The organism is Limnobacter sp. UBA3528, from assembly GCF_002377005.1.
Taxonomy (GTDB): Bacteria; Pseudomonadota; Gammaproteobacteria; order Burkholderiales; family Burkholderiaceae_B; genus Limnobacter.
Window position 1 is genome coordinate 50895 of sequence record NZ_DFOZ01000038.1, and the last position, 57652, is coordinate 108546.

Sequence of the window (57652 nt, forward strand, 5' to 3'; positions counted from 1 at the left end):
GCCTTCGCCAATCAGCTTGACCTCGCGCAAATTGCATTCAAAACGCACCATTGCATCTTCCACACCGGGTGCTGTCACCGCTTTGCTCAGCGATTTTTTCAAACCCGCCTTTTCGAATTCATCCACTTCGGGTGGGTAGTCGCCGCAACTGGTGTTCATCGCATCCACCAGCACATGACTCACAATATTCACCACGCATTCCTTTGTGGTTTGCAAATTGGTCAGGGTGTCTTTCTCGCTGCGGTCGCGCGGGTTCACCTGCACCACGCACAGCACGGGTGGCTTGCAACTGGCGACAGTAAAAAATGAATAGGGTGCCAAATTGGCGATGCCTTGTTCACTCAGCGTGCTAACCCAGGCGATGGGTCGTGGCACCACTGCACCAGTCAGCAACTGATAGTTTTCACGGGGGCTGATCTGGGTCGTATCAAAGTACATGCAGGGCGTCCAAAATGTTGATTTTTCATGTGCTGTTATAGTTTAGCCTGAACTAGCAAGTGGAGTGGGAACATGAACCTGACAGTCAAAGTGATCGTGGGCATGGCGCTGGGCATTGTTGTTGGTCTGGCAATCAACTTTTCTGGCCTGAATTCAGAGGGCAGTTTCGTACAAGAGTTCATCACTGGCGGACTGTTTCATGTCGTGGGCAAAATGTTCATTAATGCATTGAACATGATGGTGGTACCACTGGTTCTGTTCTCCCTGATTTGCGGAGTGTGCGGTATAGGCGATGTGAAGTTGCTGGGGAAAATCGGCACCAAGTCGTTTGGTTTCTATGTGATGACTACTGCTGTGGCCATTGCCACTGCCATTTTGATTGCCGGGGGATTGGGTATTGGCGAGGGCATGAATGCCAGCAGTGATGCGAACTTCACGGGACGTGAAGCACCGCCACTCAGTGACGTGCTCATCAACATCATTCCCACGAACCCCATCAATGCAATGGCACAAGGAGAAATGTTATCAATCATTTTCTTTGCGATTCTGTTCGGCATCAGCCTTTTGCTGGTGGGGCGAAAAGCCACCAAGCTGATTGAACTGATTGAAATCCTGAATGAGGCGATGATGAAGATGGTGACCATCATCATGGCCCTCGCACCTTACGCTGTGTTTTGTCTGCTGGCCAAAGCCATGGCCGAGTTGGGCGTCGAACTTTTCACTCAACTGATTGGCTATGTGCTTGTGCTGGCGGGTGTGCTGCTGTTTCATTTGTTGGTGACCCTGCTGCTTGTCCTGCGAGTTTTTTCAGGCCTTAGCCCTGCGACTTTTCTGAAGAAAATTCGCAATGTACAGGTATTCGCATTCAGTACCTCCAGCTCCAACGCCACCATTCCAGTGACCTTGCGTACCGTGACCGAACGCATGGGTGTAAACAATTCAGTGGCCTCTTTCACAGTGCCATTTGGTGCCACCATCAACATGGATGGTACGGCCATCATGCAAGGTGTAGCCACCGTGTTCATTGCAAACATGTACGGTGTCGACTTGGGTATTGCAGGCTACCTCACCGTGATCATGATGTCGGTACTGGCCTCAATCGGCACAGCGGGAGTGCCCGGTGTCGGGCTGATCATGCTGTCGATGGTTTTCTCACAAGTGGGATTGCCACTGGAGGGCATCGGCTTGATTCTGGGTGTTGACCGCCTGCTTGACATGCTGCGCACTGCGGTGAATGTCAGTGGTGATGCGGTGGTGTCTTTGATCGTTGCAAAAAGCGAAGGGAAGCTGGATGAAGACGTCTTTAACAACAAGAATCTTGAAGACAGCGACAGTGGCAGCATTCATGTCAGCAGTGAAATTGGCCGTGATTTTGCGCAGGCCATTTCAACTGCTTACAAGGGCAAATAATCAGGGCTTCAGGATGACAGGCTGTACAGCCGCCTCACCCAGGTACACCGTGCCTTCCTGAATGGTGCAGGCCAGGTTCATGTTGCGTTGGGCCAGCCCGGCCAGAGTTGCGCCATCTTCCACGCTCAGCTGCAGCACCTGCACTTTGTCCAGTTTGTTCAACCAGTCCTGGTTTTGTTTCCACCACACTTCAGCCGAGCGTGTGTAGCAATAAATCACCACACGGTCTGAACGGCCACAGGCTTTTTTAATGCGGCTTTCATCGGGTTGGCCCACATCAATCCACACCTTGATTTGACCAGTGGGGTCCACTTCCCACACCGCAGCTTCATCCTCCGCCGACAAACCTTTCCCGAACTGAACGTCTTGCCCGGCGTGCATGGCAAATGCCAGCAGGCGAACCATCATTCGCTCTTCAGTTTCCGAAGGGTGCAATGCAAGCGTAAGTGGGTATTGGGCGAAGTGGTTGCGATCCAGATCGGACACATCCAGTTGAACTTTGTAAACAGTGGCTCGAAGGGCCATGGGGCGACTCGCGGTTTGAAACATTCAAACCGCGATTATCGCTGATTACTGCTGGATTAACGACCCATACGGCGCAGGGCGGCCGTTGAGAAGTCAGCAGGCGAGTACTTCTTGCCAAACTCGGCAAACTTTTCTTCGTTGGTCAAACCACCCACCAGGTAGCGGCGCGACTGCAAGTCGTAAATAACCTCGCCGGAGGATGCAAACGCGGGAGCATGGTAAGCCTGCGTACCGAACACCTCACGAACGCGCCACAAAGTATTTCGGCTATCGTACTGATCAGCGTGCAACACACCCCATGAGTCTTCATCAATATAGAACACACGCTTGGCATAGATATGTCGTTTACCTGGCTTCAATGTTGCCTCGACCACCCAAACGCGATGCAACTCATAGCGCACCATGTCGGGATTCACATGGCTTTTCTGAATGATGTTGCTGTATTTCAACGTTTGATCGGCCAACTTGTAGTTGTTGTAAGGCACGTACATTTCTTTCTTGCCCACCAACTTCCACTCGTAACGATCGGGTGAACCGTTGAAGCCGTTCAAGTCGTCGTTCGTACGCAAGCCGTCGGCACCAATACCGGGTGAGTCGTAAGCCAGCTCAGGCGCACGAATTACACGGCGTTGTCCTGGGTTGTACTGCCAGGCCAAACGGGGCTCTGCAACCTGGTTAATTGGCTCATGTACCAAAGCCACTTCACCGGCCGCGTTGGCGGGTGCAGTGATCTGGTTCATGAAGTACAGAATCCGGTTCTCTTCAGGATTGTCCATGTAAGAAGCAAGGGACACGGTTTCAATACGCTTACCCACTGTGAATGAACCATCGGTTTGTACAGGGAAATCTGCTGAATAGCGCGTGAATGAGCCACCCAAATCCCGGAAATTGTGGTTCCAGATGACCTCAACACCACTCTTGGGGATCGGGAACGGAATATTGGATTTCTTGATGCCTTCCACGCCATTGCCACCATCCACCAGCTTCACATTGGGCGCTTCAGCTCTGGCGTTGTCATACACCGATTGGCGATAACCCGCTGTGCGATGTGTTTTGTACACATTCATTTTGTACGTGGGGTAACGCTTCATCATTTCCATCTGCCCGGGAGTCAGGTTGGCTTTGTACTGGTCCATATTGGCAGCACTGATGGTAAACAGCGGCTTTTCATCAGCAAACGGATTGATGTAACCTTTGGCCGGGTCGAAACCCTTGGGCACTGTAACCAACCCACCGGTCCAGTCAGGAATGGTGCCCGCAGCGTTCCCTTTTTTCTCGGCACCCACCGGGGTCAGGCTTTTGCCCAGTTCAGACAGGTCATTGGCCAGCGCTGCACCACTCCCCAAAATGATTGCTGCAGCCAGCAACCCGTGTTTTAACTTTTGCACTGCCATTTCGTTGTCTCCTTGTGGATAGTTTTATCGATTGGTGTTTTGATCTTGTTCACACAGGGCGAACACCTCGCCACTGCGATTGCTTTGTGTAAAAACGTTTGGGTCGCAATAAATGCCGACAGGCGCGAAATCTTTCATCACCTCCGCCAATGCAACACCCTTGTCCACATTCTGTATGGCCTCTTCAAATTCCGGGTTGTGAAGCATGTGGCGGTACAACAGCAGTTGATCAGGATATGGGCCCCAAGGCAACCACAAGAATCCGTTTTCGGCAGTGGCATTGGCTGGCCGGTCGGCCGGGTCGGAAATAACCACCGTGAAAAATCCCTGCTCATCCAGTGGCACCTGAAAGTCGGCCGCGCAATCTGTGAAACGTTGGGTTGCAAATTCATTGCCGCACAACGACCAGTAACGCAACTGCTCTTGCCCAAACTCTACGCCCGGCTGGCCGCGATACGTGGGTGCCTTGGCGCGCACCATGGCAATACTGCCATAGCGCCGCGCAAAACCAGTGCTGGTATAGGCATTGTGTACATTGCTTAAAAAGCCGCCTGAACCGGAATCAACCCGGCCACCCAGCATGCTGGTGTCTTGCCCGGTCACATTGCCCAGAATTCGGAATGCGGTGTCACCCAGGCTAAAAAACTTCAGCGTGTTTGGCGGATTGGTGGCTGTGGGAAAAGACAGCGCCAGTTGGTTGGGGTAATCCAGACCCAGCAACAGTTCATTCAAACCCAGGGGTGGCAAAGCACCGCCCGCATTGGGCAACAACGGTTCCGCGCAGTTCGGGAGGGTGCCCAGTTCGCGGCTGCCATCTGCAGTTTCAAGCGTCAAGGTGGGCAAGCCCACACCGCCATCAAAAAACTCGCCAGTGTTCGACACATACACGCGGTAGATAAACACGGCCAGGGCGTTCGGAATGTTCAGCGGGCCAAGGCCAATTTCGCCCGTGTAAAAGGTATTGGGCTTGCGCTGCACATCCGGATTTTGAACCGGGGAGGGACCATATTCAAGATAAGCCGTGTAGGCCCCACCGGGCTGGGCACCCTTGCGCGCAAACGGGTTGCCCTCGCGGCCGTTTTCGGTGGGGGTCAACTCAAAGTCGGCCACCGCGTCGGTTGGGCGAAGGGCTGCATCATACGCGTTGTATGAAAAGTAACGTGCATCGGGGTAGCGACCATCAATTCGTAACCTTGTTTGCGGTGAAACAGGCGCTGCAGCCACCCAGTATTTGGCTTCGCTGTCGGGAAACGCAATATTGGCTTTGTCAGGATCGCTTGCAGCAATCCAGCCGCAACCCAAACCCAGAGGAGTTTCAGTGCCACCCATGGCTTGCAGCAGTGACCCGCTGCTGAGCACATTGCCACTGGCCGCAGGCGAAGCAGCCGGGTTGGCTGTTGTGCGTGCGTCTTCAGACGAACAAGCCCCCAACACGGCCAGTGCAAGGCCAGTGATTGCTGCGGTGAATACTTGTGAAAGTTTCACGCATGTCTCCTGATTTTATGGTTATATTGTATTTAATCATTCTAGATTAATACCAAGGTATTAAATCAGGCAAGTGGAAAATTACTCACAAAAACAAACACATGAACAAACCTGCCGACGCCGCACCTGTTGTTGATACTCGGGAACAGCTATTACGGATTGCACTGAATGAATTTGCGCAGCACGGCATCGAAGGGGTTACATTGAGCCGTATTCGCCTGTTGTCGGGTCAGAGCAACCGCTCGGCGGTGCACTATCACTTCAAGACCAAAGACAAATTGGTGGAAGAAGTCGTGGAGTTTGTGAATGCCCAACTGGATGTGTATTGCAAGCAGGCCCATGCAGAATTTGTGCGCGGCTTGCCCGAACACAAGGAATTGGTAGCCTTAAGCGAACTGATTTTTGACCCATTTCTGAGACTGTTCGCCAGTGGGCAAACCGGGGCCACCTGTATTCAGTTTTTGTCGCGTCTGACCTGGCAAACCGGCGAACAGGGGCAACGCTTTTTGACCCGCTTCTTCAATCCTTACATGGCCGTGTTCGCACCTACTTTGCTCAAGATGTTGCCGCAGTATTCGGAAACTCAACTGCGATTCAAAATCCATTTGGCGGTGAACACAGCCATTCATGGCCTGGCCGACTTTTCCATGGTGATGCATGACAAAGCCTTGCTGCCACTGGCCACGCAGGCTGACGGGCCTAAGGAAATGCGCAGGCTGTTCCATGACTATGTCAGTGCGGGGCTTCGGGGGAATACCAAGTTATAAAAGCCTGTTCTGCCGCATGGCATGCAAACGTGCCTTGCCCTGCTTCAGCGATTCCGCATTGTCGATGATGGGCGCCGGGTAACCGGCCGTGCCGTACCCAGGCAACCAGCGCTTTACAAACTCTCCTTTGGGATCTTGCTCGGCCTGCTGCTTCAATGGGTCGTACACCAGCATTTGTGAAAAGTGACTAGTGCCTGAGGCAATGCGCACCTGCCCGTAATGGATGGCAGGCTCGAAATCCAGAAACTGCTGTGCCAGATACAAAGCCACAGGCTGCCAAGGCAGGCCAAGTTGCACGCATGCGAACGACACCAGCGTGGCCCGCGCCCGCATATTCAGCCAGCCGGTTTGTTGTAGAAAATGCTGGCAAGCGTCGATGTAGGCAAAGCCTGTGCGGCCATGCTGCCAGGCGTTCAGAAATTCCTGATTCACTTCTGCAGGCTCATCACCGTAAAAAGCATCGGTTTCCAAACCTGTGTGGTTTTCCAACTGCTGCAAATAGCCTTGCCGCCAAATCAGCCTGTCCACATAAAACCGGGCAGCATCTTCTACTTTTGAAATCGAGACCGAATCACCCTGCCCGTGCACGGTGTTCACCAGCGCGTTCAGTTTTTGCAGCACCTCGCGGTCGCTAACCACACCATAGGCCAGGTAAGGCGACAGGCGCGAACAACCATTCCAGGCTTTCAAGGGGCTGGAAATGGAGAAGGGGTAACTTTTCAGTTTTGCTGGGGTGAAGAATTTGGCAGCCACTGCGCGTGCCTGTATTCGCCCCCCTTTCATGCGCAGGGGTTTGTCTTCCCCGGCTGCATTGGGCACATTGCAACGCTTCAAAACAGGGGGTGGCCTGGGTGCGAAAAAAGCCTGCAGATTGCGCCCAGCCGGGTTCTTGATTTCTTCTTGCGCAGCGCGATTCAAGTAAGTTTGAAAGTCCGCCTTGTCACCCCGGGCTCGTTGCACATTGTTTTGCGGCAATTCGTGAAACACCACACCCGCGCTTTTACACCACGCGGCAACGGCGCGGTCGCGTTGGTACTGTGCAAACTGTGTGGTTTCCTGGTGCGCCCACAGGTGGGTGAATTTGAACTGGGCGTGCAAGGCGGCCAATACATCGACTGCTTCACCCAGTTCTTCGTGCAGGTAGCCGCCTACATTGGCAAACTGTTGCTGCAAGTCGTCCAGGCATTCATGCACAAACAACTGGTGCTGGCGCGCTGTGTGCGCATCTAAAATTTGGCTGGGTTCGTGAATGTAAAGGGGCAACACCAAGCCGTGGTGCTTGGCATTGCGCATGGCCTCAAACAGCGGCATGTGGTCGCTTAAACGCAAATCCCGTTTGAACCACAACACCTGCATACTGCTTCCTTGCAACTTTACAGCGGCTGCAACACCCCTGCGGCCAACAGCGCCAACACCACCACACCCAGCACCACACGGTACACCACGAACAGGCCATAGCCTCGTGTGCTGACAATTTTCAAGAACCACACAATGACTGCGTAGCCCACAAAAAAGGCAATGAAGGTGGCCAGCGCGGTATTGGCCGGGCTGACAGGGCCAGCAACACCCCAGCTTTTGTACAACTGGTAAAAGCCGGAAGCAAACACCGCTGGCACCGCCAGCAGGAATGAATAACGCGCTGCGGCCTCGCGGGTGTAACCCATCAACAAGCCTGCGGTGATGGTGCCGCCGGAACGGCTGACACCGGGAATCAACGCCAGCGCTTGGGCAAAACCAAACACAATACCGTCGCGCCAGGTCATGTCGCGCAATTCAGTTTGGCGTTTGCCCACCTTGTCCGCGACGCCAAGAATTAAACCAAACACAATCAACATGATGGCGGTTAAGTACAAATTGCGCAGGTAAGTTTCAATCAAGTCCTGAAACAACAGCCCCAGCCCTGCAATGGGCAGGGTACCCACAATCACCAGCCAACCCAGGCGGGCATCTGAGCGCGCATCCGAATCAAGAGAAGAATGACCTTTGAACGATGCACACCAGGCCAGAAAAATTCGGGCGATGTCTTGGCGGAAATACACCAGCACCGCGAGTTCGGTTCCAAGTTGTGTAATGGCGGTGAAGGCTGCGCCAGGGTCGAGCCCCGAGGGCAACATGGGGCCAATAATGCGCAGGTGCGCACTCGATGAAATGGGCAAAAACTCGGTTAGCCCCTGGATCAGCCCCAAGATAACGGCCTCAAGCCAACCCACACCGTTGCCGGCAACAAACATGGTGAATTCCCGGTAAATAGATAGATAAGAGGCCGTTCTTGGGCCAAATTCAATGCGCCACTATAGCAAGCCTGAATGGGGGAAAACATTTTTCTGAAGGGGAAAGAGGCCTGATATTTAACAAATGATTGTGCAACCCAGCCGGGATAATGAGGAAAATCAAATAGAAAGGCTTGGGTATGGACCATCGGAAAATTTATGTGACGCAGCCAGCGCTGCCGCCGCTTGCGGAGTTCATTCCCTACCTGGAACAGATTTGGGACAGCAAAACCCTGACCAACAACGGCCCCTACCACCAACAGCTTGAAAAGGCGCTGTGTGAGCATTTGGGCGTGCCGTTCATTTCCCTGTTTTGCAACGGCACCATCGCCCTGATGACCGCGCTGAAGGCCCTGCGCATTCAGGGCGAAGTGATCACCACCCCGTATTCATTCGTGTGCACCAGCCATTCCCTGCTGTGGAACGACCTTCAACCCGTGTTTGTGGATGTGGACCCAATCACCCTGAACCTGGACCCCCGCCGCATTGAAGAAGCCATTACCCCGCAAACCAGTGCAATTTTGCCGGTGCACTGCTATGGCTTGCCTGCCAACACCAGCGAAATTCAACGCATTGCCGATGTATATGGCCTGAAAGTGATTTACGACGCAGCCCATGCCTTTGGCGTGAAGCAAAACGACGAAAGCATTTTGAATGCGGGTGATTTGTCGGTACTTAGCCTGCACGCCACCAAGGTGTTCAACACCTTTGAAGGCGGTGCCATTGTGTGCAAAGACACCAAAACCAAGCAACGCATTGATTACCTGAAAAACTTTGGCTTTGCCGATGAGGTCACTGTGATGGCACCTGGCATCAACGGCAAAATGAGCGAACTGAATGCCGCCATGGGCATGCTGCAACTGAAGTATGTAGACCAGGCCATTGAAAAACGCCACCGCATACAAGCCCTGTACCGTGAACTGCTGGCCAATGTGCCCGGCATTGAACACATGGCTGTGCCTGAAAATGTGCAATGGAATGGCGCTTACTTTCCAATTTTTGTCAATGCACACTACCCGATTACACGCGACGCGCTGTACGCCCGTTTGCAAGAACACGGCGTGAATGGCCGCCGGTATTTTTTCCCTTTGATTAGCAGCATGCCCATGTATCGTGGCCTGCCCTCGGCGGCACCGCGTAATTTGCCCAATGCCCACAAAGCGGCTGAACAAGTGCTGTGCCTGCCGATTTACCCCGACTTGTCGCTGGAAGACGTAGCCCGAATCTGTGTGATTATCGACGAGGCCAGCCGTGGCTAAAGTGCTGTTGGTGGACACCAATTTTTCATCGGGGCCTATCCTGAACACCCTGCGCAACGCCGGGCACACGGTAGTTTTTGCGGGTGGCAAACCCAACGACTTCCTGGCCAAGGCCACGCCGGGCTACCAGCAACTGGATTACTCCAACCCCGCCGCACTGGCCGATTTGTGCACCCAATTGGGCATTGAATATTTGGTACCGGGCTGCAACGACCGCTCGTATTATTCCTGCGCCGAAGTGTCGGAAACCCTGCATTTTCCCGGCATCGACCGGCTGGAGGCTACGGAAACCATCAACCACAAACAGAAGTTTCGCAACTACGCACAACGCGAAGGTTTGTCGGTGCCACGGGTGTTTGGCAACGATGAAACGCCCGCCTGCGCCGTGATTGTCAAACCTGTAGATGCGTACAGCGGTCGAGGTATTACGGTGGTACAAGCCGGTGAAACCAGCCAACTGCAAAAAGCAATCGGTACGGCCAAGGCCGAATCGAAAAGTGGCGATTGTTTGGTCGAGGAATACGTGGAAGGCCAGTTGTACAGCCACTCGGCCTTTGTGGTGAATGGTCGCGTGATGCAAGATTTTGTGGTGATCGAACATGGCTCGGCCAACCGATTTGTGGTTGACACCAGCCACTTGGCCATCGACTTCCCGGTCGAGGTACACACCCGAATTCGCCGTGAAATTGAACATTTGGCACAAAGCCTGCGCCTGTGCGACGGCCTGGTGCACACCCAGTTTTTGCTGAAGGGCGATCAATTCTGGCTGGTAGAAATTACCCGCCGCTGCCCCGGTGATTTGTACAGCCAGTTGATCGAACTTTCAACCGGCTTTCCTTATGTGGCCAGTTACGCCAAAGGCTTTTTGGGTCAACGTGCCGCACCCGGCCCATTGAAACAGAATTTTATTTTGCGCCACACCCTGACCTTGCCGCACGAAGGTTTGTTGCAGCACCTGCACTTTAACCACCCGGTGCACATGGAGCGCTGGGTTCCCATTGCCGCCACGGGCGACTTGATTGCCCCCAGCCCAGTGGGCCGCATGGCCCTGCTGTTTGCACGCTGCGCCAACGCAGCCGAACTTCAAACACTGGCCAGCCACGCCACACAGCGCAGGCTTTACACCTTCAATGGTTAAAGCCACACGCAAAGGACATTGACTATGAAAAACCCAGCTACATCACTGAAGCCCCTGCACAAACCAATCAAGGTGGCCATGATTGGCGGCGGCGTCAATTCGGCCGTGGGCCGTGTGCATGAAATTGCCATGAAAATGGACAATGAATTTGACTTGGTGGCGGGGTGCTTTAGCCGCAACCCGGAATTCAATGCAGAGTCGGGTCGCCAATACAATGTACCCGCCAATAAGCTCTACCCCAGTGCGGAAGCATTGATTGACGCGGTGGCCAATGAGGTAGACGCGGTGGTGATTGCCACGCCAATCAAGTCGCATGCGCAGTACATTCACTTGGCGCTAGATCACCACTTGCGGGTTATTTCCGACAAGCCCCTGCTGGCCAATGTGCAAGAGTGCAAAGAATTGCTGGCCCGTATTCAACCCGACAACACCCAAGTGTTTTCAATATTCAACTACACGGGCTACCCCGCCGTGCGCGAGATGAAACGCCGCGTGGAAAGTGGTGCCATTGGCAGCGTATTCAAGGTGATGGTTGAAATGCCGCAAGACTCCTACATGCGACTGAGCAACCAGAAAAAAACCCACGCCATTCAGGCCTGGCGGCTTGAAGACGGCGACATCAGTTGCGTATCGCTCGACCTGTTTGTACACCTGCACAGCCTGGTGAACTTTGTGTGCGGCAACACGCCACTTGCCGTGAATGCCTGGCAACGCGCCATCACCAACGTGGCGCCTGGCTTGATTGATGAAGTGGACGCCGTAATCCAGTACAGCAACAACTTGATGGTGAATGCGTGGTACGGCAAAGCCGTGCTGGGTTACCGCAATGGCTTGCGCATTCGGGTATTCGGCAGCAAAGGCAGCTTGCAATGGCACCAGGAAAGCCCGGAAATGATTGAGGCCGCCGATGAAGCCGGCAACCGCATGTTGCTTGACCGAATTTCGACTGGCAGTGAAATAACCGCGCAGCCCCGCTACAACCGCTTCAAGGCTGGGCACCCTTCCGGTTTTATCGAGGCCTTTGCCAACTACTACGCCGACATTGCGCAAGCCATGCGCGATGAAAAACTGAATGCCTACACCTTGTCTACGGGCGTTGCAGCAGAAGGCTTGGCGCTGAGCCAGGCCATTGCGCAAGCCTCGGCCACTGGCCGTACCGTTCAACTTTAAGTTCGAGATGTTTCCCACCATGACCACAGCCAGCCTGGAAGAACAACTAAAACCACTGTTTGATGACATTGATACCAAACTGCAAGCCATTGAAAGTGGCGTTTACATACAGCGGCAAGACACAGAGAAAACCATCCACCAACTGGCCGTGCTGGTCAATGAATGTCAAAACAAGCCCTATGCAAGCCTGATGCAACTGAGCATTCAAGGCACGACTGAACTTTGCACCCGTTTTGCCGCACTGTATGTGAATGTGCTCACCGACCTGAAACACGAGCTCAGCTTGAACAGCGTGTTGGTGCTGACCAAACAAAAGCGCTTCATGAGCCATGTGTTCGAGGTGTCGGGCTATGGCAACAACCGCGCGGTACTGAAACTGTTGTTGAACAAAGCCCATGAGCGCAAAGCCAAACAACTGACCGACAACCCGGCGTTGGTGCGTGCGCTATTACTGGCCAACGTGGGCGACCTGGACCCAGCCGACCTGGTGGAACTGACACTGGAAAGCACCGAGACCTCGGCGCTGTTGGCCATCGGCTTGCTGCTCGACCGCTTGCCCTTGACCGTAACCGGCGATGCAGGCCGCACCTTTCTACTGGAAGAGTACAACCCTTACAGTGCACTGCGCCCGCTAGACCAGTACCGTGCCTTGATCTCGAATATCTGGATGTTGTGCAGCTACAGCACATCACCTAAAAAACATGAAATCAAAAAGCACCTGAACCTGTGGTTCAAGCGTGTGCACAAGGCCAAAGGCATTCAGGCCAAACCCAATGGCAGCGTGCGGCACAGCGGCAACATCGACAACAAACCCGTGATGGCGGTGATAGCCGAAACATTCAAGTCAGTGCACGCCATGTACCGCTGGTATGCGCCCATGATCAAGCGCCTGAAAAACGATTACTACATGGTGATGGTGTCGATGCAAGCCGATGTAGATGAACAGTCCATCAGCCTGTTCGATGAGTTCATTGAAGTACCCGAAGAAGAAATGAACCTGCAACCGGTGTTAAACCAGTGCACACCCGACATTGCCTGGTTCATGAGCGTGGGCATGCGCTCGTGGGGAATTTCACTGGCCAACCTGCGTTGGGCACCACTACAAGCCATGAGCTTTGGCCACCCCGCCAGCAGTTTCAGCAGCGAAATGGACGTGGCGTTTGTAACCAGCCGCGTATTCGGCGGCCCAGGTGTAGTGAACGAGAACATGTTGATTCTGGAAAGCGAAATCGGCAATGTCGCGGAGGCCCACAAAGACTTGAAGCTACCGCCTTCGCCCGTACTCGATGATGCTGTAGTTTCGATAGCAGTGCCCTGCAACACCATGAAGATTAACCTCGGATTTATTACCGCGTTGAAGGAAATTGAACGCTTGTCGGCCAAGCCGCTACGCTTCATGTTTTTCCCCAACGAGTATGGCGTGGGGCATTTGTCGACCGAACGCCGCTTGTTGCAATACTTTCCCACGGCAGTGGTGGCCCGCCGCACAGGCTATGAGGCGTACTTGAATTTACTGAACCAGAACCACCTGGCACTCAGCCCATTTCCATTTGGCAATGCCACAAGCACCATCGACTGCATGGTACTGGGTCTTCCTGTAATCAGCCTGATTGGTGCCGAGCCACATTCACGAAGTGACTACGACATTCTTGCCTCGCTTGGCCTCGCAGACTACTGCGTGGCCGAATCAGTTGAAAACTATGTGCATGGTGTGGTGCGTTACATCAACGAACCAGGCTTGCTTGAGGAACTGCGTAATATGGTGGCCTCCAAGCAATTCATGGATTTGCACCAGCAAAACGAAAACGAGTTTTCAGACGAAATGTGCAAAGCACTGAACTGGGCATATGCAAACCAGAATGAAGTGCACGGCCCAAGGGGCTTGGTAATTGAGGCACACGGAAGGTGGAAATGAACTACTTCCACCCCTGCAACCATTGGTCTTCATCTTGCAAATCCCGCCAGTGAATAATTTGTGTTCTGCCCGAATGCACAGCCTCCAGTTCAAACTGCTCCACTGGTAAGTGGTCGCTTTCCGGCCTCACCACACTGCGAATCAGAAAATGTTTTTCCTTGTTCACAGGCTTCACTGCAGTCCACTTGCTGAGCAGCAGCTTCTTTGGATTTAACCGGCGCATGCTTAGCTGCCCTGCGGCGAAAGCTCTAGCTTGTTCAAATCAAACCCTTTGGCTTTCAAGCGTTGCAGCAGTGCATCGTATTTCGCTTTGTCCACTTGTTGCGTGCGGGCCAATACCCACAGGTATTCACGGCTGGGCTCGCTGACGGCTACCATTTGGTATTCAGGATCCAGGTCGATGACCCAATATTTGCCCCACACCATGGGCAGCCAACTTAACCAGGCGGGTGCAAAACGCACTTCAAGCTTGGGCGACTTCACACCCCCAAGTTGACGGGCCTGCCCCTGCGCTTCCTCCATATCGCCACTGGCCAGTTGGCAACGGTTCAATACCTTCACGGTGCCGTCTTTTTGCAATGAATATTCGGCGCTGGTGTTGCGCACACATTGCTTTTGAAAACGGTTGGGATACTTGGCAATTTCAAACCAGGTGCCCATATAGCGGGGTACATCCAGGGACTGAATGGTTTGCAGGGGCTGGGCAGTGTCTGCTGCAGAAGCAAACGAGAGCGGCAAGGCCGCGCACACAACCATACACATTCGAACCAGGAAACTCATCAAAACACCCTTAAACACATGTCACCTTTTTACGTGATATCCCGAGTAGTTCCCGGTTTCAGCTTGTATTCAAGCAATTCAAATACACGGCACATGGAATGATAAGCCGGTGGATGTGCAGCATACACACACGGCAAGTACGCAACCCGCCAGTTCGGGTATTACCAATCAGAATAAGCGTTACCAATCCATGAACCGATTTTATCGCACACTGCCCAAGGCGAGCTTGATACTCGCAAGCGTTGTTCTGTTTAACGCACCAACCCATGCGCAGAACATACCTGAAATATCTCCCGCTTTGAGAAACATGTTGGGCGCACTGCCTTTGGACAATGCCAAAGAGCAATTGCAGGGCATGGTGGGTGCCTTAAAACAAACCAGCTGCGGCGGCGGGCTAAAGGGTTGTTATTTCACCGAGCAAGGCCCGGTTCAACTTTACTTTTTCACCAGCAACACTGCACAGCAAACCTTTTTGGTGGTGCTGGACAAAGAACTGGCAATGCCCCACCTGCTGAAAGAAAACGTACAAAAACTGATGGGCGGCACCAAGCTGAGCGCACCCATCATTTCCATATCAACCAGCGACTTTGCGCTGGACACCGTGAAAATGCCACCCAGCCTGCAAAAGGTCGTGCGTGAGAAATATTTCAATGTGAACTCGCTTGCATTCGCAAGTGGCGTACAACTGGCTGCGCGTGCCGACCTGGGCGGTGCGATTAAACTGGCCATGCAAGGTTTTGGTGTACAGGGCGATGACGTAACCCTGCGTGCTGCTGTAGTCATGCCCATTCCCACCGACCTGGTGGGTGGTGCGGGTGCTGGCGCTGGTATGGCCACGGCCATTAGCCACGGCGATACCATGAAAAAAGCAGGTGCAGACGCCCTGTCGCCCGAGGCATTCATTGAGTTTCAGTTTGAACCGAATGCCCGGCTGCCACTTCGCATGCCTGAAATGGACCTGACCGACGCCACATTCTTTGTCAACAACGCACTGACTTTTGGCTTCAAAGGCAATGCCATTTACCGCGCTGTACCGAACAAGAAAATCATCACGCATTTTCAAACACCGTTGAACCCGGCCGGTGTGATGGACCTGACCGATTTCACGTTCCGTATGGCCACGCCCCCCGCTTTCACGCTGGAAGACCATGCCCGTGTAATGTTTGCAATGGCCACACCCGATGCCCGCCTTGCCCCCTATGGTGGCGGCTTCATTCGCAACATTGAGTCGTACAAAAACATGCTGCTGACAGTGACCAAACCACTGTCTGTATTCCAGGTGCGAAATCCCAACCCGCCCAAGGAATACCGTTTCGGCGACAACACCAAGCCATTCCCAACCGACCCCAACAATTTCAATATCACCCTGCTTGGCCCCCTGGCCGACGGAGGCCCGTGGATGCGGCTGGCAGGTGACGCCTATATTCTGGGTCAAAAAATGGGCTGGCTGGATGCTTCTGCAGGCATGGAAGGCCTGCATGGTGTAGCCGGAGAAATGATTGATTTGAAACTCGGGCCCTTGGGCCGCGTGAAGGTCAAAATGGAAGCATTGGCCGATGTGGACCAACGCTCGCAGGAAATCAGCATGCGTGGCAACTTTGTGGGTCAGGCTGTCAATGTAACCATGAGTGGAAACACCCTGAGCATTGAAGTGCCACCCAGCTGCGTCAACCCCTTTGAAATTAAAACCAGTGTGGCCATTGAAGCCAGTACCAACATTGCCCAGGTTTTCGAAGGGCAAGGCGGTGCCAACGTAGACCCCTCTAAAATTCAGGGTTGCATTGGTGCGCAGCTTGAAGCGGCCTACAAAAAAATTGCGGGTGAATATAAAAGCCTGAGTGGCTATACCGCCAATGCTGCCAATGCCGAACTGAGGAAAATTTCGAATGCGGCCGCTGCCGCGGAAGCAGAAGCGAAAAAGCAGGCTGAAGCAGCGGAACGGGAATACAACAAAGCCAAAGACGCCGCACGCAATGTGGCCAGCACCAGCACGAATTCAGTGAACAAAGCCTTCAACGACGCAGGCAATGCATTCAAAAAACTGGGTAAGAAAAAGAAACACAAACCGGCACCGGACCCACGCTTTGCCGCTTCGGTGTTTGACTGGGACTTTTACTACGACAACAACCAGGACGTGGTGAAAGCCAAAGTTGACTTGGCTACGCATTGGGCAGACAACGGATTCCAGGAAGGGCGCCAGGGCAGCCCTGAATTTGGTGCCTCGTTTTACTGGCACCGCTACACCGATGTACAAAAACTTTGCAAACTGGGCGACCGCCTGTGTGTGACCAGGCATTGGCTGGACTACGGCATTGAACAAGGCCGCCAGGGCAGCCCCAACTTCAGCCTGTACAGCTACATGGCGCGCTACTCCGATTTGCGCCGAGTATTCGGTGAAGAAAACTACGAAACTGCAATTACCCACTGGTTTGACAACGGCGAAGAACTGGAAGGCCGCAATGCCTCACCCACGTCAAGCGACAAAGTTGAAGTGTCGGGCCCAGCCCGCGCAGGCGGCGGTGGCGGCGGTGGTTTCTGGAGCGACATGGCGACCTGCAAAAACGAATATGTGACCGGCTTTCGGATCGGTGCTGGCCGTGTAGTTGATCGCGTGCAATTCAAATACCCCAGTGGCTGGGCACCCCGCCAGGGTGGGGGCGACGGTTGGCAAGCGGACGTGACTTTGCCAAATGGCCAATACATTGTGCGGGTTGATTACCGCAGCGGTAGCCTGGTTGACCAAGTCAGCTTCACCACCAACACAGGCAGAAAGTATGGCCCCTATGGTGGCGGTGGCGGTAGCCCCGGCGTATATCAAGTAACCCCCGGTGAAAAACTGGGTTGTATGCGCGGGCGGGCTGGATCATCCATGGACCGACTCACATTTACATCCACAGGACCACGCTAAATCATGAACACATTCATTCCCAACATGCGCCTTCGTAAACTGGCCACCGCTGTGGCACTGGCTGTGTGTATTGCACAACCTGCCACCGCACAGGACAACGCAGCGCGTTCCTTCGTTGACATGGTGAAAGAGGTACCGCTGGTGCCTACCGACATGCGCGATTCGGAAATGCTGAGCAAAGTGACCGAAGCGGTGCAATACATCAAACGCCTTGAATTGCCCGAGGCGCATTTCGCCGTGAACGAGGCTTTGCAGCTTGACCCACGAAATTCTCACTTGCATTTTCTGAATGGTTTTGTGTACCACCTGCAAGCGCGCCAGGGCGACACACAAAAAGGCGAAATGGCCATGGAAGGCTATGAACAAGCCTTGCGCATCGACCCCAGCAACTGGATTGCCCAAGAGTTTCTGGGCCTGGCCCAAATGGACCTGAAGCAGTTTGACAAAGCCAAGCGCGCATTCTCGGAAGTGCTGTTGTTAACGCCTGAAAGTGCCGTGTCCATTTACGGCCTCATGGTGGCTTCATATGTTACGGGCGATGCAAAAACCGCCTGTGCCATGGCCACACAATTCAGAAAGGTTGCGACAGAGTTGTCGCATGGATTCATTCGCTCAAGCATTGCCGTGTACGCCTCGTGCGCAGACTTCGAGCGTGCCAATGTGATGCGTGATGTGTTGAAAAACCTGAACAATACCGGACCAGAAGTTGAACGCGCGGACCGCCGTGTTGCGCAATGGAAAAGTTTTTACAGCAACCAAAAGGTGTCGTTGAAACAGCAGCCAGAGCAACTTGCGCAAGCATTCGACTTGCCTGCCATTCCCTACCCAACGCCGCGCCCACCCGCAGAGGTTCAGCCCGACACTGCCACTGAAACGCCAGCCGCAGCACCCGCAGCCCAAGACCCCGCCGGCGGCCCGCGCATGCTGTTGATTGATGTCATTTTGCTGTCGACCCAGGAATTGATTTCTACATCCAAGGGCGTGAACCTGCTGAACGCACTCACCCTGCAACTGGGCAATGTGGCGGGCAATGTGGCCGCTTATTCCCGGGTGAACAATTCAACGGTGACCAACGGCGGACCAGCCGATGTCAGCACAGCGATTACACGGGCAGTGACCATTCCCGCCCTGTCGTATTCACTGAACATCGCGAACGCCAACAGCTCGCTGAACGAAGTGCTGGCACGCCCCACTCTGGCTGCAATCGAAGGCCTGCCTTCCGAGTTTTTCTCGGGCACGAATTTGAGTGCAGGTTTTGTATCCACCAGTGTGCAGGGTGGTACCACAGTGGTGCCACTGGAAAAAAGAATTGGTATCAAGCTGGCCGTAACCCCTGTATTTTTACCGCAAGGCCGCATACAACTGAAAGTGGAAGCGCAACGCACCAACCTGAATGCCACCACCGAAAACCCGCGCGTGGCCTACCAAATTGAAATTGGTGAAACCACCGCCAATGCCAACGTGGTGATGAACCTTGGCGACACACTGGTGTTGAGTGGTCTGAGCGAGAAATCGAGCGCCAGCAACCGCGATGGCGTGCCAGGTCTGCAAGACGTACCCGGTTTGCAATACCTGTTTTCCAACAAACGCACCAACGACCTGCAACGTTCCGTATTGATACTGGTTACACCCCGTTCGCCAGTCCAGGTTTCCAGCGCGGCGCAAGAAGAAGCGCAGTCGATGGATCAGCGCATGAAAATGCTGCGCGAGAAGTTCGGGTTTTCAAACAGCATGCCGGGCAATATTGAAGCAGTGATGACCCAGCTTGATTCAAACGACTTCTTCCGCGAATTCCGGCAAGGCGATGTGACCATGGAACGTTGGGAACGGATGAGAACAACAGGCGATCGATTGAAAGAAGCCTTGGAGTTTTTGTATTACTAGGCTCAAGACAACGCCAAAATGGATTGGCTGTACTGACTTTCCTGCACAGGTGTGCGGCCGAAGTATCGTTTGAATTCCCGACTGAATTGTGACGGACTTTCGTAGCCCACCATGGCCGACACCTGGGCAGCACTGATGCCTTTTCTGATCATCATGAGTCGGGCCTGATGCAGCCGGATTGCCTTGATGTACTGGATTGGCGTGCTTGATGTCACCGACTTGAAGTGCGCATGAAATGTAGGAACGCTCATATTGGCTTCTTGAGCCAAAGTAGCCACATCGAGTGCACAATGGTAGTTTGAGTGAATCAGTTTCAATACCTTTGCCACCCGCGATAAATAGCTGTCAGATGAAAAGGCAAGGCGCAAGCTTCTGCCCTGCTCGCCTGTTAAAACCCGGTATGTGATTTCTTTGATGACAGAAGAACCCAGCACGCGTGACTCGGTCGGAGACTGCAATATTTCAAGTAGCCTGAAGACTGAGTCACCCAGCTTTGCATCCATTCGGGATGCAAACAAAGGCGGCACCGCTTCACCCTGATCCACAACAGACTCTTTCAAATCCAGTAACAGCTCAGCGGCCAGTTCAAAATCCACACGAATGATCAAACCCAAAAGCGGCTTCTCTGCAGTGGCCTGGGTTTCAACATCAAACGGAAGGGGGACAGACACCACCAAGTAATGATTTGCATCGTAGGTGTAAATATTCCCATCGTGAAATCCATGTTTTGTACCCTGAATCACAATCACGATGCTTGGCTCATACAGCGCGGGCATTCTGGCCAATGCCCCGTTGCAGCGCATGAATGTAACGCCGCTTAGTGCTGACTCAGAATACCCCTCTGTGGTCGCCAATTGTTGAGTGATGGCCACCATGCGAGGGTGTCGCAACCCGAATAATTCATCCGTCATATCAACCACCTTCGCGAGTGTGCCACTTGCCTGTTAACGATATTACTCGCAGTCTGTAGGAATATTAAAAACATACTTCTAGGCAATACTCCAAGAGGAATCTGCATTTTCGCAATCAAGCCCAATCCTTACTATGGAAGCTCAACTTTCAACGTAATTCAGGGGGTTCTGAGATGCAACAATCGTTGGCAAGCAAGACAATTTTAATCACTGGCGCAAGCAGCGGCATTGGTGAAGCAACGGCAAGATTACTCAGCGAACAAGGTCATCGAATCGTGATGGGTGCGCGACGTACCGACCGACTTAAATCCATTGCAGACAACTTGAAGTGGAATGGCGGTCAGGTGGTATACCAACAAGTCGACGTAACTCAACAGGCCGACCTTCAGGCGCTTGTTGACTTGGCGATTGAAACATATGGTGGTGTCGATGTCATTGTCAACAACGCTGGAGTCATGCCGCTCTCGCCGATGAATGCTTTGAAAACAGATGAATGGAATCAAATGATCGATGTCAACATCAAGGGCGTGCTGAACGGGATTGCAGCTGTCTTGCCGATCATGAATGAACAGAAGAGTGGACAGATCATCAACATTTCTTCGATTGGTGGACTTTATGTGGTGCCGACCGGTGCGGTGTATTGCGCTACAAAGTATGCGGTCAGGGCGATCTCTGACGGCTTGCGTCAAGAGAATGACCGCCTTCGCGTGACCTGTGTTTATCCAGGTGTGGTGGAATCGGAATTGGCCAACACCATTACGGATACCGCTGCAGCAACAGCGATGAAAAGCTTCCGCGAAATCGCATTGAAACCTGAGGCAATTGCAACTGCAATCGCACATGTCATCAATCAGCCCAGCGATGTAGACACCAGTGAAATTGTGGTTCGCCCCACGGCATCACCGGCTTAAAGCTGCAAGCTCATGCCAAGGCGCTATGCTCCAATGACTGCGCGCCAGGCCAGAAGGCGATGGCAACACAAACAGCACTGTGTTGCCAATTTTTTCATGCTGTAAACCGCACTGTACTTTACAACCCAGAAACTCTTGCCCGGCACGCTTGCTGGTGAAAGCCAGAATTTTAGGGTTGAAGTGCAGAATTTTTTCACGCAATTGGCTAGGCCCGAAATCCGATTTTTTCAATGAACTGTCTGCACCATATACCTGCTTGGCGAGATCAGTCAGCCCCAATTTATATTGAGTGATGCCCTGGAAATCTTTCGGTGAAACCTGATGCGGCGTTAAACCCACTTCAGACAAGGTACGCCAAAATGCATTGCCCGCATTGGCGTAATAGGCGCCGCGCTGGGCGGATACCGTGCCGGGGGCTGTACCGCAGAAAACAATGTTCAGATTGGCTTGAAGCAGGTCGGGGAGGATTGGCATTGTTGTAATACAAACTGCGATTTACACTGCCCTGTGAACAAGGTATTCACTTTGCACAAATCCAAACGGATAAGCCTTGGTGCTTTTGTGTTTCAACTTTACATCTGACGATAACTTGCCAAATAACGGTTTTCCCTTGCCCAGCAACACTGGAATGGTAGTCACCGTGATGCTGTTGACCAAACCTTCAGCCAAGAAACTTTGAATGGTTTGCCCACCATCCAGGTACACCTTTTTAACACCCTGCTGGCTAAGCCTTTCGATAAGCACTGCAGGACGCTCACTGCTAACTGACACGCTGGAAGGTACGCTGGCCGGTAACTCAATTCCCTTTCGGCTCACCACCACCACCGGGGTTGAACCATAGGGCCAAGGCGTGAAGGTCAGCACTTGTTCAAAGGTATTTCGGCCCATCACCAACACATCCACATCGACCATGAATTGACCATAACCACAATCTTCATCAGGTGGTACCACTTGATTGGCCTCATTCAACCAGTCGATGCTGCCGTCTTCGCGGGCAATAAAACCATCCAGGCTGGTTGCAATAAAAACTGCACATTGAATTGTCACAGACTATCCTTCACCAAACGAATATCGACTTCACGTTCCACATACTTCCATTCTTCCGAGGTGCGTAATTTTACGAGCAATTCATCAAACGCATCGGTGTGCTCGGGTGCGAATTCAAACCAGGTTAAAAAGTCAAAGGGCTCGCCAAGATCGCGCGAGTGGTGCAATTGCCGGGCAATTTCAGGCAAGTAGGCCAAGCCAATTTCCGTGTGGTGGGACTGTGCCTCGAATATTGCCCGACGTTCGTCTTGCGACAAAGCCCACCACTGCGCATTTTTCTTGATTGGAATCAGTGCAGCGCAAGTCGAGGCTGGGCGGCTCAATCCCTCTTGCTTTGCGCGCAGCTGATTGATTTCATGACGCTCGGCATAGCGCACATTGCTGGTAAAACCCTGAAGCACCCAGGTGCCGCGCTGGCTTAGCTGGCTTGCAGCAGTGTTTACCACATTCAGCCTTGGCACAGCCTCAATAGGCGCTCCCACAACGGTATCGCAACGGGTAACACGCCACTGGCCTTCTTGGCCACCAATGAAGGAGTAGTGATTGTTCATGTGGGGAATGGGGTATCGGTTTGAATCATCAATATCCCAGCTTGCCTCACACGGGTCAAGCGCCGAAATACAATTTTTCTTAACTATGATCTGGAATATCAGGCTCAACCAACTTGGCCAGTTGCTCCAGCGACTCTTGCCAGCCCAGATAGCACATTTCAACAGGGATGACTGAGGGAATTCCTTCCTGAACAATCCGCAACTCGGTACCACAAGCCACAGTTTTGAGGTCAACAGTGACCACCATTTCACCAGGAAGGCTTTCGTCGTTAAAGCGATCCGTGTGGCGAATGCGTTGATTGGGTACAAGCTCAATGTAGTTCACTTCGAATGTATGACTACTGCCGGTGCTGAAGTTATTAAACGACATGCGGTAACCGCCACCTTCGCGAATGTCCATTTCATGGATGGTGCCCGTGAAGCCATAAGGTGGGCTCCAGTATTCCAACGCGCTTTTATCAGTGAAAGCCTTGTAAACCCGCTCTGCTGGCGCGCGCAATACCCTGTGCAACTTCACTGTACCTGTGTTGTTCGACATCGTGATCTCCTTGAAAGTTATGCCTACCGGGATAGTCGAACGAGACAACGCGAAATCGACAGTTGGAAAATAAATTTATTTAGCGTGTATCGAACTGCTTTCTCAAACTAATCACGGTGTTATCGCCCAATGCTTCGCAAACAAGGACATGGGAAAAAACATGTTTCTGTGGCCACTGCGCACGAGGCACTTCATCTTCGTAATAGAAATAGTCCCACAGTATTGCCGCCCAGCTGTTGCAGCGAATGGGCAATTGATCAATCACACCCTCTTTTGGCATCGGGCATGAACCGGGCGGCGTGTCTTCAATTTCGTACGCCGAATCGTTGAAATAGGCTGGCTCACAATCGAGAAGCAAACCTTGAACTACCGCCAAGAAGCCATAGTCGGTTTGTTCAGTAATCTGCCCGTCCATTTGGAGAATCAGATTCTCAAAGTCTGCTTGTCTGTCTGCAGGAAAGGTTAGATCTATGTCATCGTGCTCGCGCGTAATTCGACCCAAACGGGCATCAATTGCCCAGCCACCGCCTATCCACAACGGCAAGTCAAGAGCGTCTGCCGCCGTGAAAATTGTTTTGATGAGAGGAATGTGCAGGTGATTCACTTCGCTTGGCCTTTTTTCCAATCGACGGTCAGAATACCCAATACGCTTGGCCATTGGGGGAGGCCAGCACAAGGAACAAAGCGACATTCAGAAATACCGTTAACCAGAAAACAAACCGAAACGGAGCCTTGTTCGACTTGTGCCTGAGCCTATGTTGACCCACAAGTGCGCCGGGCCAACCACCCAACAAGGACAACCAGTGCAAGGTGCTTTCAGAGGTACGCCACTTTCCCTTCCTGGCTGCTGATTTATCCATGGCATAAGCGATGTAAGTCAAAACGCTAACAACCACGTAAATCAGGGCCAGCAGCAGCGGCGGATTCCAAAGCAGGCTCACCACACCAAACAAAAAAACGAAGGCAGGAATCGCCAAAAACGACCATGTTCCCCACTGCGCGGGAACCTCATTGTTGGCGATTTTTGAATGCCGTTGCATGAACAAATACCTCGATTTAAGCTTGATTGTCGTGATTCAAACCTTCGCCTTCACCCGAATTTCCAAAGCCCTGGCATCGCCCTTCTTGGCATGGTAGCGAACTGCATGGCGTACCACCCATTTCAATTCAGAAGACGCACCCGCCTGCAGCCAACGCTCGCATGTAGAAAAAGCAATTTCCGGGTGGTCTTTGGCAATGTCGCCAAGGTGATTGGCCACACTGCGGCGCACATAAAGCGACTCGTCATTTTTCAAGTATTCGAGTATGGGCAAAGTGGGTTGGGGATTGCCCACAAACGACTGGATCCGTTTTCCCCACGGCAGCTTGGGGCGAGTGCCCTCACTACACAATCGCCTCACATGCGGGTTGGGGTCACTTAACCACTGGGTAACTTGTGCCAGGGTGCGTTCTTGTTGGTCAATAAGAAAAGGTCGAATGGCAAATTCAGCGGTGAAACGCATGGTGAGTTCACGCAACGCTTGCATGGACACATCGAATGGATCTTCGCCACCATTGTAGCTTGGGTCCAAACCGAAATCGGCAATGAAAAAACTGTGTGGCATGTAGAAAAACCCTGCCAAGCCCAAGGACCCTACTTCGGTTTCTGCCGGGGTGAAGGAGTCGATCAGAATACACACCGCTTGCTTGTAATTGTCGGGTAAAAATTCGCGCAACGATTTGGCAATGTGTTGCGCGCGCTGCATCAGCTCAAGTGGTTCAAGATCGGTCAACGCATGCTGGCAAAATGCTTTCGCCGGAAATGTCTTGTGCACATACAGAATGTTCTGCGCCAGGCACTCGATCGATTCCCGGTTCATCAACACCTTGAGCGGCGTGCCTTTTTGAATCGCGTTGGGCGCCAGCGGAACCGTGGGGGGACGTGGCGGCATCAGCTTTCAGATTCGAGAAGTGTTTTCAAAGTGTACAAGTCATGTGCTACCGCTTGGGCGTCTTCCTCGAATTGCTGCTGCGACATACCCGGTTGCTGAAACAAAGTGAAGGTCAATTCGCTGCCCTCGCCATTGGGCACCACTCGCATGGGGTTGTGCACCACCACGCCCGACTCAAGCTGCACATCGTGATCCAGCACACCGAGTGCGGTTGATGACCGATGGCGCAAATCGCGTTGGAATCAACTTCCCTTTTGAGATTATTTTTGCGGATAAAAAAGTGGATTCCCCTGGCCTGCAACTGGCTGACCTCGTCGCTAGGCCGATTGGCCTTAACATTCTGCGCCCCGATCAACCAAACAGTGCTTTTGAAATCTTGAAGGAGAAGTTTTATTGCTCTGGAGGTCGAAAAAACGTCGGGCAAGGATATGAAAATTGGGGCTTAAAAGTTTATCCACCCCAAAAAAGCGAAAAGCCCCGATGAAACCCACCGAGGCTATAGCGCCGACCGGGAGCCCCCAATCCACTTGCTCGAAGTGTAAGCGATATAGCTTGTTCAAATCAAGTCTTCTCGGTGCAATCGTAACGATATTTGCAACGATGTTGTCAAGCTGGGACACCGCCATATGAAAAATATCCCCAACTGGAATCCAAATCTAATCCAAGACTGTGGCCAGTTTGAGGATGCGCTTGCAGCGGTAATCAACGAGATAGACCTGCCCGGTCCCTTCGTAACCAATTTAAGACGAAGTTGGGCAATCGGGGAAGATCTGCGTCTTCATAACGGGTTACGTAATCATAAGGTTGAATCGGAAATTACGATCCCTTTTGCGGGAGGGGGCTTTCTCCACTACTGCCTTGGCTGGCTATGCACTTCGCACTACAGGGAAACTTTACAAGCATGGTCGCACAAGGACGATTTCTACAGAAACCTCCACCATCTAATACATATAATCCGACGCTATCATGCTTACGAGGCATGTGATCGGCAATTTCAAACTATCAACACGAAACGGCCAATTTTCAGAGCTCAGCAAATCTCACGCGGCGAATATCCAATTGTTGAGCTGCTTTTTCAAAGTTGGCAGCAGCATCCCAATTTCGGCTACACACAAACCGCTTTGCTAATATTAAAGCAGTTGTTTGAATGCTATTGCCTCAGCCATGGGAGCGTGATATTTCGCATGCCCCATCTTAAATTTCTCAATGAGCTTCGGCAAACGTTTGCGCCAGTAAACGAAAATCACAACCGTGATTTTCTGATCCACCTGTTTCAACGCTTCGACAAGCCATCGAAAAGTGAAAAAGTATTCAAGGAAAAGTTAGAAACTGAACTTCGCCTATCAAGATCAACGACTGTTCTTCCAAACGATAACGAAACGAAATATCAGAGGAATATTCAGAAGAGTTTCTTGAATTTCTTTTCTCCGTCTGAAAAACCTGTTCTTTACTTTGGTCCAGACTCTCTTTCAGGGATCCAGTCTTTGAAATTGAACAGGTACAAGATAAACGATGATGATGGCAAGGAAGTCCGGAAGTTAAAAGCGCTTTTTAAACAGAACTTCAATAATGCGCAACCGGACGACCACACTGGTTCAAACATTGACGGCCATACCAAGGGACAACAAAACAACAATCAGGATGCCCCTGAGCTAGAGGCAAAAGCCATTGGGCAAGTACTGCTTGATTTCAACCTTTCGACCTATTTCCCGACCAACCCACACTTGCCGCTTCAGGCCGAACATATCAGTGCCTACGCAACTTTGGAGACGGGCAACACCAGCGAAATCACCAATGACACTTTAGCAGACGTGTTAATTTGGATCGGATATCAAATCGGTGCCAACCTTGAAGGTGCGCTAGCACTTAGAGTCCATCATCTGCCAGAACCGGAGTTTGGATTCATGGAGGATTTTTCCGCGATATGGAGACTTCGTCCATCACTTCAACATATCGGCAAAACGACTTTTCTTCATTCAGCTCTTTTGCCGTCCGAAAGGATAGAGCGGAGATCTCTACCCACCAAACTCCAAAACTTTCTAAAGGACCAATGGAATATTCAAACCCATGAGAGCCTCTACGACCTCGCGATTGATAAAAAGTTCGATCCTGAGAAAATTGATCAGGTAAAGGTACACTTCGGGTTTGAATCGAATGCCTGGCTGCAAAGCAGCCGACGACTGATGCTCCTTGCACAAGGGCATCCAGAATCAGCAGCGATGTTGATACAAAAAAACGCTCGATCAGAGCTTCCTTCGAAATGCGCCTACTATTCCGTAATCCACAAAGAGAAAAACGTCGCGGGCTCCCCTTACGCTTTTGATCTTGAGAAATTTAGAGCCGATGTAGCTATCATGGTTAGCCAATTAGAGCATGCCATAAACAGCAAATCACTTTGCATTTCTTGGAATGCTTGGGTTACCTACTTGATCTTCCGGATCTATCTAACAACGGGCGGGCGACCCGTTAAAGATGCATATTGCGATCTTGATTTATTCACAGACACTTTTGATCTCACGATTGTTGATGACAAAGATGTTTTACTAAGGGAGCCAAGACGTGTGGTACCACTTTGTGAATCGCTCGCTGATGAAATTGGCATCACCTATCGAAATGCTCTTAAACGCCTCGCCAATCTACTTCGAACCAACACGCCTAAGCTTTCGAGACAAATCGAATCGCTTCTCGTCACGCCAAGCCTTTCAAACACTCAAGGTATCCCATTTTTCTTTTTCCTGACAGAAAACGGTATTGAAGGTATTTCTGCGGATATAACACTCCTTGAAAATTTCAATACCTTACAGGCCAATTTCTTGCGTCACTTTGTCAGTAACCACTGCGAGATCACCGATAGAGACATTGTGGATGGACTATTGGGCCATGAAAACGACAAGATTCCAGTTTACGGCGCATCAAGCCTCAGAACAATGAATAAGGATCACCAACGAGTTCGTGACTTTGCAGATAGGATCTTAAAGTTCCTAAATATTAGTGATTCCATTGATTTTGAATTCAGTAGCAAAGACGTTGATGTGTGGGGGCAGTCGATACCCAAACGCTTTGGCTTGCAATTGCGAAGGACTGAACATAAAGCATTACACAAGTCAGTTGCAGCGAGGGCCTACCAAGATGCGCAATCAATTGTTGAAGGCTTGCAACCCGAACAGAAAACACAAGATCGAATTGACAAAGCGCTCAAACAAGCCCAATTGGAGCTGAGCAACCGGATTCATTTTGATATCTTTTTTTACAAGTTCACTCGGTTTCTTCGAAAGTTAGCACCAGGCCTTGACATGAAATCCTTCTCGCGTGTTGGCCGTACCGTCAACGAGAGAGTGCCGATCGACTTTTGTCGAAAATATTCGGAATACCGGGCGTCTCACCCAGGCATCATGGAGATCCTCCAATCCAACACCCAGGCGAAACAAAAGGTCAATCTTGAATTTCTGTTCGCACTCTCTTTAATCAAGCTAAATGGCATTACCTGCAAAATAGCAATTCAGCAGGTTCTAAAAGGAAATTACCTGCTAGGAACAGTATCCGATAAAACATTTATTGATATTCATTTTTTCGATACGCAGCCCCATCCGCTCACTCCGGTCAGACGGCACGAGCTTCATCGCCTGTCAATTCACTATTATGAACGGCTGGTCAATCAACTAAGCTTTCGCCAGAGCAGCAATAATTTAGAAAAATTAGGGCGTGACCTGCAGGCTAAAATAAATCGCCTCGGAGTCAGTGGATCATCGCTTAACACCAAAAAAGACCTACTTTATTATTTCGCTGAAATTGAGCAATCCTACCAACTATACGAATTACCCGGTTGTTTGTCCGCGATTGCCTCAGGCGACACCAAGCATCGCAGCTCAAATTATCTAAGCTTTCAACAACTCACTGATCCTGACACAGATCACGTGGCAAGTAACGCTCGACTAGCGCTCGCAACCAAGTATCTCTCGCATGAAGTTATAGCGACCGATGCGATTGCATATCCCGATCCCGGTAACAAAGACCCTAATCCATCCCAAGCGACAGCTACAAGCTCATTTGTCAGCGCTACAGGACTCGAAATTAAGGATAACTTTTCTGGGGGCACCAATGACCAAGCCATCGAGGAGAGCTCCACCCCGGACACTTTAACTGACTTCCATGAACAAGGGCTATTGTGTAAATCTGTCGCAAGCCATATTGAAGCAATCATGGATGACGCCCTTGGCGCGATGCTAAGACTAAGTACAGAAATTGCAGCGAGACCCTCTCTGTGTAAATCGGCACTTTTAAGCTATGCCAAAGATATAGAGAGTAGAAGACCCTCTGGACGAAAAAGTTTGGCTAAAAGCACCAAGCTCAATTACTACGGAAGAATTGGGAATCTTTTTAAAGAGACCAACCTCGAGCAGGAAATCGATGATGAACAACTCGATGAGGCAATTGAAACCATTAACGGCTACCTACTGGACAGACAACAGATCCTGCAATCTGCTAAAGACGATCTGCGTCAAATTAGGGACCTATTCTCCAAACTAGCAGAACTGAATCCTTTGATGTCCGTGAAGTTCGACAGTATTGGTACGGTTTATAACCCAGCTACACATCTCTTTTCTCAGAAAGAACTAAATCTGATCTTTAAAAAAATTCAAGAAACCCAGCCCGAAGCGGTTCAAGCAATTTTTGTTCTTCTTCGTCGTTTTGGTCTGAGGAAAACTGAGTCTCTCTTTCTAAAGCCCGTCAATCTGCAGCTTCTAGATACTACCCCGCTGCTCAGAGTGGTGGGCGATTCTGTTTTTAGGCCCAAATTTCCTGCTTCCAATCGCTATGTGTTATCTCAAACTAAAATTACAAGTGAGGAGAAAGGGATCCTTCAAAGAATAAAGCACCGAGCAATCACAGCGAAAGCAAGTTACCTTGGCGATTTGATTCAGTCCTCTGCGCGCGAGATTAGTTTGCGTCTAAACCAAATCATTCGAAATGTTACTTTCAGAGGGAGTATTCACACCCTGCGACATACCTTTGCTGACGAACTGACACATGGACTTTTTGAGAGTGCAATTTGCTGCAATCCTGACAATCCGTTAACCGGCGAAAGATTGATTCATACAACACCCGATAACGTGAATCGCAAAACACTATTTGTCGCGAGCAGAATTCTCGGGCATGCAGGAACAACCACGCTACTAGAAACCTATTCACATCGCGGGTTTGAGGTCATCGACTCTTTGTACAACAGTCAATTTTGTGAAAGCGCGCTCAGGAACACTGAAACTCAAAGCGAAAGTTTCGCCTTCTCATTGGCTTCAAGATACGGCCTTAAAGGTTCAGCTCATCAACTCGATGAGCCAATAAAGCTGCGTACTTTTAACGTCAAAGACTACATTCTCGGATCACTTGATTACCTCAACCAATCTAGCGATACGATAAATCCTTGTTCCACTGCCAACCAGAAAATCACTAGCCGGCTCTATCATCTTGAAAATATCTTTAGATCATTTCCGCCTAACCTTCGCCCTGCCCGCTTCGCTCACGCGAAAACGAACGGCATTTTCCTGAGCCGAGCCTTCTACGAACGCCTTGAAAAACAATTACCCGATAATGCAGATACTGCTGACTTGATTCACCGAGTGCAGGCAACGCCTGCAAAAACATCAGAAATATTGGCTCTTAAACGAATTCCATTTGAACTCAACTCTAACTTTGATCCACTCGGTAACTTCACCGAGGATGCTCATTATGTGATCCGCGAATCGATGAAAGAAAAGGATCTTGTGAATCTCATCCACATTTTAGACCTGCTTCAGTTCCTCGGATTCGACTCCAAAGATTTGTTCTTTTGGTCAAATTCTTACAGTCAAAAATGCGATATTCGGAATGTCTTGACAGATCTTGGACTGAGCACTCGATTCAACTTATCAGTTGGTCCTGTGCGTCAAACAGTCAAGTTCAATATTGAACTAGAGACAGTGTGGGTCATTGGTGTCAAACGTCAAAAGAAAGACGTGCCTTTTTCGAATACTGAATTTTTCTGGATTGGATTGATTGTACATCTGTTAGCAGGAGGCTACTAAATGACTTTCTATGTAGTTCATAAACTTAAGGTGAAAAATCCGCAATCACTAACAGAGGGACAGGTATCTGAAAGTGCTAGATTATTCAAAACTTCAAAAGCAAATCTTTTCCACAGAATTGCAGCCACTTACAGAGATCAAATTGACAGGTCAATTGAAGTCGGCGACTTGGTCAGTGACTCAGAAAGTGAACTCCGTTATTGGCAACTCGTCTTTGACATCTCATCGACAAAAGAAAATGAGGAAGCGATTTTCGAACGGCTGGATTGGATTGATAATCACATCGTCGATATCGTTTCAAGCCTGCAAGGTGTCGTGTTCGAACCGAAGCTCAATAGCATTCACCGTATAGGTAAGGACGACAACTCTAAACTTGATCATTTAGCCAAGGAAATAATCACCCAGCAGGTTCACGAATTTGTTGTCGAACGTCTTGTCGAACACAACCAAATCAAGCTGACTAAGTTTTCTGGCTTGAGCCCAAACACCGACGTTACAATACACCTTGCAGAACAAGTGAGCGGACTCCAGGACACGACTCGCATTTATAAATTTAAAGGCCGAATCACAAGTTATGATATGAGTCAAAAAACAATCAAGGCATTGCGTAGTGAATCTTCAGATTATCAATCCAAAGAACAGGAACAGCCACTAGATATCACATTTAACGAAGATGTTGACCCTGACGATTTATCAGATGAGCGGATGGAAACAACTCGTTCTGGACCTAATCTACAGGTCATGCGAAAACCGCGCGAAGAGACTTTTCACATTAATCCAAGTGACTTCGTGAATGTCGATCATCAGGCCAAATACATGCCGTGGGAAAGAAGATTTAATATGGAAATCGAGTTCCACTATCAGGTGTTGGAAAGTCGCAAACAAGTTTGCCTAAGAATGGACACTACATATAATTGCAAATAATTTTCAAATCAAGCACACCTGGCTGATCTATTCGGAACAGTCCAGATACAGATCTTGTGAACAACATGCTCGATGCAGCCATTGAAACCGTGGATGATGAAAAAATACCATTATTCATTCAGTAGGGGTGGTCATTCAGTTGCGTTTACTCGCAGGGTTATAGTAGTTATTCTGCGTTGAATTTCTATTGTCATCCCGCATCTTCAACCTAGGAGTCAGATTAGTTGCGTCACCAGAATCTACGCACTCAAAATTTTCCATCTTTCAAATAACATTTTCACGACTCAGTCTCTGACAAAATGAGTTGCAGACGAACGCCGATACAAGTAAGCCTACGATGGGAAAGTGTAACCTATTGAATCCATCTAACATCCGCGCCGTAAAAAAACAGAGACGATCAGATCAGATTGGGACCACTACACATAATGTTGGCGCCAGAGATATGAGCAAATTTGATTACAAACCAACACTTGAAGGCACTTTAGTCTCTTTCATGATCGTGGTCCTCAAGAATCATGGTTGCAGCCTTTTCTCCAATCATAGTGGCAGCGGCATTTGTGTTACCACCGACCAAGGTCGGCATAATTGAACAGTCCACAACCCGCAATTTGGCAATGCCGTGCACGCGTAAACGATGGTCAACAACAGCCATCTCATCTACGCCCATTTTGCAAGTGCCCACTGGGTGATAAGCTGTTTCCGCTGTCTCTCTGACCCATTTTTGCAGCTCTTCATCCGTCTGTAGATGCTGTCCGGGTGAAATTTCTTCTCGGTTCATTCCCCTTAATGCCGGCTGCGAGACAATGTTTCTCACGATTCGAATTCCCTTAACCAGTCGATCGATATCTCTTTGATGTTCCCCGTAATTTGGATCAACAACAGGCAAATCAAGTGGGTTTGAGCTTGCCAACTTAACCCTACCTTTGGATAGAGGGCGAAGATCATAAACCATGATGGAATACGCATAACTTTTCAATAGTGGCCACAAATTCAAGCCATGTCGAATGGCAGGAAGTGGAACAAAATGCAATTGCAAATCTTCTATTGGTTCTTCTTTGGAAGACTTCACGAAGCCACCGGACTCGGCAAGGTTACTGCTCAGCTCACCACGCTTGAATATTAAATATTTGACCAGCTCGCTGATACATCGCAACCAAGACAAAGGGTGTAAAGAGATGGGCAAACGATTGCGTGTCCGCATCACCAGAAAAACATCCAGGTGGTCTTGCAGATTTTGCCCCACACCAGGTAGCTCATGTACAAACGGGATGTTGTATTTAATCAGATCCTGCCATTGACCAATTCCCGACAACATCAATAAATGCGGCGAATTAAATGCACCCCCACTTAAAATAACTTCCTTCTTGGCCACTACTTTGCAGAGTTGTCCTTCATGAAAATACTCAACGCCAGAGGCGCTTCGACTGTCGATGCAAACCCGGGCTACTCGTGCACTAGTGATAACGGTCAGGTTGGTTCGGGACATAGCGGACCAAAGATACCCTCTAGAATTACTCCAGCGTTGACCATCTTTGTGATAAGCATAATACGAGCCGATTCCAGCTTGACTGACCCCGTTGAAATCGAGGTTTTCGGGATATCCCGCCTGTACCCCTGCCTCTATGAAGGCTTTGGAAAGTTTATTTTTATGGCTCGGCGAGACTATATTTAACGGGCCTTCGGAACCATGATATTTTTCCAGCTCCTCTTGAGTCATACCAGTGGCAATCGCCTCAGGCTGAAAGTTTTCTGATTTCTTAAAATAAGGTAGAACTTCTTCGTACGCCCATCCTTTGCAACCTAGATACGCCCAGTGATCAAAGTCGCTCCAATGACCTCGAATATAGACACATGCATTAATCGAGCTTGACCCACCAAGCGTTTTTCCGCGTGGCTGAAACATGACCCGGTTATTCAAATGTACTTGTGGTGATGTCCAAAATCGCCAATTGTATTTATGGCTGCGCATAAGACTAGCCATACCCGCTGGCATGTGTACGAACATGTTGGTTTTATCGCTAGGCCCTGCCTCCAATACCAATACCGTGAACTTGCCATTTTCGCTCAACCTATTGGCCAAAACACTTCCGGAGGAGCCCGCTCCCACGACTATAAAATCATATTGGGCTTGCCTGTCCACTAATTTGCTCCTCACAACTGCAATTTGATCAATCTCTGAATTAGTTCTGGCTGCATTTTGGCAACATGATTTTAAGCATCGCATCACGAACTAGCTCAGTTTGTTCCATAGGCAAAAAATGCGTAGTTCCAGCCAGAACCCTCACTTCGGCTGAGGGCAATATCTTTCCAAGACGTCTTTGCGCTAATGATGAGAAAGTTGAAGCGCGCTCCGCAGCTATTGCAACAACAGGACACTTCAACTGACGAATGCCTGGCCACGGGTTATGCTCGGTTTGAGCGAATGTGGAGCTCTCCCACAACGGTGAGCATGCAAGACGAAGACGATCTCCATCCTGTATAAAGGCATGTTGGACATAAGCCTCTAACCAAGACTCGGGCCAAGTCTTGAAGCCACCTCGACCACGATAGTTTTCCAGAGCCGAGACATAAGAATCGAACACATTCCGTCGGCGTGCGGCTCCAGCGGCCAGCGACAACCGGTGTGATCGACGCAACAGCTTGGACAACCACAACATTCGGCTTTGCCATGAATCCATTATCACCGGCTCTAAAAGTATCAATCCCAACACTTTGTCTGGCTGGCGAGCAGCCGCCATAATGCTTGATGTAGCACCGATTGAATGACCTCCAAGCCAAACGGGTTCATCCAACTTTGCCAACAACGCGGTTAGATCTTGATAGTAGGTCTCCCAACCGCGAAATGTAGAAGCATCGGCTGCATCGGCACTTGCCCCATGTCCACGCATATCCCAAGCTATGATGTTGCACTCAACGGACAGTTCATCAAGAAGTGGCTTATAAAGACGGCCATGGAAACCAGTCGCGTGTGCCCAGTGAAGCATGGGGCGTCCGTCAGACTGAGGCCACCGCCACAAGGTAATCTCTCGACCATCAGCGGCGAGAAATCCGTCTCGTTCGACAGAACATGATTTATTTGTTACCAATACCATCTTGATTCTTCCCGGAAGTAGAGAACAGCAACTGAACAACTCCGTTTGCTATCGGTGCAGTCTTGTCACCCTGCCAACAGCTCACCCTCACCAAACTGGTACGCCGACCTTGACGCACAATCTCCGCGTTCGCGAAAGTAATTTGCGCCGTGGCTGAGCGAAGGTAGTGGATGTTGCTTCCCAGAATACGGGGGCTGCGTAGTTGCGTATCTTCTCTTTGGGCAGCGATACGCGCTGTAATCTCAATCAAGGCTCCGATTACACCGCCGTGTAGTGCTGGCAGCATGAAATTACCAATAAAAGCGTCACGGTAAGGCAGTTGAACAAATATCGCCTCATTGTGTCGTTGAACCTCGAGTCCTAAATGCCGAGAGTAGGGAATACTATCAAGTAAGGTCTGCCAAGCGTCATACTCGCTCTTTCCGTCAAATGGGATGGGACGAGGATGGGCAGGATCGGCAGTACGACTCATGCTCTTCCCCTTGAAGCCTCAGCCACTTGGAAGCGTTGGCCTTGGGTATTTCTTATAAATGTGGCACTACCTGTTGCTAGCGGCACATCATCACCTTCACAGAAGATTTCACAATAGATGAAGGCAACATCGTCCATAAGATGGCGACAAGTGGCCACCGCTAACAATGAATGACTATCAACAGCGGGTCTTAGGTAATCCATATGCAAACTCAACGTAGCTATAGGAGTTAGCTCCTGTGCCTCAGCGAATACCGCAAGACCGCTGGCCGAGTCAGCCAGTGAATACAAAATACTCGTGCTTACTTCCCTTTTTTCGGCATCGGCGAACATCCATGCCTGTGGAGTTAGACGCATACACACCTTGCTGCCATGCACAGAGACCACCTGCATACCCAGATCGCTATTGTGAGGGACCTGCTCGGTAAAACGCCGCGCAGTCTCTACGGCACCATTTTGTTGAACTTTGTTTGGCTCAGTCATCAGATTTGAACGCTTAGTAACATTTGGAATTGGCACAAAAATGACCGAAAGCAATTATTGTCATTGATAGTAATCGCCAAGAAATTTACACACATCTTAATTTTGGTTGGTCAACCAACTAAAGTCAAGAATATGTTCAAGCTGAAGGGCAACGACTTACACAATGGAATATTATTTGTGTGTAGGGTCAGTCCATTTTGACGGTGATGAGAAATACAACGGCCCCACTTAGGAGATGTACAAACTATGGTTCAAAAACCGCCCATACCCGATAATAAATTGGACGATCAGAGCAATGTTTTGTCAAATGCAGCACGACTTTTTCGCGAAAAGGGATTTGAGAAAACCTCACTTAAGGAAATCGCTGAAGCTTGTAATATGCTGCCAGGCAGCCTTTATTATCGATACAACACCAAGGAGGCACTTCTTGTTGAACTGATGCGCCGTGGAATTTACCTGGTAACAGAAGAGGTCGAATTGGCCTATGCCAGTTCGAATGACCCAGTCGAGAAGTTGCGTCTTTGCATCAATGCACATCTTCGAGCTCTGCTGGGTGATTCCGACATGGTCTATGTGCTGCTGTTTGAATGGCGAGCCTTGAGTCCAGAGGCACGGAAGGAAATCATAAAGCTGCGTGACCAGTACGAGTCTCTTTGGATAGATATTCTCGAAACAATGATCAGCCAGAGGGTTATTCAGAAAGGCGTGGATAGTCGTCTTCTTCGACTGATTGGCCTTGGTGCCCTCAACTGGGTTGCAACATGGTTTGATCCAAACGGCTCCCATACACCGGACGACATTGGCAATTTCGTCTGGCAAGCTATTATCAAAGGCTTGATCAATCAAGATGCTCAAGGCGAACACTTGCACCAGTTAAAGCAGCTCAATCAACCGTTGATTTAGATCATAAATCAACTAAGATGCATAGCCTGAGGTTTGGTATTTAGCCTGAACGTCTCTGGCGGTTGGTCAAACCAGCGCTTAAAAGCGCGCCTGAAGTTGGCACTATCATGATAGTTCATCAACACAGCGATATTCTCAATGGATAACCTGCTGTCACACAGGTAGCTTGCAGCCTGTTGAGACATAATCTCGTCTCGGATTTGCCGGAATCCGGTGTTTTCCTCTTTGAGTTTACGTGCCATGGTGCGCTTGCTCATGAATAGTGAAGCTGCCGCTTCATCTTCATTAAGAGTTCCGGGCGGACGGGACAACATCATCTTTTTAATTCTCGTCTGATAGCTAGGTTTGTGAGTCTGAAGTTGCGCGAGCATGGATTCACACTGCTGCAAAGCAAAGCGATAGCTTTCATGATTGGCAGAGGCGTTCGGCTCCAGACACAACGCCATCGGCAACCTGAGTTTTAAATGATCGCAACCAAAGAGAATCTGCCCCGATAAATAGTCGGAGTACAGCGCATGGTACGTGGGTGCCGGATGGGGGAAAAATATTTCAGCCTCATTTAGGGGTCGACCAATAATGAATTCACCAAACTCCAGAAGAACTTTAATTATCGTATCTGCCAGGCAACGCTGTATGTCAGCATCAAGCGACATCCGAAAATGCAGTGTGCATTCGAGGTGAGTTTCAACTTGCTGCAAACGTAATTCAATGACGCTTACCCGCGTTGGCAGGAATATATGTATAGCCTGTAGCGCACTGAGTAAATTTGGGCTGCTTGAAGCGGCAAACCCCATAGCACCATGCGTCGCCGGCGTGAGGCGCTTGCCCAACATTAAACCAAATTCGGGTTGGCCAGACAACACCAACGCATTTCGCAAAATCAGAACTTGTTGAGTTGCCGAGAGCAAGCCATCCTCCCTCAGAAACTGTCTGACTCCGAGTCCCGTTCCAAGTAACAGAACTGGTAGCTGTCTAGCGGTCAGATCCAGCTCACGGGCAATGAGTCGTGAGTAATTTGATGGGATATCGGCTGTAAGGTTTTGGGAAATATTCGCTTGCCGCGTCATCAGCGCCGCCTATCAAGGAAAGAAAATAACTGCATTGTCTTGAAATGACCCGGTGCCGTCAAGAAATGACCTCGCCGTTGTGTTGACGGCGATCTACTATCTTATCGATTGAAGTTACTAGTAGGAGAAACGCGGTGGGCAAAATCATTTTTATTGAGCATAACAATACAACTCACGTTATCGAATTCAAAGCTGGATCATCATTGATGCAAATCGCTGTCGATAACGCCATTCCAGGAATCGATGGGGACTGTGGCGGGGAATGCGCCTGTGGCACTTGTCACGTCATAGTCGCAGATGAATGGTTCGAAAAGATCGGTTCATTCGGTGATGGAGAAGAGCAGATGCTATCGATGACGCCAGAGCGGGCAAAAACCTCACGTTTGGGCTGCCAAGTTAAAACCACTGAAGCGATGGACGGCATGACCGTTCGACTCCCAGAATTTCAGATGTAAATATCGGAGAGCCCCATGTCAACACAATCCAAAACATTTGACCAAATTCAGACCAGAGTGATTAATGCCACCGCCAAGGTGATACCAATGCATTTGCAAATTCAGGGTCTGAAATTTTTGATGCGTGCCAAAAAGAAAACAATTGGCGCGCGCAGGCCCACACCAAGCTTTGTTGAATACCCGCTGCCAGACGTAGGTACACTACGAATTGATGACATTGACGTGAGCAATCCGTTTTTGTACAGGCAAGGGCAATGGCACGCCTATTTCAAGAGGCTGCGTGATGAAGCCCCGGTTCACTTCCAGAAAAACAGTCCATTCGGTCCGTTCTGGTCGGTGACTCGCTATGAGGACATCCTGTTCGTCGATAAACACCATGACCTGTTTTCCGCCGAGCCGGTCATCATCCTTGGCGATCCCCCTGAAGGCCTCTCGGTGGAAATGTTCATCGCCATGGATCCACCAAAACACGATGCACAGCGGAGCTCCGTGCAAGGCGTAGTGGCTCCTCAGAACCTGAAAGAAATGGAGAGCCTAATCCGGTCTCGCACAGGGGATGTGCTCGACAGTCTTCCCGTGGGCCAACCCTTTGACTGGGTACCAACGGTATCAAAGGAGCTAACTGGACGCATGCTGGCCACGCTTTTGGATTTCCCTTACGACGAACGTGACAAACTAATTTACTGGTCAGACCTTTTAGCTGGCGCCGCATCAGCCACCGGTGGCGAGTTCACCGACGAGGAGGCCATGTTCGACGCTGCCGCCGACATGGCCCGCGATTTTTCACGACTTTGGCGAGATAAGCAGGCACGCCGCGCCGCAGGTGAGGCGCCAGGCTTTGATTTGATCAGCTTGTTGCAAAGCAGCGAGGACACTCGTGACTTGATTAACCGTCCGATGGAGTTTATTGGCAATCTGGCACTACTCATCGTCGGTGGTAATGACACTACCCGCAACTCCATGAGTGGAGGCTTACTAGCCATGAACCAGTTTCCGAAAGAGTTCAAGAAGCTCAAAGCAAACCCTGCGCTAATTCCAAACATGGTGTCGGAAATCATCCGCTGGCAAACACCTTTGGCCTATATGCGCCGAATCGCCAAGCAAGACGTTGAGCTTGGGGGACGGACTATCAAAAAAGGTGATCGAGTAGTGATGTGGTATGCATCGGGAAATCGGGACGAGCGCAAGTTTACGGATCCGGATCAATTCCTCATCGACCGTTCTGGCGCACGTAACCACCTGTCGTTCGGCTATGGCGTTCACCGATGCATGGGCAACCGTCTGGCCGAACTACAACTGCGTATCCTGTGGGAGGAATTACTCAAGCGCTTTGAAAACATAGAAGTTGTTGGTGAGCCCGAACGAGTGCAGTCGAACTTCGTGCGTGGCTATTCGGAGATGATGGTTAAATTGACCCCACTGCGATAATCTCTTTGACGCAGAATACAAGTTAATTCCTTTACAAGCAAACAGAGACGCCCGACCGCTGTTAGGGGGGCGCAATCATAATATTGTCCAGCTGGATAATCCGGTCTCAATAACGTGTTGGAGAGGGCGCTCATGACAACGAAAGAAAAAGAGACGACAGTTGTCGTTGGAGGTGGGCATGCAGCAGGCGCGCTACTGACCACATTAATCCAGAAAAAATACCCGCATAATATAGTACTGGTAGGAGATGAGCCCTACCCCCCATACCAGCGCCCACCTCTGTCGAAGAATTACCTGGCGGGTAGTGTTGACCGAGAGTCGCTGTACTTGAAACCATCGTCGGTATACGAGAACGCGGGCCACCAGCTTAAACTTGGCGTGCGCGTTGAGCAGATAAATCGGAGCAATAAAACCATTCTCTTGTCTGATCAGAGCACTCTGACATACGATCGACTCGTCCTGGCCACTGGGTCACGGGTGCGACGTCTGAAAGTACCCGGCGCGGACTTGAAGGGAATTCATTATCTGCACGATATCGCCGACACCGATGTCCTGCGTGATCAACTAAATCCGGGTAAACGGCTGGTGATCGTTGGTGGCGGCTACATCGGCCTAGAAGTGGCAGCAATCGCCATCAAGGCAGGCCTAGACGTCACTGTGCTCGAATCCTCAGAACGCCTATTGCAACGTGTCACAGGACCAGAGATCTCAGAGTTCTTTTATTCAAAGCACCGCAGCGCGGGAGTGGATGTGCGGTTGACCACCACGGCTACCGAATTCGCAACTGACGGTCTCGGTCATGTGACTGGCGTAGTAGTGGCGAACGGGAATACCTTGCCAGCCGATATTGTGCTCGTCTCTGTAGGAGTAGTACCAGAAACCAAACTGGCAGAGTCCGCTGGACTGGCTTGTGATGACGGTATTTTAGTGGATGAACATACCCGCAGCAATGATCCCTCCATCCTGGCTATCGGCGACTGTACCCGCCACCGAAATCTTTTTTTCAAACAAATGCAACGGGTCGAATCGGTCGCCAACGCTGTCGAACAAGCCCGTACAGCGGCGGCTACCCTGATGGGAGAGGACAAACCGTACCACCACGTCCCATGGTTCTGGTCGAATCAATATGACCTTCGCCTGCAAATGGTGGGATTGTCACAGAACCATGATGAACGCGTCGTTCGCCGCGACATCGAGGGTGATGCATTTGCGGTTTTCTATATCAGGGAAGGTCGTCTAATTGCTGTTGACGCAGTCAACATGCCATTGGCTTTTATGGTCGGTAAGCGGCTCGTTTACGAGGGTAAGGACGTCAGTGCCGAGAAGTTGAGAGATCTGAACATCGCGTTAACTTCTTTAATCTGAAGTATGTAAGAGTTAGCTTCCTTCAAAGGTAAATCAAACGACTACTGCATAAGATTGGCGGAAAAAGACCCCTTTTTGTCCGACGCACCTCTTTGCAGAAAATGACCCCCTCCGCATAATAATTCTCATTTGGTCTATCGCCATTTCTCACATTATAAAAATCACTTGGAGGCGGACATGCTTCAATTTCTAAACAAAGGCTCAACCCACAAAGCCAATATAAACGGCAAACTCATTCATGTTGAAGCCGACGAAACGCTACTTCTAGCTGCTTTGCGTCAAAACGTCGAAATTCCCAATATTTGCAGAGTTGGAGGATGTGGTTCCTGCAAGTGTAAGCTCAAGGACGGCAGGGTTCAGGAGTTGACTGAGAGCGCGTACCTGCTCTCTGAGGAAGAGATTGCTGAAGGCTACATTTTGGCTTGTCAAAGTCGCTTGAAGTCGGACATTGAAGTGGAAATGGACGAGAGCGCCGCGATTACTTCTTCGCCAGTAGCGGGACGCATTGTGAAGCGCGAGTTCTTGACACACGACATAGCGAGAATTGACGTGCAACTTGATCAGCCAATCAATTACAAGGCCGGCCAATTCGCCGAGTTGACGCTGGATTCTGTCAAAAACGCACCTCGTAGTTATTCATTTTCAAATGCACCAGACAACCAAGGTCTGGCCAGCTTCACCATTCGCAGAGTGCCTAGTGGTCGGTTTTCAACTTATGTATTCGATAAGCTGGTCGAAGGGGAAATACTAACCGTACGAGGTCCCGGTGGAGACTTTTGGCTACGTGAGGGTGGAGAAAAGGTTGTATTTATCGCCGGTGGTAGTGGCCTGGCTCCAATACTTGGGATGCTTGAGGAGATGGAGCGCAAGGGTGATCGGCGCCCCGTTACGCTGTTGTTCGGTGCACGCACCGAACAAGATCTATACGAATTACATCGCCTTGACGCTTACACAAAGAATTGGCCTGGATTTCGGTTTGTTCCCATTCTTAGTGAAGATAATTCCAATCACAACTGGAATGGCTTGCGTGGCTTGGTAACGGACCATATTCGTAGGGAAGCTGCGGGTGCCACCCAAGCCTACTTATGTGGTCCGCCTCAAATGATTGATGCTGCAATTAAGGAATTAAAGGAGAACAAGCTTGCAGCACAAGGTATTTATGCAGATCGCTTCGTAGTTCGAGAGGTTATGAACACTGGCTTTTATGGAGCGGTTGGTTTGCCCTTGATTGAGAGAACTCCGGCGACCATTGGTGATTATCTGAAGTTCATGATGTTTCATTTGATGGGAGTAATCGCAGTCGTTGCATATTTGGCGGGTGGCGCTTGGATCACTGCGGGTTTTGCGAGTTTGTTGGGCTTTTATGTTCTAGGAGACATGTTGACGGGCGACGACACAGTGACACCCGAGTACCGCAAGCCCTGGATTTTGACCGTTCAATTGTGGTTAGCTTTGCCACTCCTTTTGTTGATTGGTTTTTGCTTTATGTGGACGATGTCGACAGGAGATCCACTTGGTCTAGGTGAATTTGTCATGGGTCTTACCAGTTACGACGTCTTTGCGGCGCGGGAGGCAACCTCGTCTGTACATCGCTATTTTTCAGGGATTATTTACTATGGCTATTTGATTGGAATCATGGGCACTGTGGTTGCTCATGAATTAACGCATCGGACATGGGATCCCGTTTCGTTGTGGGTTGGGCGTTGGCTTCTGGCGTTTAGTTACGATGCGGGCTTTGCCATTGAGCATGTGTACGGTCATCATCGTTATGTGTCAACTGAGCATGATCCAGCGACAGCACCACGTGGACGCAATGTATATCTTCACATAGTGCTCTCAACTATCAAGGGAAATATCAGTGCTGCAAAAATTGAAGCTGAACGCCTGAATAAAAAGGGACTCCCAGTAATGTCTTATCACAATGCGTACATTCGAGGCCTGCTCATGAGCGTGGTGTTGAATGTAGCTGCATTTTCGGTTGCGGGCTGGACAGGCGCACTATGTTTTAGCTTGGCCGCTTTATTTGGCAAATCCTTACTTGAAATCGTGAACTACATGGAGCATTACGGCATGGTGCGCTTACCTGAACAGCCTGTTCAGCCACGTCACTCCTGGAATACGAACCGTCGAATGACATCATGGGGCATGTTCAACCTGAGTCGTCATTCGCATCATCATGCACAAGGCGAAGTGCCCTACCAGAACTTGATGCCACTGCCTGATGCGCCTGTGATGATCGGCGGATACCTAACCACAATTTTTTTGACGCTTTGCCCGCCCCTTTGGCACAAGCTCATGACATCAAAACTAGTTGAGTGGGACCGACACTTTGCTTCCCCGGAGGAACAAATCTTGGCTCTTCGTGCCAATCAGCGAAGTGGAATTAAAGAGTTGGTCGACTATGACCCCCGCCAATGGTCTCCTGATTCGATCAAGTATTCGACTTGAGAGAAGCAACTAATTCTTAGTTTGGAGATTATTATGGAATTCGATTTTGTAATCGTGGGTGGAGGCTCATCCGGAGCAACTCTGGCAGCGCGCTTGAGCGAAGATTCGTCAGTAACAGTGTGCCTTCTTGAAGCTGGTGGTCGTGGAGACAATTCCTTGATTCGAACACCTGCTGCAATGGTTGCGATGGTTCCCGGGCACGGAAAACTGAACAACTGGGCTTTTAATACAGTGCCTCAGCCCGGTTTAAACGGGCGTATTGGCTATCAGCCTCGCGGCAAGGCGCTGGGGGGTTCTTCAGCGATTAATGCCATGTTATACATCCGAGGACAAAGACAGGATTACGATGGCTGGGCAAACCTGGGTTGTGATGGTTGGGACTGGGACAGTGTATTGCCTTACTTTAAAGATGCCGAAAACAACGAGCGAGGTGCTGATCCATTTCACGGGGCCAGCGGACCACTTCATGTGTCGGATCAGAACAGCCCACGACCGGTGACTCGCGCGTTTGTTGAAGCAGCAAAAGCCTGGGGACTACCAGAGCAGCAAGACTTCAATACCGGTGACAATGAGGGTACCGGGCTATACCAGGTAACACAATTTCATGACCCGAATAAGCACGGTGAACGTTGCTCAGCGGCCGCCGCTTACCTTCATCCCATAATGACCGAGCGTTCAAACCTAACGGTGCTTACAAACGCTCATGCCTGTCGCATTCTTTTGGAGAATCAGCGTGCAAAGGGTGTTTTTTATCGCCACAGCGGCAAGGAGTTTCTAGTTAAAGCCCGTCGCGAGGTGATCGTCTCTGCTGGTGCTTTTGGCTCCCCTCAACTCTTACAGTTATCCGGTGTTGGTAGACCACAAGACATCACCCCCTATGGCATTAGCATGGTGCACGAGTTAGCAGGTGTCGGGCAGAACATGCAGGATCATCTGGATTTCACACTGGCATTCAAATCCCTTGATACTGACAACTTTGGATTGGGTTTGGCAGGCGCGCTGGGATTATTCAAGCACCTTACTTCGTGGCGTCGAAATGGCACCGGTATGCTGTCCTCGCCTTTTGCGGAAGGAGCTGCATTTCTGAAATCATCGAAGTCAATTGATCGTGCAGATTTACAATTGCACTTTGTAATTTCTATAGTGGAGGACCACGCGCGCAAACTACATTCAGGCTACGGCTTTTCTTGCCATGTGTGCGCGCTTCGTCCCTATTCTCGAGGAGAAGTTTTCTTGCAATCTGCGGATCCTTTGGATGATCCAGGGATCGATCCAAAGTTCCTATCGGATCACAGGGATCTGGAAACTTTGATCAAGGGAGCAAAAATCACCCGTGAAATTTTGATGCAAAAACCATTAGAGAACTACCGACATAAAGAACTTTTCGACGTGCATGAAGGCATGAGCGATTCTCAGTGGGAATCAAAAATACGCGCTAGAGCCGACACCATCTATCACCCTGTAGGAACTTGCAAAATGGGAACCGACACAATGTCGGTTGTGGATGCGCAACTACGTGTGCATGGGCTGCAGGGACTAAGAGTGGTAGACGCGAGCGTGATGCCCACCTTGGTTTCTGGCAATACAAATGCACCCTCAATCATGATTGCCGAAAAAGCGGCTGACATGATCCTCGGTAAGAATCGAATCACCAAAACAAGTACAAGCCCTCAGATTAATGAGAAGGAGATGAGTTATGTCTGAGTCGTTAGGTAATTTATCGATAGAGCAGATGTCCGTTCAAAACCTTATACCTGGAGAGAAAACTGCTTCCGAAGAGACTCAACGCTGTGACGACGCTTTGTTGGTTCTCGATGGGAACAAACATGAATGGGCCCGTACCGACTGTACCGTTCGCATTTTCATTCTTCAAGAAATCAAGACTGCGCTTCTTCAACAATCTGAGGGCTGGGCTGAAATTGCAGCACGTCGCAAGCGTTTACCTGCAAGCTCTACATTGAAAGGGGAAGAATGGTTAGCAGGTCCGTTGCCAGTAATGGCCACTTGCAATGGCCTTATTGAAACACTCTCCAAAATGGAAAACAAGGCCTTTCTAGCGCAACTACCCTATCGCCGAGTCGCGAAAGGTCAACTTGCTTTGAAAGTATTCCCGCATACCCTTTGGGACAAACTTCTTTTATCAGGTGTGAAGGCAGAGGTTTGGATGCAGCGCGGCGTAAATGAAGTTTCGATTGAAGCTGCCTCAGCCTATGATCTACCAGCCGGTGAAAGATCTGGAAAACTGGCCTTGGTGTTAGGAGCAGGCAATGTGGCAGCGATCAGTCCATTGGACGCACTCCACAAACTCTTTGTTGAAAACGAGGTCGTGTTGCTTAAACTCAACCCGATCAATGATTATCTTTTTGATTATTTGCACGCTGCGTTCAAACCATTAATTGACCGCAATGCTCTTCGGATTGTGCGCGGCGGAAACCAACTGGGGGCGTATTTGGTAGAACATCCCTTAGTGGAGAGCATTCACATTACGGGCGCTGCCGCCACGCATGACCTGATCGTATGGGGTGAGGGGAAGGAGGCAGACAACAACAGGAAAAACGACAAACCGCGTAATACCCGGCGCATTACTTCCGAGCTAGGTGCAGTTTGCCCGACCATTGTGGTGCCTGGTTCATGGACAAAAGCGGACATTCGCTTTCAGGCTGAGCAGATTGCGACACAAAAAATGCAAAATTCCGGTTACAACTGCGTGGCCATGCAAACGCTCATAGTGCCAGAGGGGTGGGAAGGAACAGAGGTACTACTTCGTGAGTTAAAGTCCATCATGACATCCCACGGTGGACGTGAGCAATATTATCCTGGCAGTCAACAGCGCTGCGCTGATTTTCGAGCGCATGGTGGCATAGAGTCTTTTGATCAATTTGGAAGGCTGACCTTTTTGGTGGCCGACTTTGATCAGGGCGAATCTGAATGGCTGGCCAACAATGAAGTGTTTGCTCCTGCCTTCACAATCAAATTTTTGTCAGGTGAATGCCCCAAAAACTACCTGGCCTCAGCCATTGATTTCGCGAATGAAAAATTACACGGTACTTTAGGGGCGAACATCGTGATCCACCCTGCAACCATTAAAAAAATTGGACGTGAAAAATTTGAATCGCTTCTAGGCCAACTTCGTTATGGCACCATCGCGATTAATACATGGACTGGATTAGCCTTTCTTCTCAACGCCTGCCCTTGGGGTGCCTTTCCCGGTGCCAGTTTGAAAAAACCAGGATCGGGCATAGGTACGGTGCACAACACCTGGATGCTAGAGCGTACTGAAAAAACAGTTGTTCAAGCGCCTTGGCGTCCTTTTCCGAGGAATTTATTGTCTTTGAATTTTAGCCTATTACCTCGACCACCATGGTTTATAACAAACGGTAAACAACACATCCTTGGACGGTTATTAACCTATTTTTATTACCTTCCTTCGGTTTGGAAATTACCGGGAATTTTCATCAATGCGCTCAAAGGATAACCCCTACCCTATCCCGACTAATTTGGGAAACACGGTAATTCATTACATTCCACAGATCGCCGAACAACTGAACACCAAAGGACTTGACGTGTTTGGTTGGCTTGCGGGTGTTGGGCTTGATGTAACCTGTTTGACTAAACCCGGTTATGAAGTACCTGTTGCAGCCTATAGTGCATTGCTGGAACAGGCCATTGAGTTGACAGGCGACAGTGGGCTTGGCTTGAGATTGGGGTGTAACCTCGTACCGAGCGCGCATGGAAATGTTGGATTGGCCGCGTTGTCAGCAAATACCATACAGGAGTCAATGCAAATCGTGGAAAGGTACGTACCGTTGCGGACGTCATTACTGGCTATTCGATCTGAAACAGTCAACGATGAATTTCGAGTGGTGTTTGAACCGATACCAGGACTTGGAGAAATTGGCAATGTCGTTGCTGAAATTGCGTTGGGGACAGTCAAGAACATAATAGATGCAACAGTGGCTAGCAATAGTCCATGCCAAAGTATTCTATTTTCGATGTCTGAACCTTCGCATGCAGCCCTTTCCCGGGAATTGTTGGGTTGCGAAGTGCTTTACGGGCAATCGTGGACAGGCATCTCCCTCAATTATTCGGAAGTATTAAACCCGCTGAGTCATCGCGATGCGCTGGTTATGTCCGAAGCGCTATCAATTTGTCAGCGAGACCTGGAGCGCCTTGAATCGAACCATTCAATTGCAGCCCGTCTTGAACGGTTGTTATTGAAAAGTAAACAAGGAGAATTTCCAAATCAACATGTATGCGCTCAGACGCTGAATATGACTCCTCGTACATTTCACCGAAGGCTTCGGGAGAATGGAACCTCGTATCGAGATGTGTTAAACAAGGTACGTTGCCGCCTTGCTCATGAGTACCTGAAGATGATGCATTTGGGTGTAAAGGAAACAGCCTATCTATTGGGTTATGGCGATATCGCAAATTTTAGGAGGGCGTTTACCCGCTGGTATGGTTTTCCACCGTCCAAATTGTAGGAAGTCTGTCAACTTATCTGAACTCTTTTTGATTTGTAAAGCTAACATTTTAAGCAACAAGTTGCAGAGACTTCATTTTTGTTACTCAAGCAGGTCTCCCAAATCAATATCTTGGGCGGCAGAATTTGATTCGTCCCAGTAAGTTCCAATTGACGCTATCGGTGTACGTGTACCGATATTTGCTGACCAGTAGCGATCTGAAAGATTAATCATCGTGAGTGTGGATATGTCCTCGACCAAGCGATACTGCTTGCTCGGCTTAAAATTCTGCGCCGCTGCCCAACGTTTAGTAGCATCCCTGAAACGCTTTTCGTCCCCAGCCGCCTGCGCCGATATTGCGTACATCACGTGTGCCAATCGCACACCGCTTCGCTCGCCAATCAACATTGAGCGATTGAAACTGCCCCAGACGTCTTTGCCTTCTGCCCCGCCAGGCAGGATGTTCCAAACGACAGATCTTGCTGCGAGAGGGACCCCCCACCATTTGGTGTTGGAAACGCATTTCAAGGCCCGTTCAGACAATGGTGCTATATCAGTTGGAACGCCGACCATTTGCTGAGATGCGATGTCGTTGATCACTGCCTGCAGGCCTGCGACTGTCCCTAATATGAAGGTAAGTTCATCGTAATCACGCTCAAAATTTGGGCATGTTTTGCCGTATTCAAAATCATACTTCTCCTCCAAATGACTGCGCATAACCTTGAATGCCGAGAACTGTCGTCTTGCGGTGATCTCAAGAAGGCGCTTTTGTGCAATTCGGGCATCTTGTGCATCTGAAATTTGATTCGCGCGTGTGGCTCGCAGATAACGAAGTTCCTCATCAACAGAGCGCTTCTCAGAACACACTGCGGATGTGGTGTACAACAATGATTCCAATAACGCTGGGTCGCCATAGAACGCTCGCGTGGCACCTGATATTAGAGGAAAGCCGCTGGTGGCAAACTGGCAACCCATGTCTACATCGTTCAGTTCAAGAATAGGTGGCACAATTCGGTCTTCCACGATGTCAATAGCAAAGTTTGTGATGCCGCCCTGAATGCTGGAACAACCAGTCAATATTGCTGCAGTTCCAAAGACCAAGAGTTTTTTTGTCAGTTTTTGTATCACTATCATGTCGATGCCTGCCCTTTAGAATCGCTCGGTGATGCTTACACCAAAAAAGTCGATGTCAAGTTTGGTTGTACCCTGAAAATCGCCCCCCCTTACTTCAGCAGGGCTGACTTGCCCGTTGGCACCGGTTGCGCCTGGCTCCAGGTCAAATTTCATATATGAGAAATTCAGTGTGGTATCCCGTCGCAACTCAAGTTGTGCTCCTAAGCCAAAGTATTGTCTGTCTGAGTCGGGTAACAGTGTAATTCGTGTGTCATCATCAATTACGCTGTTCTCTACTGCGTAGCCAGCTTTTAAAACGAGGCGTTTGAATGCTTTATAATTAAGACCAACGCGATAGCTGTTGGCTGCTACATAATTTTGTTGAATCTCTTGAAGTACCCGCCCATTCGATTCCCGAACAAATTTAAGATTTGTCACCGAAAAGTCCTGACGCGTGTAGCTGGCCATTAGATCAAGTTTGGGGCTAGCATGATGAAAAATACTCAAGCGAAGCTCATCCGGCAACGTGATGTCTTGCTTGATTCGTTGCTCCGGAAGCAAGTCGCCAGCAGCCTGCGGTCCGTTCACACCGAGTAAAGGACCTGATACCCCGATCAGTCCTCCATTAAGGAACTCCCTGAACTCAGCACCCTCCGCTGTTTCCTGTATTTTCAGTTTGCCACGCATACCGGTGAATTCCGTTTTCGGTCGATAGGAAATACCAATTCGTGTATTGATCGTGGGTTCCCAAAGCGCGCCGGCTTGTGCATTGAATGCCCAACCGAACATTCGCAAACTTAAATCAGCTTCTTCAGGAATAGGCGGTGCCAGCCCAGCGGCATTCAACCCATCAAGAAGTGTTGACCCATTGTTCAACAGCCCATCAACGGCATCCCGATAGTTCAGTTTCAGCTTAAGGGATTGAAAGTATCGCTCATAAGATCCATTGGCGCCAATCGACAAAGTCGGAGTAAGTTTGTAGCCAAACCCAAGGTTTGCCCGGCTGACCTTAAAGTCAATATCGCGGCCTTGGTTGCGTCCCGGAAAATTTTCATCGTAGCGAACAATCAGTGCATGGGAGGCGGCCCCTCCGAAACCAACAACGAGTTTTTTAGTAATTGGAATTGCTACGAACAGGTTGGGCGCAAGGGCAGTTGAATCGTATCCACTTTTTCGATTGAATTCCTGCCCAGCGCTGCCTGTAGTGCCGCTGTTCGTTGGAGATCCATCCGGTGTTTGACCGGAGGTGTAAGAGGTGTTGATACCAACAAATGCAGCGCCAAGTACAACTTCCGCTCTTTTGAGTCTGGTCAATGCAGCAGGGTTCGCAAATAGAACAGATGCGTCACCTGCTTCGGCAGCCATCCCCGCATTGGCACTTCCCATAGAACTGATTGAGGTTGCATCAAATGCGGTTCCTCCCGCATATGCTTTGCTCGACAAAAAAGATAGAATTGGGGTTGCTGTCAATGCGCCTACAATTAGCATCTTGAAGTTTGGGCAGTACTGTATTTTTTTGTTCATGTTATATCCGTCGGGAAATGAGGTCGTATTGCATTTCACTGAGTGCAAGACATAAACCAGCTTTTGTATATCGCCAACAAGCGGCAGTCTCAAGATGCTTACAGAGACTGATTTGAGTGGCTTGGGTGGGTTGAGACCAGGAGATAAAAAGGCCGATATGATCCTTTCTCGTCACATATCGGACTGGTCAACTATCAGAACGTTTTGCTGTCAGGTGTGCATTCTGAGTCCGCCCGATTCACACTGCACCGGATTTTCTTCATGATGCTCAAACCCTGCTTGTCGTATATGCCTTGCTCGACAATCGACCCCCTGCTTTCCCTCAACATGATGGTGTACTTAATCATGTTTTCAGGGGTCAGGTCACTCCATGTTTTCTCTGGAATTGTTTGCTCTGCTCGAAGAATCAATTTCAAAGCACGATCATACTGACCGCTCCAATACTTTCTTGACTCAAGTCCAAAGCCGACCGGAAACTTGCTGGTGTTGATCACCATCTGATAGCTCAAGATCACAATCGGAAAACGATTGATAGCACCTTTGGTGCCAATGCCTCGATAGAGTTCTAGCGGTTTATATGCGGCGGCTGGTGCTGCAATCATGTCAACAATGCCATTGTTGAACTTGCTGGCGAAGTTGGTGATATCTGCAGAAACTGGTTGAGCACCAATTTTCTGGATCATCACGGCCTGTGCCTTGTCATAGTCAAAAGCTGCAATTTTCTTGCCAGCAAGATCTTCAACGGTCTGGATTTTTCGATCGTTCAGCACTGGGTAAGCCGTCCCAAAAGGGATAATACCGGCGATCTCAAATTTTCCATTGATTGCGGTTTTTGTGGAGTTTGGTGAGGAAAATACCTGAATTGCGCGACGTACTACTTCGTAACTGGCGTTCATGTCCACCTTGCCGTCTTTGACGATTGAGGATGCGCCCAGTGAGTCAATAGATGTAGTGATGGCGTTGAATTGACGGGTACGGAAACCAGTCGCAAACACTGCATCACATTCACCCGCGATAAAGTCTTGAGTGGCAATTCGCTCATCCGTGTAAGCATGAATTTTGACGTTGCCGCCCCAAGCTTTAGAGGCAACTTCATAGTCTTTAGCCATGGCAAAAATATCACCCGCAGCACCTAAAAGATCATATACACATAATTTTTGATTACCCTGCTGTGCTTGGGCGGATAAGCTGAATGAGCTTGCGAGCAGAAATGCCCAAAGTTTTTTGCGGCCAACGCGGGTAGTAAATTTCATCGTTATTGTCTCCATATGGTTTTAATATTTCATTTGATTATTACATTGGTAAAAACATATACTCTTGACCATTGAAGACTATTTTTTGACCTTTGGAGACAAATGAGTCTTTTACTTAGATCGACGGTCATGTTGGGATTTCTTGAGGTATTGAGCAGTAGTGGTAGTGATGCTCGCGAAATTGCTTCGCGGTTTGGTCTGGACCTAGACCTTGCGAATCAAGACAACGAGTTCGTCCCGATAGATGACTTTGTCAAGATGCTCGAATACGCCGCCAGAGCGAAGAATCTTCCCTGTCTCGGTTTAAGCATGTCTCCGTATCACGACATCAGCATCCTAGGCCCGCTTTCGCTGGTAATCAGCAATTTGCCCACAGTGCGCGAGGCAGTTGAATACGCAGCCAAACATATTGACATCATGAGCCCAGCAATTGAGATTGACAGTTTTCCGGAACCGTCACTGCCTCAAAGGTCCTCGTTCAATAGCTGGGTAAGTATTTCAATTAATTTGGGAAAGCCGATAGTCCACACACAAACCTTGGATATTTGCTTGGGCAATCTTCACCGTTTTATAAAGATTCTGGCAGGCGATAATTATCAATTGACTAAAGTAATCTTGCCTCATGGTTCGAAAAATCACCATGAAGTTTATGATCGATTCTTTGGTGCTCCTGTTGAGTTTGATCGTGACAAAGCAGCACTACTCTTGAGTAATTCGACTCTGGCAACTCGGCTCGATAAGCCCAATATTGAGCTTAGTCACATCGTAGATCTACACATTCAAACCAATTTCCGAAGCCTCCGTGGAACTTATTCAGCGAGGACTGCCCAAGTAATCAAAAAAATACTTGGAAGAACAGTGTGCGACAAATCTGCAGTTGCTAACCTGTTGGCGATTCACCCAAGAACTTTGCAACGGCATTTGTCTGATGAAGGCACTTCTTTTGATCAAATAAAGACACAAATCATTTGTCAAGAAGCGATTCGATATCTCACCGAGACGGAAGTTTCTATGTCTCACCTATCCTCTATCCTAGGGTTTTCCGAACAGGCCACTTTAGTCAGATTCTGCAGGCGTCACTTTGGGCGCTCTCCCCTTGCTATTCGAAAAAACACTGAACTTGCCTCCTGAATAACAGTGCCAACGGCATTCTGTTGATTTACACCCAGATTTGAATTGGGGTTTGCATTGAATTTTGCCCCCCCTTGGGGTCAGAATTATGTCTCGATTTTCAGTTTTTAGATCTGTTTTTCCTCCTTCCTGTTTTGCGTTGAACTGTGTTTGAAGCGGTAACTTTCGTTGCCTGTTTTACTTGTACTCGCGCCACAGCAAATCGAGTATGACGTGTTTGCGTTTCAATTCGCTGTGAATGAAAGCCGAGTTCGGTTGTGGGCGCTTCACGCTTGATGGCAAAGCAGGAGGAAACAAGCGCTGCTCATCTATTTTAACGCCAATTGAATAATCGATAGCGGCCATCTCGGCCCGTCACAGATAGTCTCACGCGGTGATGGGGCCGGCTTTGATGACCTCAGCAATTTGCTGATTGGTGAACCCAAGCCGTTCGCGCAGCCGCAGTGTTTCTAAAATCTTCCTCATGGACAACCTCCGGTTAGGCATTGGTGTGGCCGCTGTTGTTTGGTTAAAAAACCAAGCAAGGCGCCACGGTTATCAGCGAGCGATTTTAGGTTTCCAGTTTATGCTGGAATCAGTGTCCAGTTTCGACCAAAATACGCAAAACAACCCTTGCCCGATGTTTTGCCTTGAACTACTCGAAATCTTTCCACTGCCTGACCCGGTCATAGACCCGGTAAAGCCCAAGGCCACCAAATCCCGGACATGCTGCGCAGGTTCCTGTGCAGCTTCTTCGGCTTCTTGTGCTCGGTGGATACCAACTTTGAATTCTTTAACTTCACATGACCCTTGGCGTTTTTGCCTCCCACTCTCTCAAGAACAACGCGAAAGGCATCAAATCAAGATCATTTCCTAGCTCGAGCTCCGTCGCCCTCCAGCCCAAGATGGTTATTAACATCTGCTGACTGAAGCCTTGATCCTGAAATTTGCAACGATAAATCGACCCTGAAAACCCGTGAAAGTCCACGAAGCCATCCTGAATTTCGAAGCTAAGAATGCCGGAGTTCAGACTCCAGACAGCATCTTCACCATCATGAGGCGCCGAAACCAATCGATAAACCACTCCTTCTTTGTCGATATATTTAATGACCCCCCACTGGTACGCCTGTTTAATTTGCGTAGACGACTTTTGGTTTTCCTGTGCAAACCTTTCATTGCTAGTTTTATCAGATGAGCCGGTTTTTTTGTTCACCGTAATCTTCCTTACTGAACTGAGTCCTCCCCCATGCACTTCCGTTTTTCAGAGCATCAGGGGAGGACAGTTTTTTTGATATATCGAACGCGGATCATCGCTGAGATCACTCGGCCTTCACACCTCAATGTGATCAAAGAACCTGACCTTGGCCCCCATCTGTTCCAAAGCGATCCTCACCGTGAGCTCCTGAATTAACTGTTTTCCACGAAGCGTTGCACCTCGCCCCAACCCCATCTGAGCAAGAGTTAAATCAACATGGCAGGCAACCACACGATCCAAAATCGACTGAAGCAAACGAAGATCACCTTCTTGTCTTGCCAGAAAATTCAAAGCCTGCGGTGCGAAATCGACATTGCGATAGGCCTTCGCCAGCATGCTGCGAATAATGATCAATCTCTGGCTGCGATCAGGGTAAGAAATATCAAATACGTCAAACCGAGATCTAAGAGGGGCCGAAACCGAACTTAAATTATTCGAAGTCGCGACATAGATCACCCTTGAAGCGTCGAACTCAATGGACCCATATTCATCTCGCAATTCGCGGGCGGTTTGTGGCTCCAGTGCTGCAAGCAACGGCCCCTCAACAGGGTGCTGCTGAAATGAGGACATCTTGTCGATTTCATCGAGAAGAATAAGGGGCGAGGCTGTTTCACTTCTTGCCAATTCAGAGAAAATTAAACCCGTCTGACCGTTTCCCCATTTGTTGGATGTACCTGTCAGCACCCCACCCATTGATGTGGCCGAGATGTTTATATACGCGTAGCGGGTGTTCAGAGCCTCGGCCAATTCGCGAGCAAATGCGCTTTTACCTGTCCCCTTTGGTCCATCCAGCAAAATTGGCTTGAGCCTTCGCTCATGAGAGCTTTTTAAAGACCAGATTCGCATCTGCCTAAGCACGTGATCCACGACATGTGCAAAATTTGGAAAGTTAGATCGCAGGTTTTGCAGCCGCTTTTCAATCGGCGTGCTGGGCTTGATAATTCTTCTAAAGCCGTTGTTTTGAGACATTGAAACAAACAGCCGCCAGGAGCGACCAATACGTTCACGGTCCTCACCAATTTGTTCGACAAATTCTGATGTGGCTCTGGCTGTAAAGATCCGAGCCATACCCTTATATGCCCTTAGGTATGCTTTGCTATCACTCATGCACTCCTTCAAGTGCTTAAGAAACAAGCTCGTAGAGTCTGGAACTTTGAGATTCTCTGCTTTTTTCAACGCCTTTTGAGAGTGATTTTTCTTCTCCCCACCATCTTGAAATACCCAACTGGGGTGCTCGTTCGGATTGTCAGACCACTTCTTCTTTAATTCTTCGAATCGCTGAGAGTCAAAAAAATCATGAAGTTCTTCATGAAAATCTAGACTGTTAAGTTGCCTGATAAATTTATCCTTGGAAAGCAATTGCATTCTGCTTTGCAGCTCTTCTTGTCGATTTCTAGGAATGAGAATTTCACACAAGTCGCTGTAGTAGTACTCACTGCAAACTACACTTTCCTGTTGGGGAATCCCTCTCCGTAGGAAAGCGGTCTCACCAAATGGATATTTGCTGCCCTGCCCCTGGTTATTCATGCAGATTCTCCACGTACAAAATGATGGGCCAGCAAGACACTTTTCTCACCTTTATCGAATGCACGCGCGCTTGCGCAATCAGCTTCGTGCAACACAAAGCTCTCGGGAGTTTTACGCTTTCGAGCACCCGACTGATCATGCTGTCGCTTCACGGCGCAGATGGCATGTTCAAGCTGTAGTTCACGCTTAAGTGGATAATTCCCTGAATTAGAGCAAGCCGCTGCGATCCACTTGAGCATGGTTTGCTCATGGCCAAGTAGTTTGCAATTTAGATTTGTAGAATAGACGTCTGGCGCAAGACGGTAGTAATCGTCCACCTTGGCGGCATCATGTAAGAGTGCTGCAAGAAGTGTCAGACTTAAGTCAAAAGCGGGTTTACCTATGCTGCGTTGCCACGGCGACGCCGCTAAAAAGCCAAGCAAAACATTGGCCACAGTTTCTGCTGTGTGCAACACAAGTCCGTGATCGCCATTGTGATGACTGCGTGTTGAAGCCGCGTACTTTAGGAACCTGGAGAAGCGGTTGCTCTGCAACATGATTCCCAAATAAAGGGAACGATCCTCGGGGGTTAGCAATCGAAACGCCTCACTCAAGAACTCGCACAGACTTGAAGCGCAGATTGCCGTGCTTGCAGCTTGATTCAACGTGGAAGGCAATTGAGCTATTGCGTAGTCGAAAGGATTGTATTCAGGCTCACCCTCAGCTGGGCTCAATCCCGACACCCAGCAGTTCTTACCATCATCAACAGCACGGGCCCACAACGAGGGAACAACCTTCACGACCGAGTGATCTCCCAGGCCATCTGCGCCACTACAGGCTAGGTTTACAAACAGCATTCCTTGGTAGATTTGATCAGCCGCAGCGTAAACCGGTATACCAAGCTTCACGTAAGTTACGCCCTCACGCTGCTGTCTTTGCGAAACATAGCCATGTTTGGCCACGCAAATGCCAGTACCAAGTTTTGCGAACTGCGGCATATTCAGACCAGAGAAAGCACCAGTGAAAAGCTGATTAGCATCTGGATTGATGCGAACCATTTTCTGAACACAAACTTTGTTGGCGTGAATACCTTGGCTTGAACGGACTGTTTTTTTATCGGCTTGAGCGCTAAGAGAGATATTACCGGTTTGAAGTTTTGGATTGATCATGATTATTCTCCCTGAGTGTTCTTGTTTTGGTAGCTTTCAAACATTTGCAGCCATGGGCTTTGAATGGCAGGTTTGGAAGCTTGATTCACGCCGGTAACAGGCGCGGCGGATGTGGGTGCCGGTTTGGCTACTCGTGGTGGCTGGGCTTGCTCTAGGGCCTCCGAAACAGAGGACTTTTCCGCCACCGCCACAGAACTCGGAGCAATCGGCGGTGATACACCGGGACCCAAGTTGGCAGCCAACATCCGCTCAAACGCTGAGCCATCACGACGGGTCAAATTGGGTACGTAACGTGAGTACACCTTGAACAGCATTTCTGTGGACGAATG

Annotated in this window: 50 protein-coding genes and 1 pseudogene; 21 read left to right on the top strand and 30 right to left on the bottom strand. The window is 49.7% G+C overall.

Annotated elements, in window-relative coordinates:
• Positions 1-438: flavin reductase family protein (locus B4N58_RS11505; protein WP_291749435.1), on the bottom strand; the 438-nt coding region annotated here is incomplete at its 3' end.
• 72 nt (positions 439-510) lie between these two features.
• On the opposite strand from B4N58_RS11505, the gene B4N58_RS11510 reads away from it, so the two are divergent.
• Positions 511-1848, top strand: coding sequence for a dicarboxylate/amino acid:cation symporter (locus tag B4N58_RS11510; RefSeq protein WP_291749438.1), 1338 nt, complete (start codon positions 511-513; stop codon positions 1846-1848).
• On the opposite strand, the gene B4N58_RS11515 is transcribed toward B4N58_RS11510, so the two are convergent.
• Genes B4N58_RS11515 through B4N58_RS11525 form a run of 3 tightly spaced genes read right to left on the bottom strand, consistent with a single transcriptional unit; the run spans position 1849 to position 5252 of the window.
• A complete protein-coding gene (locus B4N58_RS11515) occupies positions 1849-2397 on the bottom strand; it encodes a YaeQ family protein (RefSeq protein ID WP_348680725.1) in 549 nt (182 codons plus the stop codon).
• 32 nt (positions 2398-2429) lie between these two features.
• Positions 2430-3767 (bottom strand): DUF1329 domain-containing protein, encoded by a 1338-nt coding sequence (locus tag B4N58_RS11520; RefSeq protein WP_291749441.1) that lies wholly within the window; start codon positions 3765-3767, stop codon positions 2430-2432.
• A 24-nt stretch (positions 3768-3791) separates the two neighbouring features.
• Positions 3792-5252 carry a hypothetical protein gene (locus tag B4N58_RS11525; protein ID WP_291749443.1) on the bottom strand — a complete coding sequence of 487 codons (1461 nt, stop codon included), beginning with the start codon at positions 5250-5252 and terminating at the stop codon, positions 3792-3794.
• Positions 5253-5353: 101 nt separating this feature from the next.
• On the opposite strand from B4N58_RS11525, the gene B4N58_RS11530 reads away from it, so the two are divergent.
• Positions 5354-6019 carry a TetR/AcrR family transcriptional regulator gene (locus B4N58_RS11530; RefSeq protein WP_291749446.1) on the top strand — a complete coding sequence of 222 codons (666 nt, stop codon included), beginning with the start codon at positions 5354-5356 and terminating at the stop codon, positions 6017-6019.
• Here B4N58_RS11530 and B4N58_RS11535 read toward each other — a convergent pair.
• Both B4N58_RS11535 and B4N58_RS11540 read right to left on the bottom strand, forming a co-directional pair.
• The gene (locus tag B4N58_RS11535) at positions 6014-7369 is read right to left on the bottom strand and encodes an FAD-binding domain-containing protein (protein WP_291749449.1); all 1356 of its coding nucleotides are present in this window, start codon (positions 7367-7369) and stop codon (positions 6014-6016) included. The two genes, B4N58_RS11530 and B4N58_RS11535, sit on opposite strands and share 6 nt — an antisense overlap.
• A 23-nt stretch (positions 7370-7392) precedes the next feature.
• Positions 7393-8250, bottom strand: a complete 858-nt coding sequence (locus B4N58_RS11540; RefSeq protein WP_291749453.1) for an undecaprenyl-diphosphate phosphatase — start codon at positions 8248-8250, stop codon at positions 7393-7395.
• A gap of 179 nt (positions 8251-8429) precedes the next feature.
• Between B4N58_RS11540 and B4N58_RS11545 the strand changes: the two genes are divergently transcribed.
• From B4N58_RS11545 to B4N58_RS11560, 4 genes are read left to right on the top strand one after another with little or no spacing between them, the layout of a single operon-like run.
• Positions 8430-9548 carry a DegT/DnrJ/EryC1/StrS family aminotransferase gene (locus B4N58_RS11545; RefSeq protein ID WP_291749455.1) on the top strand — a complete coding sequence of 373 codons (1119 nt, stop codon included), beginning with the start codon at positions 8430-8432 and terminating at the stop codon, positions 9546-9548.
• On the top strand, positions 9541-10686 hold the full coding sequence (locus tag B4N58_RS11550; protein WP_008247302.1) for an ATP-grasp domain-containing protein: 1146 nt from the start codon (positions 9541-9543) through the stop codon (positions 10684-10686). Before B4N58_RS11545 ends, B4N58_RS11550 begins: the two co-directional genes overlap by 8 nt.
• Positions 10687-10710: 24 nt before the next feature.
• Positions 10711-11856, top strand: a complete 1146-nt coding sequence (locus B4N58_RS11555; RefSeq protein ID WP_008247299.1) for a Gfo/Idh/MocA family protein — start codon at positions 10711-10713, stop codon at positions 11854-11856.
• A 19-nt stretch (positions 11857-11875) separates the two neighbouring features.
• The gene (locus tag B4N58_RS11560; protein ID WP_291749460.1) at positions 11876-13771 is read left to right on the top strand and encodes a hypothetical protein; all 1896 of its coding nucleotides are present in this window, start codon (positions 11876-11878) and stop codon (positions 13769-13771) included.
• A gap of 1 nt (position 13772) precedes the next feature.
• Here B4N58_RS11560 and B4N58_RS11565 read toward each other — a convergent pair whose 3' ends face one another.
• Both B4N58_RS11565 and B4N58_RS11570 read right to left on the bottom strand, forming a co-directional pair.
• Positions 13773-13994: a TIGR02450 family Trp-rich protein gene (locus tag B4N58_RS11565; RefSeq protein ID WP_008247296.1), complete on the bottom strand. Its 222-nt coding sequence runs from the start codon at positions 13992-13994 to the stop codon at positions 13773-13775.
• 2 nt (positions 13995-13996) lie between these two features.
• Positions 13997-14551 carry a lipocalin family protein gene (locus B4N58_RS11570; protein WP_291749463.1) on the bottom strand — a complete coding sequence of 185 codons (555 nt, stop codon included), beginning with the start codon at positions 14549-14551 and terminating at the stop codon, positions 13997-13999.
• Positions 14552-14741: 190 nt separating this feature from the next.
• On the opposite strand from B4N58_RS11570, the gene B4N58_RS11575 reads away from it, so the two are divergent.
• Both B4N58_RS11575 and B4N58_RS11580 read left to right on the top strand, forming a co-directional pair.
• Positions 14742-17459 (top strand): jacalin-like lectin, encoded by a 2718-nt coding sequence (locus B4N58_RS11575; RefSeq protein WP_291749465.1) that lies wholly within the window; start codon positions 14742-14744, stop codon positions 17457-17459.
• Positions 17460-17462: 3 nt separating this feature from the next.
• Positions 17463-19343, top strand: coding sequence for a secretion protein (locus B4N58_RS11580; protein WP_291749468.1), 1881 nt, complete (start codon positions 17463-17465; stop codon positions 19341-19343).
• A gap of 2 nt (positions 19344-19345) precedes the next feature.
• On the opposite strand, the gene B4N58_RS11585 is transcribed toward B4N58_RS11580, so the two are convergent.
• Positions 19346-20254, bottom strand: a complete 909-nt coding sequence (locus B4N58_RS11585; RefSeq protein WP_291749470.1) for an AraC family transcriptional regulator — start codon at positions 20252-20254, stop codon at positions 19346-19348.
• A gap of 173 nt (positions 20255-20427) precedes the next feature.
• Here B4N58_RS11585 and B4N58_RS11590 point away from each other — a divergent pair, with 173 nt between their 5' ends.
• Positions 20428-21165 carry an SDR family oxidoreductase gene (locus B4N58_RS11590; protein WP_291749473.1) on the top strand — a complete coding sequence of 246 codons (738 nt, stop codon included), beginning with the start codon at positions 20428-20430 and terminating at the stop codon, positions 21163-21165.
• Here the strand turns inward: B4N58_RS11590 and B4N58_RS11595 are convergent.
• From B4N58_RS11595 to B4N58_RS11630, 8 genes are all read right to left on the bottom strand, one after another.
• Positions 21154-21639, bottom strand: a complete 486-nt coding sequence (locus B4N58_RS11595) for a mismatch-specific DNA-glycosylase (RefSeq protein WP_291749476.1) — start codon at positions 21637-21639, stop codon at positions 21154-21156. The two genes, B4N58_RS11590 and B4N58_RS11595, sit on opposite strands and share 12 nt — an antisense overlap.
• A gap of 21 nt (positions 21640-21660) precedes the next feature.
• A complete protein-coding gene (locus tag B4N58_RS11600) occupies positions 21661-22212 on the bottom strand; it encodes a dihydrofolate reductase family protein (protein ID WP_291749479.1) in 552 nt (183 codons plus the stop codon).
• Entirely contained in the window at positions 22209-22763 is a 555-nt protein-coding gene (locus B4N58_RS11605; RefSeq protein WP_291749480.1) for a chlorite dismutase family protein, read from the bottom strand. Before B4N58_RS11605 ends, B4N58_RS11600 begins: the two co-directional genes overlap by 4 nt.
• Before the next feature lie 79 nt (positions 22764-22842).
• Positions 22843-23301: an SRPBCC family protein gene (locus B4N58_RS11610; protein WP_291749483.1), complete on the bottom strand. Its 459-nt coding sequence runs from the start codon at positions 23299-23301 to the stop codon at positions 22843-22845.
• A gap of 79 nt (positions 23302-23380) precedes the next feature.
• The gene (locus B4N58_RS11615; RefSeq protein ID WP_040512153.1) at positions 23381-23905 is read right to left on the bottom strand and encodes a nucleotidyltransferase domain-containing protein; all 525 of its coding nucleotides are present in this window, start codon (positions 23903-23905) and stop codon (positions 23381-23383) included.
• Between the two features lie 28 nt (positions 23906-23933).
• The gene (locus B4N58_RS11620) at positions 23934-24341 is read right to left on the bottom strand and encodes a DUF1294 domain-containing protein (protein ID WP_291749489.1); all 408 of its coding nucleotides are present in this window, start codon (positions 24339-24341) and stop codon (positions 23934-23936) included.
• 36 nt (positions 24342-24377) lie between these two features.
• Positions 24378-25232, bottom strand: a complete 855-nt coding sequence (locus B4N58_RS11625) for a DNA alkylation repair protein (protein ID WP_291749492.1) — start codon at positions 25230-25232, stop codon at positions 24378-24380.
• Complete coding sequence (locus tag B4N58_RS11630; RefSeq protein ID WP_291749494.1) at positions 25232-25462, bottom strand: hypothetical protein; 231 nt, start codon at positions 25460-25462, stop codon at positions 25232-25234. The genes B4N58_RS11625 and B4N58_RS11630 overlap by 1 nt, the downstream gene beginning before the upstream one ends.
• Here B4N58_RS11630 and B4N58_RS11635 point away from each other — a divergent pair.
• The 3 genes from B4N58_RS11635 to B4N58_RS11645 all read left to right on the top strand — a co-directional run bounded on the left by B4N58_RS11635 (position 25447) and on the right by B4N58_RS11645 (position 32218).
• Complete coding sequence (locus tag B4N58_RS11635; RefSeq protein WP_291749497.1) at positions 25447-25716, top strand: DUF3800 domain-containing protein; 270 nt, start codon at positions 25447-25449, stop codon at positions 25714-25716. The genes B4N58_RS11630 and B4N58_RS11635 overlap by 16 nt on opposite strands.
• A 142-nt stretch (positions 25717-25858) precedes the next feature.
• Positions 25859-31294, top strand: coding sequence for a hypothetical protein (locus B4N58_RS11640; protein WP_291749500.1), 5436 nt, complete (start codon positions 25859-25861; stop codon positions 31292-31294).
• A complete protein-coding gene (locus B4N58_RS11645) occupies positions 31295-32218 on the top strand; it encodes a hypothetical protein (RefSeq protein WP_291749502.1) in 924 nt (307 codons plus the stop codon).
• Positions 32219-32699: 481 nt separating this feature from the next.
• On the opposite strand, the gene B4N58_RS11650 is transcribed toward B4N58_RS11645, so the two are convergent.
• From B4N58_RS11650 to B4N58_RS11665, 4 genes are all read right to left on the bottom strand, one after another.
• A complete protein-coding gene (locus B4N58_RS11650) occupies positions 32700-34358 on the bottom strand; it encodes a GMC family oxidoreductase (RefSeq protein WP_291749505.1) in 1659 nt (552 codons plus the stop codon).
• A gap of 40 nt (positions 34359-34398) precedes the next feature.
• Positions 34399-35202 (bottom strand): alpha/beta fold hydrolase, encoded by an 804-nt coding sequence (locus tag B4N58_RS11655; protein ID WP_291749508.1) that lies wholly within the window; start codon positions 35200-35202, stop codon positions 34399-34401.
• Positions 35203-35290: 88 nt separating this feature from the next.
• Positions 35291-35782: a PaaI family thioesterase gene (locus B4N58_RS11660; protein ID WP_291749511.1), complete on the bottom strand. Its 492-nt coding sequence runs from the start codon at positions 35780-35782 to the stop codon at positions 35291-35293.
• Positions 35779-36318 carry a PaaI family thioesterase gene (locus tag B4N58_RS11665; RefSeq protein WP_291749514.1) on the bottom strand — a complete coding sequence of 180 codons (540 nt, stop codon included), beginning with the start codon at positions 36316-36318 and terminating at the stop codon, positions 35779-35781. Before B4N58_RS11665 ends, B4N58_RS11660 begins: the two co-directional genes overlap by 4 nt.
• Before the next feature lie 192 nt (positions 36319-36510).
• Here B4N58_RS11665 and B4N58_RS11670 point away from each other — a divergent pair, with 192 nt between their 5' ends.
• Positions 36511-37167, top strand: coding sequence for a TetR/AcrR family transcriptional regulator (locus tag B4N58_RS11670; protein WP_291749517.1), 657 nt, complete (start codon positions 36511-36513; stop codon positions 37165-37167).
• A gap of 8 nt (positions 37168-37175) precedes the next feature.
• Here B4N58_RS11670 and B4N58_RS11675 read toward each other — a convergent pair whose 3' ends face one another.
• A complete protein-coding gene (locus B4N58_RS11675) occupies positions 37176-38234 on the bottom strand; it encodes an AraC family transcriptional regulator (RefSeq protein ID WP_291749520.1) in 1059 nt (352 codons plus the stop codon).
• 134 nt (positions 38235-38368) lie between these two features.
• On the opposite strand from B4N58_RS11675, the gene B4N58_RS11680 reads away from it, so the two are divergent.
• The 7 genes from B4N58_RS11680 (at position 38369) to B4N58_RS11710 (ending at position 48414) form a co-directional block, all read left to right on the top strand.
• Complete coding sequence (locus tag B4N58_RS11680) at positions 38369-38689, top strand: 2Fe-2S iron-sulfur cluster-binding protein (RefSeq protein WP_159567885.1); 321 nt, start codon at positions 38369-38371, stop codon at positions 38687-38689.
• A gap of 15 nt (positions 38690-38704) precedes the next feature.
• Positions 38705-40117 (top strand): cytochrome P450, encoded by a 1413-nt coding sequence (locus B4N58_RS11685; protein WP_291749525.1) that lies wholly within the window; start codon positions 38705-38707, stop codon positions 40115-40117.
• A gap of 132 nt (positions 40118-40249) precedes the next feature.
• Complete coding sequence (locus B4N58_RS11690) at positions 40250-41482, top strand: NAD(P)/FAD-dependent oxidoreductase (RefSeq protein ID WP_291749530.1); 1233 nt, start codon at positions 40250-40252, stop codon at positions 41480-41482.
• A 177-nt stretch (positions 41483-41659) separates the two neighbouring features.
• Positions 41660-43930 (top strand): fatty acid desaturase, encoded by a 2271-nt coding sequence (locus tag B4N58_RS11695; protein ID WP_291749533.1) that lies wholly within the window; start codon positions 41660-41662, stop codon positions 43928-43930.
• 33 nt (positions 43931-43963) lie between these two features.
• A complete protein-coding gene (locus tag B4N58_RS11700) occupies positions 43964-45634 on the top strand; it encodes a GMC family oxidoreductase (RefSeq protein ID WP_008247230.1) in 1671 nt (556 codons plus the stop codon).
• Complete coding sequence (locus B4N58_RS11705) at positions 45627-47405, top strand: aldehyde dehydrogenase family protein (protein ID WP_232222687.1); 1779 nt, start codon at positions 45627-45629, stop codon at positions 47403-47405. The genes B4N58_RS11700 and B4N58_RS11705 overlap by 8 nt, the downstream gene beginning before the upstream one ends.
• Positions 47389-48414, top strand: coding sequence for an AraC family transcriptional regulator (locus tag B4N58_RS11710; protein ID WP_008247225.1), 1026 nt, complete (start codon positions 47389-47391; stop codon positions 48412-48414). Before B4N58_RS11705 ends, B4N58_RS11710 begins: the two co-directional genes overlap by 17 nt.
• An 81-nt stretch (positions 48415-48495) precedes the next feature.
• On the opposite strand, the gene B4N58_RS11715 is transcribed toward B4N58_RS11710, so the two are convergent.
• The 3 genes from B4N58_RS11715 to B4N58_RS11725 all read right to left on the bottom strand — a co-directional run bounded on the left by B4N58_RS11715 (position 48496) and on the right by B4N58_RS11725 (position 52283).
• On the bottom strand, positions 48496-49527 hold the full coding sequence (locus tag B4N58_RS11715) for a hypothetical protein (protein ID WP_291749538.1): 1032 nt from the start codon (positions 49525-49527) through the stop codon (positions 48496-48498).
• Positions 49528-49542: 15 nt separating this feature from the next.
• A complete protein-coding gene (locus tag B4N58_RS11720) occupies positions 49543-51030 on the bottom strand; it encodes an OmpP1/FadL family transporter (protein ID WP_008247222.1) in 1488 nt (495 codons plus the stop codon).
• A 194-nt stretch (positions 51031-51224) separates the two neighbouring features.
• The gene (locus B4N58_RS11725; protein WP_008247221.1) at positions 51225-52283 is read right to left on the bottom strand and encodes a putative solute-binding protein; all 1059 of its coding nucleotides are present in this window, start codon (positions 52281-52283) and stop codon (positions 51225-51227) included.
• A 102-nt stretch (positions 52284-52385) separates the two neighbouring features.
• Between B4N58_RS11725 and B4N58_RS11730 the strand changes: the two genes are divergently transcribed.
• Positions 52386-53414 carry an AraC family transcriptional regulator gene (locus B4N58_RS11730; protein ID WP_040512019.1) on the top strand — a complete coding sequence of 343 codons (1029 nt, stop codon included), beginning with the start codon at positions 52386-52388 and terminating at the stop codon, positions 53412-53414.
• A 177-nt stretch (positions 53415-53591) separates the two neighbouring features.
• Here the strand turns inward: B4N58_RS11730 and B4N58_RS11735 are convergent, their stop codons facing one another.
• From B4N58_RS11735 to B4N58_RS11755, 5 genes and pseudogenes are all read right to left on the bottom strand, one after another.
• Positions 53592-53759 carry a hypothetical protein gene (locus tag B4N58_RS11735; protein ID WP_008247210.1) on the bottom strand — a complete coding sequence of 56 codons (168 nt, stop codon included), beginning with the start codon at positions 53757-53759 and terminating at the stop codon, positions 53592-53594.
• A gap of 433 nt (positions 53760-54192) precedes the next feature.
• On the bottom strand, positions 54193-54606 hold the full coding sequence (locus B4N58_RS11740) for a hypothetical protein (RefSeq protein WP_291749544.1): 414 nt from the start codon (positions 54604-54606) through the stop codon (positions 54193-54195).
• A 117-nt stretch (positions 54607-54723) separates the two neighbouring features.
• Positions 54724-56175, bottom strand: a complete 1452-nt coding sequence (locus B4N58_RS11745) for an AAA family ATPase (protein WP_008247205.1) — start codon at positions 56173-56175, stop codon at positions 54724-54726.
• Entirely contained in the window at positions 56172-57323 is a 1152-nt protein-coding gene (locus tag B4N58_RS11750) for a hypothetical protein (protein WP_138516276.1), read from the bottom strand. The genes B4N58_RS11745 and B4N58_RS11750 overlap by 4 nt, the downstream gene beginning before the upstream one ends.
• Positions 57324-57325: 2 nt before the next feature.
• A pseudogene (locus B4N58_RS11755) lies at positions 57326-57652 on the bottom strand (integrase); the annotation flags it as partial.

Bases quoted from the DNA above. Each gene is read 5' to 3' on its own strand.
- B4N58_RS11695 (WP_291749533.1), top strand. From the start codon at position 41,660: ATGCTTCAATTTCTAAACAAAGGCTCAACCCACAAAGCCAATATAAAC.
- B4N58_RS11590 (WP_291749473.1), top strand. From the start codon at position 20,428: ATGCAACAATCGTTGGCAAGCAAGACAATTTTAATCACTGGCGCAAGC.
- B4N58_RS11565 (WP_008247296.1), bottom strand. From the start codon at position 13,994: ATGCGCCGGTTAAATCCAAAGAAGCTGCTGCTCAGCAAGTGGACTGCA.
- B4N58_RS11580 (WP_291749468.1), top strand. From the start codon at position 17,463: ATGAACACATTCATTCCCAACATGCGCCTTCGTAAACTGGCCACCGCT.
- B4N58_RS11690 (WP_291749530.1), top strand. From the start codon at position 40,250: ATGACAACGAAAGAAAAAGAGACGACAGTTGTCGTTGGAGGTGGGCAT.
- B4N58_RS11645 (WP_291749502.1), top strand. From the start codon at position 31,295: ATGACTTTCTATGTAGTTCATAAACTTAAGGTGAAAAATCCGCAATCA.
- B4N58_RS11705 (WP_232222687.1), top strand. From the start codon at position 45,627: ATGTCTGAGTCGTTAGGTAATTTATCGATAGAGCAGATGTCCGTTCAA.
- B4N58_RS11715 (WP_291749538.1), bottom strand. From the start codon at position 49,527: ATGATAGTGATACAAAAACTGACAAAAAAACTCTTGGTCTTTGGAACT.
- B4N58_RS11555 (WP_008247299.1), top strand. From the start codon at position 10,711: ATGAAAAACCCAGCTACATCACTGAAGCCCCTGCACAAACCAATCAAG.
- B4N58_RS11610 (WP_291749483.1), bottom strand. From the start codon at position 23,301: ATGTCGAACAACACAGGTACAGTGAAGTTGCACAGGGTATTGCGCGCG.
- B4N58_RS11570 (WP_291749463.1), bottom strand. From the start codon at position 14,551: ATGAGTTTCCTGGTTCGAATGTGTATGGTTGTGTGCGCGGCCTTGCCG.
- B4N58_RS11710 (WP_008247225.1), top strand. From the start codon at position 47,389: ATGCGCTCAAAGGATAACCCCTACCCTATCCCGACTAATTTGGGAAAC.
- B4N58_RS11560 (WP_291749460.1), top strand. From the start codon at position 11,876: ATGACCACAGCCAGCCTGGAAGAACAACTAAAACCACTGTTTGATGAC.
- B4N58_RS11670 (WP_291749517.1), top strand. From the start codon at position 36,511: ATGGTTCAAAAACCGCCCATACCCGATAATAAATTGGACGATCAGAGC.
- B4N58_RS11655 (WP_291749508.1), bottom strand. From the start codon at position 35,202: ATGCTTCACTGGGCACACGCGACTGGTTTCCATGGCCGTCTTTATAAG.
- B4N58_RS11620 (WP_291749489.1), bottom strand. From the start codon at position 24,341: ATGCAACGGCATTCAAAAATCGCCAACAATGAGGTTCCCGCGCAGTGG.
- B4N58_RS11730 (WP_040512019.1), top strand. From the start codon at position 52,386: ATGAGTCTTTTACTTAGATCGACGGTCATGTTGGGATTTCTTGAGGTA.
- B4N58_RS11510 (WP_291749438.1), top strand. From the start codon at position 511: ATGAACCTGACAGTCAAAGTGATCGTGGGCATGGCGCTGGGCATTGTT.
- B4N58_RS11640 (WP_291749500.1), top strand. From the start codon at position 25,859: ATGAAAAATATCCCCAACTGGAATCCAAATCTAATCCAAGACTGTGGC.
- B4N58_RS11530 (WP_291749446.1), top strand. From the start codon at position 5,354: ATGAACAAACCTGCCGACGCCGCACCTGTTGTTGATACTCGGGAACAG.
- B4N58_RS11635 (WP_291749497.1), top strand. From the start codon at position 25,447: ATGACCGATGGCGCAAATCGCGTTGGAATCAACTTCCCTTTTGAGATT.
- B4N58_RS11605 (WP_291749480.1), bottom strand. From the start codon at position 22,763: ATGAACAATCACTACTCCTTCATTGGTGGCCAAGAAGGCCAGTGGCGT.
- B4N58_RS11720 (WP_008247222.1), bottom strand. From the start codon at position 51,030: ATGAACAAAAAAATACAGTACTGCCCAAACTTCAAGATGCTAATTGTA.
- B4N58_RS11595 (WP_291749476.1), bottom strand. From the start codon at position 21,639: ATGCCAATCCTCCCCGACCTGCTTCAAGCCAATCTGAACATTGTTTTC.
- B4N58_RS11625 (WP_291749492.1), bottom strand. From the start codon at position 25,232: ATGCCGCCACGTCCCCCCACGGTTCCGCTGGCGCCCAACGCGATTCAA.
- B4N58_RS11725 (WP_008247221.1), bottom strand. From the start codon at position 52,283: ATGAAATTTACTACCCGCGTTGGCCGCAAAAAACTTTGGGCATTTCTG.
- B4N58_RS11735 (WP_008247210.1), bottom strand. From the start codon at position 53,759: ATGGCCGCTATCGATTATTCAATTGGCGTTAAAATAGATGAGCAGCGC.
- B4N58_RS11515 (WP_348680725.1), bottom strand. From the start codon at position 2,397: ATGTTTCAAACCGCGAGTCGCCCCATGGCCCTTCGAGCCACTGTTTAC.
- B4N58_RS11540 (WP_291749453.1), bottom strand. From the start codon at position 8,250: ATGTTTGTTGCCGGCAACGGTGTGGGTTGGCTTGAGGCCGTTATCTTG.
- B4N58_RS11660 (WP_291749511.1), bottom strand. From the start codon at position 35,782: ATGAGTCGTACTGCCGATCCTGCCCATCCTCGTCCCATCCCATTTGAC.
- B4N58_RS11675 (WP_291749520.1), bottom strand. From the start codon at position 38,234: ATGACGCGGCAAGCGAATATTTCCCAAAACCTTACAGCCGATATCCCA.
- B4N58_RS11585 (WP_291749470.1), bottom strand. From the start codon at position 20,254: ATGACGGATGAATTATTCGGGTTGCGACACCCTCGCATGGTGGCCATC.
- B4N58_RS11700 (WP_008247230.1), top strand. From the start codon at position 43,964: ATGGAATTCGATTTTGTAATCGTGGGTGGAGGCTCATCCGGAGCAACT.
- B4N58_RS11575 (WP_291749465.1), top strand. From the start codon at position 14,742: ATGAACCGATTTTATCGCACACTGCCCAAGGCGAGCTTGATACTCGCA.
- B4N58_RS11545 (WP_291749455.1), top strand. From the start codon at position 8,430: ATGGACCATCGGAAAATTTATGTGACGCAGCCAGCGCTGCCGCCGCTT.
- B4N58_RS11685 (WP_291749525.1), top strand. From the start codon at position 38,705: ATGTCAACACAATCCAAAACATTTGACCAAATTCAGACCAGAGTGATT.
- B4N58_RS11520 (WP_291749441.1), bottom strand. From the start codon at position 3,767: ATGGCAGTGCAAAAGTTAAAACACGGGTTGCTGGCTGCAGCAATCATT.
- B4N58_RS11750 (WP_138516276.1), bottom strand. From the start codon at position 57,323: ATGATCAATCCAAAACTTCAAACCGGTAATATCTCTCTTAGCGCTCAA.
- B4N58_RS11745 (WP_008247205.1), bottom strand. From the start codon at position 56,175: ATGAATAACCAGGGGCAGGGCAGCAAATATCCATTTGGTGAGACCGCT.